This window comes from Mesorhizobium sp. LMG17149 (genome assembly GCF_024518695.1).
Taxonomy (GTDB): domain Bacteria; phylum Pseudomonadota; class Alphaproteobacteria; order Rhizobiales; family Rhizobiaceae; genus Mesorhizobium.
Genome location: NZ_JANIFL010000010.1, coordinates 55,174 through 111,541, shown reverse-complemented (window position 1 = coordinate 111,541; position 56,368 = coordinate 55,174). Strand labels below are relative to the sequence as shown.

Below are 56,368 nucleotides of genomic sequence, written 5' to 3'. Positions count from 1 at the left end.
CTTGAAGCGCGGATCGTCCTTGATCTGCGCGAGGCTGTCGGCATCGAAGAACGGGAAAGCCTGGATGTCGCCGGAAAGCAGGGCCGGCACATAGGCCGCGGCATCGGGCACGATGCGGAATTCGGCCTTGTCGAGGGACGCCGGTGTGCCCCAGTAATTGTCCGATTTGACCAGCGTGATCGACGATCCCTTGGCCCAGCTCTGGAACTTGAACGGGCCGGTGCCGATCGGTTTCTCCTTGTTGGTCTCTGCCGATTCCGGCGCCACGATCACCGCGTCACCCCAGCCCATATTGTAGAGGAAGGATCCCTGCGGGTTCTTCAGCGTCACTTTGACGGTCGCCGGATCGACGACGTCTATCGTATCGATGGCCGCGAATAGGCCCTTTTGCGCGTTGACCGAATTTTCGGCGCGGGCTCGATCGAGCGAGAATTTCACGTCGCCGGCATCGAAGTCGGTGCCGTCATGGAATTTCACGCCGGTGTGCAGCTTGAAGGTGTAGACCTTTCCATCATCGGAAATGGTCCAGCTTTCGGCCAGATCCGGCAGCACCTCGCCAGTGGGCCCGATGCGTGTCAGGCCCTCGAACACATTGGCATATAGAACCTCGTCGATTGCCGCGGCGGCACCTGCGGTCGGATCGAGATGCGGGGGTTCGAGCGGAATGCCGATGACCAGGTCGGTCCGCGCGGCAAACGCGGAAGCGCCGGCGGCCAGCGACAGCACCGCGGCCGCCAGGATGGTTTTCCACAGTTTCATCGTGCGACTCCCCATGCGTTTCAGACACGTGCTCGAACCCGGGCGATAGAAGCGTGATTTCGCCGCGGAGTAAATTGCGTTTCGTTCTGCCCGTTGGCGTGGCCGGGAATGTTTTGTCCTGGCCACTGCATCGGCAGGTCGAAGCTTGTCGCGGTGCGCCTTACCCCGCGGCTGTGCCGCGCAGCAGCACGTTGAGCCCTATCGCCATCACCTTGGCCGATTCTACCATGTCCGCTATCCCGACCCATTCGTCCGGCCGGTGGGCGAGGTCGAGAATGCCCGGCCCATAGGCGATGCAATCATAGATATGGCCGATGCGCGCAATGTGCTTCTGGTCGTAGGTGCCGGGCGAAATGACATAGTCGGGTTCGCGGTCGAAGATCGCCATGATGCCTTGCGCAACCGCTTTGACCACCGGGGCGTCGCGCTCGGTCATCAGCGGCAGCACTTCCATCAGGTCGCGGATTTCGTAGTCGAATTTTGTCCGCTCGCGCTTTAGCCGGTCGAGAATACCGGTCACTTCGCCTTTGACGGTGTCGAGATCTTCCTCCAGCAGGAAACGACGGTCGATGGTCAGCCGGCAGGAGTCGGGCACGTTGGGCGACGGCAGGCCGGGCCGGAAGTCCTCGGTCTGGCCGCCATGGATCGAATTGATGTTCATGGTCGAGCGTTTTGCCCCTTCGGGCACGACCGGCATGCGCGTCATCTTACGGTCAAGCGCAGGGAACAGCTCGTCCTCGAAAGCCCTCAGCACGGCGCCCATGTGGCGTACGGCATTGTCGCCGAGAAACGGCATCGAGCCGTGCGCGATCTCGCCCTTGGTCTCGATCTCCGCCCACCAGACGCCGCGATGCCCGAGGCAGATGCGATCCTTGTTGAGCGGCTCGGGAATGATGACGTGGTCGACCCTGGGTTTTGAGAAATAGCCTAGTCTGGCCAGATGGGCGACGCCGCCGAAGCCGCCGGACTCCTCGTCGACGGTGCCGGATATTTCGATGGCGCCGGGAAAGTCGGGGAAGACTTCCAGGAAGGCTTCGGCTGCGATGATCGAGGCGGCCAGTCCGCCCTTCATGTCGCAGGCGCCGCGACCATAGACCTTGCCGTCTTTGACGATGCCGGCAAAAGGATCGACGGTCCAGCCGTCGCCGGCTTCGACCACGTCGATGTGCGAGTTGAAGTGGACGCAGGCGCCTGACGATCTTCCGTCGAAACGGGCAACGACATTGACGCGCGGGTAGCGGTCGGTGTCGCCGGGCGTGCCTTCGGCGCGGATGAATTCGGTCTCGAAACCACTCTTCTTCAGCCGCGCGCCGAGATATTCGGCGCATGGCCGATAGGCCTCGCCGGGTGGATTGATGGTCGGAAAACGGATCAGCTCAGTGGTCAGCGCGACGACATCGTCGCGCCTGTCATCGATTGCCCGGAGGAGTCGCTCGTTCATGCCCAGAGTTGAGCAGCGATCTCGGCGGTTTTGCAAGCCCGTTGGTGATCGAGCCTGTGCGGCGTGTCGTTGCGGCAACTATTGCGGGAAATCGTTCAAATTCGCTGCTTTGGATTGGCGAATTGGTCAAGGTGTGTGTGTTAGCCCGTTCATCTGCCATTAAAAAGATGAGAGACAATTTGAGGGCAGGCAGGTTAGGGGCAATCAAAGGGGTTTGATCGCATGAAAAAGACAGTTCTCATGGCAGCCGTGTTTGTTGCGATGCTGTTCGGTGCTTCGGGGCAGGGCTGGGCAGCCAGCCTCGTTGCAAATATTGACGTGTCTTCGCAGACGATGACCGTCAGATATGGCGCGTCGGTTTACCGGTGGAGCGTCTCCACCGCGCGCAAAGGTTACATTACGCCGCGCGGCAGCTATCGGCCGCAACGGACGGCGCGGATGTGGTATTCGCGCAAATACGACATGTCGCCAATGCCTCATTCGGTGTTCTTCCGCGGCGGCTATGCCATTCACGGCACCGGCGCGGTGAGGCAGCTCGGGCGCCCGGCATCGCATGGCTGTGTGCGCTTGCACCCGACCAATGCCGCCGCCTTCTATGCGATGGTTCGGCAAGCCGGTTTCGGCAATACGCGCATTGTCGTCACCAACTCAAGAGATTCAGGTTCGCTGTTGTCGGCTGGCGCAGGGCTAACACCCTCGCCAGCAGTTCTGTTTAAGCGTTCGGGACCGCTTTTGCCTGCGAGGGCCGCTTTCGACGCCCGCCGCTGATCTCCCACCTTTTGTGGAACCACATCCACTGGCCGGGATCTTCTCGCACCCAGCGTTCGACGACATCGTTGAGACGCTGGGTGGTGGCGTGGACATCGACGCTGCCGTCAGCCGTGCGCGGCAATGTCAGCTTGTCCTCGATTTCGAGCCGGAAGCGGTTGCCTGGCAGCCTGATGCAGCGAGCCGGATAGACGTCGCAGTCATAGTGACGGGCAAGGGTGGCCAGCACCCGATTGCTCTGGCACGGACGGCCGAAGAATGTCGTCTCCAGTCCGTTGGAGAATTTCTGGTCGACAAGGATGCCGATGTTGCCGCCGTTCTCCAGGACCCCGGCCAAGGCGAATGAGGCACCGGCCATCGATGGCAGCAACGAGCCCATGGTCGAGCGGCGCGTCGAGAGGATGTAGTCGGCAAGATAAGGATTGTTGGGTGGGCGAAACAGCGCCGTGATGTTCATGCCGAAGGTCGCCGCCGCCACCGGCAGAAGTTCGAAATTGCCGAGATGGCCGGTAAAGACGATGTGCGGCTTCACTTCGCTGGCGATTTCGAGGAAGTGGTCCGCTCCTTTGACCTCGATGCGGCCGGGCTTGATCGCTGTAGGGTCATAGTCGAAGAGGGCGTCGAGAAAGATGTATTCCGCGGCAAGACGGGCCATGTTGCCCCACATGTCGGAGGCGATCGCCTGGATCTCGGCTTCGCCCTTTTCCGGATAGGCCTTGCGCAGATTGTCGACGGCGACCTGATGGCGTCCCACCCGGGGGCCGACCATGCGTGCGGCGCGGTCGGCGAAATTCAACGCACTGTCGGCCGGCAGCAGGCGCAGGACCGAGATGATCATCATTGCGGCGCGCGCCACCAGCCAGTAATTGAGCTGGCGCAGTTGCCTGCCGTAGCGAAATTTTAGATCCCGGCGGAACTTCTTGAACACAGAGGTCAAGGCTCTAGCCGACGCGCAGGATGATCTTGCCGAAAACGTCGCGGCCTTCCATGCGCTTCAGCGCGGCGTCGATACCGTCGAAGCCGACTTCGGTGTCGATGACGGGTGCGACCTGTCCCGCCGCCATTTTCTGCATGGCGTTGGCCATGTTTTCCATGCGGCAGCCAAACGAGCCAAGCAGTTTCAATTGCTGCTGGAACAGCTGCATCAGATTGATCTGCGTCGACACGCCGGAAGTCGAACCGCAGGTCACCAGGCGGCCGCCGCGCTTCAGGCACAGCATCGAGGCGGCAAAAGTGTCGGCGCCGACATGTTCGAAGACGACATCGACGCCCTTCTTCTTGGTCAGCTTGCGCACGACGCCCTCGAAACGGTCGTCGCGGTAGTTGATGACATGGTCGGCGCCGAGCGCCTTGGCCTTGTCGATCTTGTCGTTGGAGCCGACCGTGGTGATGATGGTGCAGCCCATCCGCTTGGCCAGCTGGATGGCCGCAGAGCCGATGCCGGATCCGCCGGCATGGATAAGGATCGTCTCGCCGGGCTGTAGCCTGGCGTTGTCGAACAGCATGTGCTCGACCGTGCCGAAGGTGACGGGCGCGACCGCCGCGCCGATGTCGGTCACGCCGGGCGGGGCGGGGACCAGCAGGCGAGCCGGCAGGTTGATCTTCTCTTGCGCGAAACCGTCGAGATGGAAACCGTGCACACCCGAAACATGTTCACAGAGGTTGTCGCGGCCTTCGCGGCAGGCTCGGCAGAGGCCGCAGGTGCGCGCGCCGTAGATCGATACCAATTGTCCGGGCAGCAGGCTGGAAACGCCGGAGCCTACCGCCTCGACCTCGCCCGAGGCTTCGGCGCCGACGACCAGCGGCAGCTTGCGCTTGGCGAAGGCCATGCCGCGCCAGCCCCAGACGTCGATATGGTTCAGCGCCACCGCCTTGATGCGCAGCGTGACTTCGCCAAGTGCCGGCGGTGGGGGAGGCGGCAGGTCCACCGTTTCAAGACGGCGGTCCTCGATAAGTTGCAATGCGCGCATTGGGCCTGTCGGTTTCGGTCTGGCTGAAAAAGGTCGCTTAGACCGGTTCCCGCGCCATGACAAGGCAAGTGTTCTGGCCGCCGAAGCCGAAGGAGTTCGACAGCACGGTGCGGACCTCGGCATTGCGCTTCTTGTTCGGCACCACGTCGAGCACGATCGCGGGGTCGGGATTGTCATAGTTGATGGTCGGCGGGATGACGCTTTCGCGCATCGTCATCAGTGAGAACGCCGCCTCGACGGCGCCCGCCGCCGACAGCGTGTGGCCGATCATCGATTTGTTCGACGAGACCGGCATCGAGCCGATCCGCTCGCCGAACACCGTCGACAGCGACAGATGCTCCATCTTGTCGTTTTCCGGCGTCGAGGTGCCGTGGGCGTTAACGTAGTCGATCTCGTCCTGGCTCAAGCCGGCATCGGCTAGCACAGCACGAACCGCCGCGATCGCCGGCGAAGCGTCCGGCTTCGAGCGGGTGCGGTGGAAATCGTCCGCCTTTTCGCCGCAGCCGCGCAGGATGCCAAGAATCGTGGCGCCGCGCGCGAGTGCGGTTTCCAGTGATTCCAGCACTAGCGCGCCCGAACCCTCGGCGAGGACAAAGCCGTCGCGGTCCTTGGAGAAAGGTTTTGACGCCTTTTCGGGAATGTCGTTGTGGGTCGACAGCGCTGACAGCAGCGAAAAGCGGATCAGCGCCTCGGCGGTCGCCGAACCGTCGGCGCCGATCGACAGCGCGCGGTCGCATTCGCCGCGGCGGATCGCCTCGACGCCGAGCTGGATGGCGGTGGCGCCGGAAGCGCAGGCGGTCGACAGCGTGATCGGCAGCCCGCGGGTGCCGAAACGGTCGGCAAGCCGTCCGGCGATCGAGCCGAACTGCGTGGTCTCGAAAAAGTCGAGTTCTTTCAATCCGCGCGCCACCCGCAGCAGCCGTTCGCCGCCGGAGTCCAAATCATTGGAATTGTAGAGCGCGAAGCGGTCGTGCCAGTCGAGTTCGACCGGCGGTGAAGCGAGGAAGAGAGGACCACCAAAATCACCGGAATCGAGGCCGGACTCGGCCACGGCCTCACGCGCGGCGGTTTCCGCCAGTTCATAGGTGAGATGGCTGGAGCCCTTCGAGCTCGACGGCAGGAAGTCGACCATGCCGGAGATGCGGGTGTTGAGATGATCGACCGGAAAACGGGTAATCGGGTGGATGCCCGACTTGCCCGAGGTCAGCGCCGCCCAATTATCGGCCTTGCCGACGCCAAGCGAGGTCACCACGCCGATGCCGGTGACGGCAACGATCGGCCTGCCCATATGATCGTTCAGATTGGCCATGCGGTAGCCCTCGATCGTTTATCGTTGCGGCATGGATCGTGGACCACCGCATCAGGCGGCGTTGACGAGCGCCATGCCCTCGAATTGGTGATAGCCGATCGCCGTTGCAAGGACGGTTGCGGGAACCCCTTCGAACGGCTTCTCGGCTGCGGCATCAAAAACAGGGTAGGCGGCCTTGCGATCGACGGCCAGCGCCGCCAGTGCCACAGCGAAGGGAAACTGTGCTTCCTTCATGTGTCCGGTCAGCGTCGAGAAACCGCGCGCGGCAATCGCCGGATTGGCATCGAGCGCGGCTTTCTCGGCGATGGTTGCCGTATGGGCGCCCGACGCGCCCGACATGGCCAGCAATTTGCCGTTCGGCATTGCAGCCTGCTTGAGCAGGGCGGCGATCTGGGCGTCGAGTTCTCCCCGTGGGCGCCTGGCGCGGCCGGAGACGACCGGCCCAAGCTCGGCATAGATCTTGCGGCCGCGGCTCATCGCGTGTTCGCGCTGCTCCAGCACCAGGAAGGCACCGCCGGATCCAGTCACGACGCCGCCGCCCTCAGCGCCCTGTCTTTGCCAGACCGGCCTCCACGGGCCGCGATGCAGATAGCCGGCGAGTTCATAGCCGAGCAGCATGTCGGAATGTTCGGTCTGGAAGGCGCCGCCGACCAGGATGTGCGTCGACTGGCCGGAGCGGATGCGCGCGGCTGCTGTCTCGACGGCGGCGACGCCGGCACCTTCCTCGCCCATGAAGGTTCTGGATGAGCCGGTCACCTTGTGGACGATGGAGATGTTGCCGGCGAGCAGATTGGAAAGCTGCGCCAGGAACAGTGTCGGCCGCAATTCGGTGGTCAATTTCTCGTTGATCAGCACATCGCGGTCGTTGCGGCTTTCCGAAGCGGCGAGAATGGCGGCATCGACCGCCTCGTCGCGTTCGCCGCCGCCCGCGGCCACGACCATGTCCATGGTCGTGCAGAGTTCGTCATTGCCTTTGATGCCGGCGTCGTCCAGCGCCAGGCCTGCGGCATAGGTGCCGAGCCTCTGCCAGGTTTCCATCTGGCGCTGATCGCCACGTTTGGCGATCTGCAGGTTCCAGTCGATCTCCGGCAATGGATGAACGGTATAGGGTGCAAAGCGCGCCGCTTCGAGCACCGGTTCCAGCCCCGGCTGCACGAGCTTTTGCCAATGGGCGTCCGGACCTTCCCCCAGCGAGGAGACAAGGCCGATACCTGATATGACGACGTCGCGGGGGCTGCTCATGTGCGGCTTTGTGGGTCAGGCGGCAGAGCGCGTCAAGATCGAACGCTCAACCGATGTCAGGCGGTCTTGGCGGCAACCAGCGCGTCGATCTTGGCGCACAGGTTCTTCATGACGAAGTAATCGTCGGTCGAAGCCTTGCCGTCATTGACCTCCTGGGTCCACTTTTCCAGTGGCACCTTGATGCCGAATTCCTTGTCGATGGCAAAGACGATGTCGAGGAAATCGAGGCTGTCGATGCCGAGATCGTCGATCGTGTGGCTCTCGGGCGTAATCGTGTCGATATCGATCTCGCTGGTGTCGGCAATGATCTTGGCGACTTTGTCGAACGTGGTGGACAAGGGCTTTTCCTTCGGTTGCGGGCGGAATCTGTCCGCATCTTGTTTGGGCGCTGTCTAATCGGTTTTTCCCGGCAGGAAAAGGCCTGATGCGCCGGGCGCAGATGGGTAGGGCATCCAGGAAACGCAAGAAGGGCCGCCGGTTTACCCGGCGGCCCTTCTGTTGACGTCACGTCAGCCTTTGTTTCGATGCAGGTCGTTTTTCCAAAACCGGAACCACTTTGGGCGACATGCATCAGCTGTCGCGGAGCTTGACCAGATCGTTCAGCAGCCCGCCGGTTCCGTTGTGGACGGTCAGCCGCTCGACCTTGCCGGCGATGGTTTCCAGAGCCTCGAGCTCCTTCAACCGCAGCATCACCGGGTTTTCCGCCATCACCCTGGCCGTGTTGAGGAGGGAACGCGTCGCGTTCGTCTCCTCGCGGCGACGGATGATGTTGGCCTCGGCCTGCTTTTCGGCCGACACCACCTGGTTGAGGATCTCGCGCATCTCGCCCGGCAGGATGACATCCTTGAGCGCGATATCGCTGACCTCCACCCCGATCTCGGCCATATCGGCGCGGACCTTGCCAGCGGCCTCCTCGTCGATCGTCACCTTCTTTTCAAGGATCTGATCGAGTGTCAGCGCGCCAAGGGTCTTGCGGAAGGCGTACTGCAGGGCGCGGTAAAGGGCTTCGGAGAAGTCCTTCACCATGCTCACCGCCTTGACAGGATCGACGACCCGGTATTCGGCCGCGATGTTGACGCGGATCGTCACGCGATCCTTGGTCAGCACTTCCTGCCCGGCAACGTCGAGCGACTGGCGCTTGAGGTCGACGACCTTGATCTGCACCATGCGTCCGACGTTCCAGAAGCCATGCACGCCCGCCGTCAGCGTCCTGACCAGAACACCGTCGATGAACAGCAGTCCGGCCTGACCGTCGACGACCGGATGGACGGACATCAATTCCGCCTTCCGGGCCTGGCCGAGCCGGCGCATGACCGCCGCATCGATGGCGAGATCGACTGATGTGTCGATCAGCGTCACCTTCCACGGGCCGGCATCCGTCCACAGCACCAGCTTGCGGTCCGGCGCCAGCACGGCGTGCAGATTGCCGTCACGCTCGATGATGGCGACATCCGTGCGCCCGGTGCGAACGACGGTGAAATGACGCGCGGCTACATCCGGGAGCTTGTCGAACAACGCCTTCTCGTATGCCGAAACGAATTCCGGGTTCTTCAGATCGTGCCGGGACACTTCGAGGCTGCCGCGCCGGTTGGCGAGCCAGTGCTCGCCCGGCAGCAGGACAGTCTTGATTTCCCCCTTGTGGAGGGTGAGGGCACGTTCGTTTTCCTTTACGAGGACGCGCTCGCGCCCAAGAACCTTGTCGAGAATTGTCATTGTCTTACTCCTGTCGGGCATGGCCCCATGCGAGGCGTCAAGTCATGCGTCGATCGTTCCTTTCGTTTCTCGTTTCACGTCGTCTCTTGCGTCATAGCCGGGCACGAATGATCCGGGGACTGGTGGCATCAATCCGTGGCGGGCCTTCGGGAGCGGATCGCGGGGCAGTGAAGCGGGCGCCGGAGGCCTTGGCCTCCCTTGCCGGCGACGCTGCGCCTTGATCGTCACCGCGGGCCTGGCCGCGAGCCGATGGCGAAAGACGCTTGGGATGATCCGCGCCCGAGGGCTTGGGCCATCCGTCCAGTCTTTTGCATTCCAGTCCCCGGACCGTTTTCAGATGACACCTGGTAGGGTGCTGGCTTTTCAGGCCAATGGAGAAGGAATCGAACCTTCGACAGTCAGATTAACAATCTGATGCTCTAACCAAACTGAGCTATCCGTGGTGCAGATGAAGGGAATTGAACCCCCGACCTCCGGACCCAATCCGGCGCTCTCCCTCTGAGCTACATCCGCGATCCCAATCCCCAAAGCGGCGCCGTATACAGGGCGGCAAAGCCGCCTGCACGGGCGGAGGCGAAAGCTCCAACCGTTGTGCTCACTTCGGTTCTCGTGACCGGGAGCGCGCCTATAGCCCCTGCGACGGGTTGTCGCAAGCGGCATTGTCGTGGCGGATTTGCGGCTTCTTGCGGCGGTGGCATTTCGGCAACACAGCTTTCGACGTCAGCGATTGCGCGCAGGGCGCTCAGAAAGTGACGCGGCCGAGCACGCGCAGGCCATCGCCCTGCGGCTCCACGACCACGGCCTCGCCTTCGCGCGGTGAGATGCCGGTCAGCGCCACGATGTCTTCCAGATGGGTAACCATAACCAGATTGTCGGAGCCGGAATAGGCGCGGATTTCTTTGAGGATCGCCGCGATTTGCGCGGTTTTCTGCGCCTCGTCGCCCTTCAGGAGATCGAGCGGCGCAAACAGCTCCGGCTCGGCCTCGAAGGCGATGCGGGCAGTGTCGAGGCAGCGGCAATAGCGGCTGGACAACACGCGCTCGATCGGTGCCGCACGGGCGGCAAACAGAGCGCCGATCTTGCTCGCCTGTTGCTTGCCACGCGCCGACAGGTTCATCTGGGTGGCGCAACTGTCGATGTCGAAATTGGCCGGGTCGGTGGTGCCGGTGACCATGGCATGGCGCAGCAGCACGACATGTCCGCCATCGCGCAGCAGCGCCCAGCCTGCATCCGTGGCGTGGGCCACGCCGGGAACAACTAACAGGAACAACGCCAAGGCAAATCGAATCATCCGCTATCCTTCTCCGGTTCCCGGCAATGGGTTCCGGTGACGGGACATATAGGGACGGTAAAGCCAGCCGAAAGACAAGGCGCGGTCGGCGGGATGCGTAGACCTACTTCTTCGCCATCTGCTTCTTCACCAGATCGATCTTCTGGTCGGTGAGCGGGATGGGGATCGTGTAGCCGGCTTCGGTAAAGCCCTGCTTGGCGTTCTCGAAGAATTCGATCGCCTTTTGATATTCGGCCTTGCCCCCGCCATAGCTGGCTCGGTTCCAGCTGACGTCACCGAGATTGTTCTGCGCGAAGGCCCATTGCATGGGCAGGCCTTCCCTCGAGAATACCTTCAGCGTGGCCGTGAAGGCGGCCTCAGCGTCACCGAGATATTTGCCGGTGCGTTCGAGATTTCCGAGGTTGAGCAGGCTCATGCCGATGCCGTTCTGGGCGTTGGCCCAGTCGACCGGTGCCGCGTCGACGGTGAGTACTTCGAGGGCTGCCCGGCGGGCCGCTATGGACTCAAGCAGGGTCCTGGAGTCGCCATTGCTCATGCTCAGCCAGTGCAGCGTCGAGCCGAGGCCGGCCTGGGCCAGGGCCCATTGGCGGGGGTTCGTCTCGCGCTTGTACTCGCGCAACGCATCGCGGTAGGCGGCAATGGCTTCACCATAATGTTCCGACTTGTCGGTCACGCCGCCCAGAAGCTGCAGCGTGTTGCCGAGATTGTAGTGGCTCATTGCCCAATCGCGAGGGAACTTCCGTCTGACATAGACCTGCCGGGCCGCCCGAAAGGCGCTCGCCGACTGCTCCAGCTTGGCTGCGTCGCGCGTGCGCTGGCCAAGCGTCTGGTAGATCGAACCGAGATTGTTCTGCGCCGACGCCCAGTCCATCGGGAAACGCTGCCGGGTAAAGACCGTCAGTGCATCATCATAGGCGGCCGCGGCCTCTTCAAGCGCGCCGGTGCCCATATCGAAGCGGGCGACACCGCTCAGCGCATTGCCGAGGTTGAGCCTGCTGGTCGCCCATGAGACGGGGAAGGTTTCACGGGTTCGCACTTCAAGCGCGGCACGGAACGCGTTGGCCGCCTCGTTTATCTTCGCCTTGTCGTTGAGCTGAATGCCGAGCGACACCAGGGTGTTGCCGAGATTGTTCTCGACCATCGCCCATTCCACCGGCGCCTTTTCGCGTGTGTATTCCTCAAGCGCCAGCCGGTAGGCCGCCTCGGCTTGCGTCAGATGTTCGCCGGCGGCCTCGCGCTCGGAAAGCGCATAGAGTGCCAGGCCGAGATTGTTCTGCGAAGCGGCCCAGTCGAGCGGGACCTTGTCGCGCGGGCGTTTTTCGAGTGTGGCGCGCATCGCCACCACCGCCTCGTTCAGGCGCTTCGGGTCGCTCTCGCGCTCGCCGATCTTCAACAGCACATTGGCCAGATTGTTCTGCGCGGCGGCCCAGTTGAGGTCGTCCTTCTCGCGCTCGAACACGACAAGGGAATCGCGAAAGATCCGCGCTGCCTCTTCAAGGCGCGCGGTCTCCGTCTCGCGCTCGCCGATGGTCTGCAGCACCACCGCCATGTTGTTGCGGGTGATGGCCCAGTCGCGATTCTGTTCGCCATTTGGGATGAAGTTCAGGATGGTGCGATAGGCCTCAATGGCGTGCTGCAGCGCATCGAGGTCGCCGGTGGCGTAGCCGTAGGCGTTGAGCGCCTCGGCTTCCTGGTTCTTGTAGTTCCAGCGCAGCTTGTCGTCCCATTTTCCGGCCAGCGAAAACGCCTTGGCATAGTCGCCGGCAGCGGATTTGTAATCGAAGACCAGCCCCGAGGCATCGGCGCGCCTGGCATAGATCGCGGCGTCGGCAAGACGCTTCTGCTTGACGAGATCCTCGGCTTGATCGACCGCATCGTTGGTCTGCTCGACCCGGCCGACCGCATCGTCGAGGAATTTGCGCGCCGTCACGATGGCCCCCTGGCCGATCGCCTTGTCGGCGGAAGCGACAAGCCGTTTGATCTCCGGATCGTCGGTGCGCAGTGCTGCACGCTCGGACATCATCTTCTTCAGGCGCTCGGCCTGGGCGTCGAGCACCTTTTGCAGGTCGGTCGGGTCTTCGGGGATCTTTTCCGTGCCGAGCGCCTTCAGCACGCCATAAAGCGCGTCGAGCGGCACGCCTTCCTGCAGCGAGGCCAGTTCCACCTGCGCCCGTTTCGGGTCGGGCAGGTCGGAAATCGTCAGCAGGAGCTGGCGCCTTTCGCCTGTGATCAGTCCGTCGTCGCCGGTCGGCTCCACTGGTGCGACGCCGAAATAGAGCAGCCGGCGCAGGCTTTCATTGATCCAGGGACGCTGCTTCGCTTTTGTGTCGAGATAGACCTCCTCGGTCACCATGCGCATGACCGAGCCGAATTCGGTGCCCTTCATCGCCGCGAGGTGGCGCAGCAGGGCGGACGCGTAAGGGCTGTTTTCGCCGGCGGCGCCATCAAGTGCAGGATGACCCGGTTCTGCGGCAAAGCCGACCACTATACCCAGGCTCGCGTCGGCCGCCGGTGCATTGCCGAGCGCCTTGGCGCCGCGCACCGGCTCCAACCCGCCGGCGCCTATGGGCGAGGCGGAAGCGGTCGGTGAGCGCCGTACCATGGCATCCGCGGGGAATGGATTGGTGCGGCAGGCGTCGAGCAGCATGATCGTCACCGGCACTGTCTTTTTCAATGCCTCCATGACGGCCGATATCGGCACAAGGCTGGTGCCGGCATCCTTCAGCGACGGGACGTCGGCATCGACCGGAACCAGATAGTTTTCGCCGCCGGCCTCGATGCCATGACCGGAGTAGTAGATGAAGGCGACATCGGCGCCGTCGGCATCTTCGGTGAACCGCTCCAGGTCGCGCTTCAGCTTGGTGGCGTCGCGGTCGGTGACGCTGCGGGCGTCGAAGCCAAGGTCGGTCAGCATCTTGGCCATGTCGCGGGCGTCGTTGGCGGGGTTGGGCAGGGCGGCGATGTGCAGGTAATTCGACTGGCCGATGATCAGCGCCACGCCCTTAAGGCTTTTCGTCTCGGCAACTGCAAGCGCGGTCGCGGCAAGGCAAAGCAGTGCGGCGACGATAGCCGTCAGCCATGCCCGCCGCAAACGACTAAGGTTCGAAAGTCCGACAAAAGCCATTTGTCGTTCGTGTCCGCCCTGATGATCCAAACCCTCTATAACGCTGCCAGCCGACGATGATCAAATTCAGGCGCGATTGCGTCGCGGTCGTGGCTCGCCTATCACGGGAAATTCGCCCGTCACGGTAAAAATGTCTCCGCTCACCGAAACCGTCCTTTTCGTCTTCAGCCTTGTCGCGCTCGGCTATCTCGCCGGGTTTACCGGCTATTTGAAGCCAGCGAGCGGCGAGGGGATAGCCGATTTCGCGATCAGCGTGGCGATGCCGCTGCTGTTGTTCCAGACCATGGTGAATGCCGATTTCCACGGCGTGGCGCCCTGGTCGCTGTGGGGCGCCTATTTCGCGGCCGTGGCGATCACCTGGGCCGCCGGCCATCTCGTCACCACGCGGGTGTTCGGGCGCGACGCACGCGCCGGCGTTGTCGGCGGCGTATCGTCGGCCTACTCCAACGTTGTCCTGCTCGGTGCTCCCTTTATTCTCGGCATATTCGGCCCGAGCGGCTTTGAAGTGCTGTCGCTGCTGGTCTCCGTGCATCTGCCGATCATGATGATGGCTTCCATCGTGCTCTTCGAGATGTTTGGCCGGAGCGGTAGCGAGCACGTGCATCCCCTGCGTGTCGTCAGAAGCTTTCTGAAACGGCTGTTCCTCAATCCGCTGATCATCGGCATTCTGGCCGGGCTTGCCTGGCGCATGACCGGGGCGCCATTGCCCGACCTTGCAATGCGTCTGGTCGATGCGCTGGCCGACACGGCAGGACCGGTGGCGCTGTTTGCCATGGGTCTCAGCCTGCGCCGCTTCGGCATATCAGGCAATGTCCGCCCGGCGCTGGCGCTTTCGGCGTTGAAGCTGTTCCTGATGCCGGCACTGGTTCTCGCCTTCGTCTGGCTGCTTGCGTTGCCGCCGTTGACGGCCAAGGTGGCGGTGGTGGTTGCGGCGCTGCCATCCGGCATCAATTCTTATCTCATCGCCGTTCAGTTCAACACCGGCCAGGCGCTGGCGTCGAACCAGATGACCATCGCAACGGCCTGTGCAGCCATCACCACGGCTTTCTGGCTGACTGTCGTCTTGCACGTTTTCGGCTAAGGCATCGGGGTAAGCACGTCGCCTGCTCTCGTCTCGCTGTGGCCCAAGCCCTATATGCCATCTTGCGATTGCTTGCGGGCCTTGCCCTCGGTAAAGAGCAGTGGCTCCGGCGTGCCGGCTTCAGTCCATGGCGCACGCTCACCGAAGATTTCACAGACCGGCCCGTCAGGGCGCCGAACGGAGGATAGACCATGCTTCAGAAAACCAGCCATTTCATGCGGCAGGCCAATCTCATCAATGGCGAATGGGTGCAGGCCGACAGCGGCCAGACGGTCGACGTCAACAACCCGGCCACCGGTCTCAAGATCGGCACCGTGCCGAAGTCGGGCAAGGCCGAGACGCGCCGCGCCATCGAGGCCGCCGCCGTCGCTTTCAAGTCGTGGCGCAAGACCACCGCGCTCGAGCGCTCGAAGCTGCTGCGCAAGCTGCATGACGCGATGATGGACAATCAGGACGTGCTGGCCGAACTGCTGACCATCGAGCAGGGCAAGTCGCTGTTCGAATCGAAGGGCGAGATTGGCTCCGCCGCGGCCTACATATTGTGGTTCGCCGAGGAAGGCCGCCGCACCTATGGCGATGTCGTGCCCTCACCATGGGCGGACCGCCGCATCCTGGTGACCAAGGAGCCGGTCGGCGTCATTGCCGCCATCACGCCATGGAATTTCCCGTCCTCGATGCTGGCTCGCAAACTCGGCCCGGCGCTCGCCGCCGGCTGCACCGCGGTGGTCAAGCCGGCCTCGCAGACGCCATATTCGGGCCTCGCCTGGGGTGCGCTCGCAGAGGAGGTCGGCTTCCCCAAGGGCGTCGTCAACATCCTGACCGGTTCGGCAAGCGAGATCGGCGACGAGATCTGCGCCAATCCGCTGGTGTCCAAGATCACCTTCACCGGATCGACCGAAGTCGGCAAGCTTCTCATCCAGAAGTCGTCGGTCACCGTCAAGAAAGTGTCGATGGAACTCGGCGGCAACGCGCCGTTCATTGTCTTCGATGACGCCGACCTCGAGCGTGCGGTCGCCGGTGCGATCACCGCCAAGTACCGCAATTCCGGCCAGACCTGCGTCTGCACCAACCGCTTCCTGGTTCAGGCCGGTGTCTATGACAAGTTCGTCGAGAAGCTCGCCGCGGCGAGCAACGGGCTGAAGGTCGGCTCCGGCCTTGAGGACGGCGTGCAGCAGGGACCGCTGATTGACGAGAAGGCGGTCGAAAAGGTCGAGGAACTGATCGCCGACGCCACATCCAAGGGCGGCAAGATCGTCGCCGGCGGCAAGCGCCATGCACTCGGCGGTTCGTTCTTCCAGCCGACGGTCATTGCCAATGCGACGCCCAAGATGCGTTTCATGAAGGAAGAGATCTTCGGCCCGGTCGCACCGGTGTTCAAGTTCGAGACCGAAGAGGAAGCCGTCGCCCTCGCCAACGACACCGAATTCGGCCTCGCCTGCTACTTCTACACGGGCGATCTCGGCCGCGCCTTCCGTGTGATGGAAGGGCTGAAATACGGCATGGTCGGCGTCAATGAAGGCCTCATCACCACGCCGGAAGCGCCGTTCGGCGGCGTCAAGGAATCCGGCCTCGGCAAGGAAGGCGGACATCAGGGCATCGAGGATTACCTCGACACCAAATATGTCTGCATCGGCGGCCTCGGCCTCTGATAGGCTATCCCTGAGATGAGCAGGCCGATAGCCTGCCCATCTCTCGTGGGAAAACCAGCCGAAGTCTTCTGGATCAACTGGCATTACGGGCATGGCGATGAAGGACGGCGAGGTTTTCGGCACGACGCAGGCTGGCGAGCAGGTGCGTCGCTTCACGATCAGGGGCGGCGGCATCACAGCCAACATCATCGGTCTGGGCGCGATCATCCAGGATCTGCGCCTGACCGGGCACGATGCTCCGCTGGTGCTCGGCTATGACAGCCTGGAAGGCTACGAGACGGATACGGCGTTCTTCGGTGCTGTCGTTGGCCGCTACGCCAACCGCATCCGTGACGGCCGCTTCACCATTGGCGGCAGCCGCTACCAGACCGAGCAAAACTTCCTCGACAAGCATACGCTGCATGGCGGCTCGCAAGGTTACTCCCACCGGCCGTGGACGGTTTCCTTGCATGGCAGGGATTTCGTCACGCTGACCCTGCACGATCCCGACGGCGCGATGGGTTTTCCCGGCGCGCTTGATGTCACCTGCACCTACCGGTTGAAGATCCCCGGCACGCTCAGCGTCGAGCTGACAGCCACCTGTGAGGAGCCGACGCTGTGCAATCTCACCCAGCATTCCTACTTCAACCTGGACGATGGCGGCGCCGGAGACATTCTCGACCACAGGATGATGTTGAATGCCGGCGCCTATCTGCCGGTCGATGGCGACATGATCCCGACCGGGGTGGTCAAGCCGGTTGACGGCACGCCGTTCGATTTCCGCCAGGCGCGGCCGTTGCGCATGGAGACCGAGGGCGAACAGCTGCCCTACGACCAGAATTTCTGCCTCGCTTCGACACGCGGGCCGCTCAAACAGGCGGCGTGGACGCAAGGCGCCAGTTCCGGTGTCGAGATGGAGGTCTGGACCACTGAGCCCGGCGTCCAGCTCTATACCGGTCAGTATGTGACGCCGCGCACCGGGCTGGAAGGGCGGAACTACAAGGCCTTTTGCGGTTTCTGCCTCGAGCCGCAGATTTGGCCGGATGCGCCGAACCGGCCCTATTTCCCGCAGGCGACGCTGTGGCCGGGCGCGATCTACCACCACGTCACGGAATACAGATTCCGGCTACCTTAGCCTTCGAACGCCGCCCGCAGCGTCTCGAACGGCGCCAGTGCGCCACGTACCTGCACTACGGCGGCGGCGACACGATGGGCATGGCGTGCGGCTTCCAGCGGTTCGTGACCGGCAAGTCGAGCCGCAAGATAGCCGCCGTTGAAGGAATCGCCGGCGCCCGTCGTATCAGCGGGAGCCGCGACATGGATCGCCGGCACGTCGCGCAGCGTTCCTCCCTTGGCGATCAGCGCCGGCGCTTCGCCATTCTTGACGACGACCTCGCCAACCAATTTCCCGATCCGCTTAGCGGTCACTTGCGGCGTCGCATCCTCAAACAGCATCTGCTCGTCGGGAAAGGTTGGTAATGCGATATCAGTGACGGCAAGGGCTTCGACGATCGCTGCCTGCGCCTCCTCGCGCTCACGCCAGAGCCGCGGCCGGTAGTTGGGGTCGAAGGCGATAAGGGAACCAGCCGAACGCGCCTTGGCGACGGCCGCCAGCAACGCAGCGCGCGCGGCTTCGTCCAGAATTGCCAAAGTGATTCCGGAAAAATAGACCAGTGCCTGGTTTTCCAGGTTTTTCGATAATGCGGCCGGGTCCGAGGCAAGCTGCCGCGCGGCGGCGTCGCCACGCCAATAGGTGAAGGAACGTTCGGCTCCCGTCAGCGTGATGGCATAGAGGCCGGGCCGCGCGCCCGCTATGAGCGGGCTGGAGCCGATGCCAATGCCGTTTTCAGCGAAGAAATCGATCTGGCCTTGCGAGAACGGATCGTCGCCGAAGGCCGAGACATAGGTTGCCGGCCGCTCGGTGCTCAGCGCGTGCAGCGCCCACAGCGTGTTGAACGTGTCGCCGGCAAAGCCCATGCGCCAGTTCGGTCCCGTCTGGCCCGACAGTTCGAGCATGCATTCGCCGATCGAGGCGACGCCGTTTCCCGCCATCTACAATCCTCCAGTGATCCCGGTGCTGTAGCTTTTTGCCACCGGCAGCGCCATGCTTGGCAAGCAGGGTTTTTTCCGTCACAGCGTTTTCCCACAGGCTGGCGGGATGCGATCCGTCCGGCAGAGCGTTGTCTGCGGAAGAGGAACCGGTTTGGCATCGATATGGCGTTATCTTCTGGCGGGTCTTGGTCTGGCTGCCTTGCTGGTCGGCATTCTCGCGGTCGTCTTCCTGACGGCGCCGCGGTCGTCGCTGCCTGCCGGCCCGGATGTCTCGCGGACGAAGAACACCGCCAACGCGCTGTTCGTGGCCAGCTTCGCGCCGGAGCGGGGTGTCGTACGGCAGGGCGAACTGCAATCCTGGCTGCTGACCTTGAAGACAAAGGCAGGAGTTCCGGTGGAAGGTGCCGCGATCGCGATTTCGGGCGGCATGCCACTGCACAGTCACGGCCTGCCGACCAGCCCGCAGGCGACCGACTATCTCGGCGACGGGCGTTATCGAATCGAAGGAGTGAAATTCACCATGAGCGGCTGGTGGCAGTTGCATTTCGCCATCTCGGCCACCGCCGGCTCCGACACGGTGCTCTTCAACGTGGTGCTGTGAGCAGGACATGAGGCGGCGTTCGCGTTTTCTGGCGCTGATGGTGGCCGTTGTCCTTGCCGGTTGCACGAAGCCGGATTTTTCCGACGCCGAAAAGACGACCATCGCCTCGCTGGCGCTGTCGTCGCTGCCGGCGCTCAAGCCCGACACCACCAATCGTTTTGCCGACGTGCCGGCGGCTGCCGCACTCGGCTCGACGCTGTTCTTCGACCAGGGCATGAGCGGTGACGGGTCGGTATCCTGTTCGACATGCCACAAGATCGACCGCCAGTTCCAGGACGACCTGCCGCAGGCGGTCGGCGTCGGCCGCACCAACCGGCGCACCATGCCACTGGCCGGCGTGGCGCGCGATCCCTGGTTCTTCTGGGATGGCCGCCGCGACAGCCTGTGGGCGCAAGCGCTGACGCCGCTCGAAAACCCGCTGGAGCAGGCGGGAAACCGCACCGCCTACGCGCATTACATCAAGGCGCGCTTCGGCGAACGCTATGAGCGCATCTTCGGGCCGCTGCCCGACCTTTCCGGCATGCCGTTGGATGCCAGCCCGCTTGGAAACGATGTCGAGAGGGCGGCCTGGAATGCCATGAGCGGCCCGCAGCGTGACGCTATCAACGGCGTCTTTGCCAATCTAGGCAAGGCGATTGCCGCCTTCGAACGCTCGATCGCGCCGGCGCCAACGCGCTTCGACCGCTTTGCGCTGGACCTCGCCACCGGTGCCGAGCCGAAGGGCGATGCTGTCTTTTCCAAACAAGAAATCCTTGGGCTTAAACTGTTCATCGGCAAGGCCAATTGCGTGACCTGTCACAACGGCCCGCGCTTCACCGACAACAGCTTCCACAACACCGGCGTGCCTTCCGTTGCGGGCCTGCCGCCGGATCGCGGCCGTATCGATGCCGTGCACCAAGTCGAGGCAGACCCGTTCAACTGCTTCGGCGCCTATCGCGATGGCGACGCCAGCGCCTGCGGCGAGTTGCGCTTCATGGTCAAGGATGCGCCCGAACTCGTTCGCGCCTACAAGACGCCATCGCTGCGCGGAGCGGCAACAAGGCCGCCCTATATGCATGCCGGGCAGTTTTCGTCGCTCGACGAGGTGGTGGCGCACTATGCGAAGGCCGCGCCCAGCGTTGAAGGGGGGTCAGAGGTTCACCCGTTGGAGCTTTCAGACCGAGAGCGTGCCGCGCTGGTGGCGTTTTTGAAGACGCTGGCGGAGTGAGGTTGTCGGCGATAGGAATAGTTGAGCGAAGCGAGGCGAGTTGGTGCTGAAGCGAGCAAAGGAGGTTCTATGAGCCGGAGTATGATTCCCGTCGAGGAAGCCGCCAAGGAATGGTTCAAGGATTCAAAATTCGCTGCCCAATATGAGGCATTGGAAGAGGAATTCGCAATCGCAGAGGCTTCGATCAAGGCTCGGTGCGAGAAACAGGAAGCCAAAGTCGTGGGGCGACCGCTGAGCGCCTAATTCCTTAAGCACGGACCGCATGCTTCGGCGATTGGCGCAAACATCCATCGCTTCGTCATCCTGGGGCGTAGCAAGGAGCGAAGCGACGCGGCGCAGACCCCAGGATCCATGCCGGGACTCGGAAGCGCTGCTGCGGTGCGGAATTCTGCTCCGCTGCATTCTTCGGCCGAGGTCGCGGCATGGATCCCAGGGTCTCCGCGACGGAGCTTCGCTCCTGCTTCGCCCTAGGATGACGAAGTTGGGGAGGCTTCAGCCATCCCTACGCTCTACCGATCCTTGACCGTCTCCATGGCCACGAAGGTCGAAGTCTGGGCGACGTGGGGCAGGGCCGAGATGCGCTCGCCGAGGACGCGGCGATAGGCGGCGATATCCCGGGTGCGCACCTTCAGCAAATAGTCGAAGCTCGACGCCATCATGTGGCACTGCTCGATCTCCGGCACGGCCTGCACGGATCGGTTGAAGGCATCGAGCGCGGCGGATCGGGTGTCGGACAATTTCACCTGGACGAAAGCGACATGGCCTTCGCCCATGCGCTCGCGGTCGATGATCGCCTGATAACCCCTGATGTAGCCGTCCTTCTCAAGCCGCTTCACGCGCGCCTGCACTGGAGTCTTTGACAGGCCGACCTTTGCCGCCAGTTCCGACATGGAAAGCCGGCCATCGCTTGCCAGCGCCGACAGGATGTTCCTGTCAATGCGGTCCAATTGGTCTTCTGTCATCGAAAATGCAGTCCATATGTCAAGTCTGAGCTGCCAGGATAAATCGAATGACCTGTAATGTCGATTTCTTCGGACCGACTGAATATTCACACCTGTGCTAGCTTGCGCCATTCGGTCCGGTGACCGCCGCCGGCCCGATCCCCTTTGCTCGATCCACGGGACCGCCATGCCAGCGCTTGATGCCATCCGCCAGCAGATCCGCGCCAACTACCTGCCCGACGAAGACGAGGCCGTGAAGCGACTGGCCGAGACGACGGGCCTTTCAGTGAAAGACCGCAAGGCGATCTCGGCACGGGCCGCCGATCTGGTGCGGGCGGTGCGCGGCTCGTCGGATCCTCGGCTGATGGAAGTCTTCCTCTCTGCCTATGGTCTCTCCACCAAGGAAGGCGTGGCGCTGATGTGCCTGGCCGAGGCGCTCTTGCGTGTGCCTGACACCGAGACGATGGACGACCTCATCGCCGACAAGATCGCGCCGCACGACTGGTCGGCGCATTCGGGCGGTTCAAGCTCCATCTTCGTCAATGCCTCGACCTGGGCGCTGATGCTGACCGGCCGCGTCCTCGATGAGGGCGAGGGCGGCATCGAGGGCACGCTGCGTTCTATGGTGCGGCGGCTGGGCGAGCCGGTGATCCGCAAGGCGGTGGCCGCCGCCATGCGTGAAATGGGCGAGCAGTTCGTGCTCGGCCGCACCATCACGGAAGCCGTCAAGCGCGGCCGGCCGATGACGCAGAAGGGCTACCTCTACTCCTTCGACATGCTGGGCGAGGCAGCCCGCACCGAGGCCGACGCCTTGCGCTATCACAAGGCCTATGCCGACGCGATTTCGTCGCTCGATTCCGGCTCCAACGGTCCTGACATCAGGCAGAACCACGGCATCTCGGTCAAGCTTTCGGCGCTGCATCCGCGCTACGAGGTGGCGCAGAAGGACGAGATGCTGCCTGTGATGGCAGACCGGCTCTTGTCGCTGGCGCTGGCCGCGCGCCATTCGCGCATGGGCCTCAACATCGATGCCGAGGAGGCCGACCGCCTCGATCTGTCGCTCGACGTCATCGAGCGGGTGCTGGCCGAGCCGGAGCTCGCCGGTTGGAACGGCTTTGGCGTGGTGGTGCAAGCGTATGGGCCACGCGCGGCCTTCGCCATCGATTGGCTCTATGCGCTGGCCAGGAAATACGACCGCAACATCATGGTGCGGCTGGTCAAGGGTGCCTATTGGGACACCGAGATCAAGCGCGCGCAGACGCTCGGACTGTCAGGCTATCCCGTCTTCACCCGCAAGACCAACACCGACGTTTCCTACATGGCTTGCGCGAAGAAGCTTTTGTCGATGACCGACCGCATCTATCCGCAATTCGCCACCCACAATGCCCACACCGTCGCCGCCATCCTGGCGATGGCGGACAATCGCGATTCCTTCGAGTTCCAGCGCCTGCACGGCATGGGCGAGGCGCTGCACGAGACGGTGCGCCGGTCCGAAGGCACGCGCTGCCGCATCTATGCACCGGTCGGTGCGCATTCCGATCTGCTGGCCTATCTGGTCCGCCGGTTGCTGGAGAACGGCGCCAATTCCTCCTTCGTACACCAACTGACCGACGAGGACGTCGAGCCGGAGGACATTGCGCGCGATCCGCTCGAAACGGTCGAGAGCCAGGGTCCGGCCGCCAATCCGGCGATTGCCCGGCCTTCCCAGATTTTTGGGGCCGGGCGTCGCAATTCGAAAGGGTTCGACATCACCGACACGGTGACGCTGGCGGCGATCGACACGGCCAGGGCGGCCTTCGCTGGGCCGGATCGTTGGCATGCCAAGCCGATCACCCGTGCCGCCGGCTACGGCAAGCAGCGTCCGATCGTCAACCCGGCAAGGCCTTCCGAAGTGGTCGGCACGGTCAGCGAAGCCGCCGCAAAGCAAGTCGCGACCGCCGTGCGCTTTGCGGTGGAAGCGCAGCCGGCCTGGGCAAAACGTCCCGTTGCCGAGCGCGCTGCCATCCTCAATCGTGCCGCCGATCTCTATGAGGCGAATGCGGTCGAGTTCTTTGCACTCGCCACCCGCGAGGCCGGCAAATCGCTGGCCGACGGCGTCGCCGAAGTGCGCGAGGCCGTCGACTTCCTGCGCTACTACGCCACCGAGGCGGTCAATGCAGAGGCGGGCACGCAAGCGCGGGGCGCCATCGTCTGCATTTCACCGTGGAACTTCCCGCTCGCCATCTTCACCGGCCAGATCGCGGCAGCACTTGTCACCGGCAATTCGGTTATCGCCAAGCCGGCCGAGCAGACGCCGCTGATCGCTTTCCGTGCTGTCGAACTGCTGCGCGAGGCTGGTGTGCCGGAAGACGTCATCCAGCTTCTGCCCGGCGACGGCCCGTCGGTCGGTGGCCCGCTGACCGCTGACCCGCGCATTGCCGGCGTATGCTTCACCGGCTCGACCGAGGTTGCCAAGCTGATCGAGAAGCAATTGGCCGAGACGGCTGCGCCCGACGCCATGCTGATCGCGGAGACCGGCGGCCTTAATGCCATGATCGTCGATTCCACCGCGCTGCCCGAACAGGCGGTGCGCGACATCCTCGCCTCGGCCTTCCAGAGTGCCGGCCAGCGCTGCTCGGCGCTGCGCGTGCTCTACGTGCAGAAGGACGTCGAGAAGAAGATGCTGGAGATGCTGAAGGGCGCCATGGAGGCGCTCAATGTCGGCGATCCCTGGCGGATTTCGACCGATGTCGGCCCGGTCATCGACGACGAGGCACAGAACTCGATCCGCGAGTACTGCACGAAAATGGGCCTGCAGGGCCGGCTGATCGCCAAGCTAGAGGCACCCAAGGAGGGCCGCTTCGTCGCGCCGCACGTCTTCCGCGTCAAGGGTATCGAGGACATGGAGCGCGAGGTGTTCGGGCCGGTGCTGCATGTCGTCAGTTTCGACGCCGACGAGATCGACTCGGTCATCGCCGCCATCAACCGCAAGGGCTACGGCCTGACCTTCGGGCTGCACACCCGGATCGAGGGCCGCGTCCAGCATTTCGTCGACGGCATCCATGCCGGCAACATCTATGTCAACCGCAACCAGATCGGCGCCGTCGTCGGTTCGCAGCCGTTTGGCGGCGAGGGGCTTTCAGGCACCGGTCCGAAGGCCGGCGGCCCGCACTACCTCCGCCGCTTCCGCAAGGGGCCGGAGGCCGGCACGCATTTGCAGGATGGCCATAAGGTCACGGCGACCGAACTTGCCGACAATCTGCCGGATCCCGCACTTGGCGGCTGGTCGACGCGGCCCGACCGGATCGCCATTCTGAGGAAGCATCTGCGCGGCAAGGGTGCTGCGGCCATTGGTGCGGCCGCCGGCATCGATTTCGGCCAGGTCGACCTGCCTGGGCCGACCGGCGAGGCCAACACGCTGTCGCTGTCGCCACGCGGACGGGTGCTGTGCCTTGGTCCTGACGGCGATACGCTGCTGGCGCAGACGATCCAGGCGCTCGCCGCCGGCAATGCCGTGCTGGCCGTTGCGCCGGGTGCACCGGCAGCCCTTTCCGCGTTGACCGGGAAGGGCCTGCCGCTGGCCGCCATCGACGGCCGGCCGGATCCGGTCGAGGCGCGCGCGCTACGCGTCGACGTCGTCGCTTTTTCAGGCACGTCCGAGGCCGCGCGCATCGTGCGCAAGGTCATCGCCGACCGCTCCGGCCCAATCGTGCCGCTGGTCACCGAGGTGCTCAACCCGGCGGCTTATGCGCATGAGCGCGCGGTCTGCGTCGACACCACCGCTGCGGGCGGCAATGCGAGCTTGCTGGCCGGGGCCTAACCCCGGTCAATTTTTGCTTTTATGCATGTCGTTGTCCCAAAACCGGGACCACTTTTGGCCGACATGCATTACGCGCCTTCGACGACCGAAAAACCCTCGAACTGGGGGTGGCCGAGATAGTGGACCTTTGTCGTGCCGACATTCCTGTGGGCGGCGCGGAAATTCTCGGACTTGGTCCAGGCGATAAAATCGTCGTGGCTGGCCCACACCGTGTGCGACGCGAAAAGCGTGTAGCCTTCGGTCTCGTTGACCGGGCCGCGCAGCAGATGGAATTCCCTAAACCCCTTCATCTCAGCAAGGCTGGAATCGCGGTTCTTCCAGACGGCTTCGAAGTCGTTCTCCGAGCCGGTCTGCACCTTGAAGCGGTTCATTGCGATGTACATGGCGGTTCCTTTCGTGCGGATGTTGATGATTGGCGGCTGCAGCGTTTGTTCTGCGCACATTCAAAATGGGCCGATTTCGGTCTCGAACTCCAAATTTGCGCTTGCTGCCTGCGGTGGAATCGGAGGGAAGGGGGCTGCCTTGCGGACAATGCCAAGCGCTGCCTGATCGAAAGCCGCCGATCCTGAGGTTTCCAGAATGCGCAACTCGTCTATGTTGCCCTTCCTGCCTATGACGAATGTGACAACCGCATTGTTGCGTGCCGCCAGCTGTAGGGAAGGCGGGAGGGTGCGATTGACGCTGCCGAGCTTTCTAAAAACATCGCCGCGGTAGTTGTCTTCCGCGGCCGTGCCTGCCTCTTTTTGCCTTTTGCCCTTGCTGGCTGCTTGCGCCGACCGGTCCTCGCCATACGCCGTGCCGCGCTTCTCATCCGCCATCTCTGAAGGGGCAGCTGCCGGAGTTGGCCTGGCTCTAGGGATCGGAGGCCGCTCCGGAACGGCGACAGGCGCTTCCGTGCTCTCGGCCTGAACGGTTGGCTCCGCTGGTGTTTCGGCCTTCCTATCCACGGTCTGATCATCGGAGCGCGGGGCGCCGGCCACCAATATGTCGGGCGTCAGCGTCTGCTGTTTGACAGCTTCCGGCAAAGGCTTGAGCGGCTTTGCTGCGTCCTTCACGGGTTGCGAAGGCTCCGTTGGCGGCGACGGCTTGGGCGGCGTTGCCGGCTGTGGTTTGGCCGGTTGCGGGCTGGGCACCAGTGCAACGTTTATTGCCGCCGGGTCCTTGTCCAGCGCGCTGCCGGCCACGTTGCTGCCCGACTGTTCACTACCTTCCGGCTGCTCGGCGTCCTGGAAACTGGAAATCCCCGTAGGGGAGATCAGAAAGGCCGCCGCCACCGCGACATGGAGCAGGCAGGAGACGACGATCGCCGCCGTCCATTTGCGGCTCCAGGCCGATGGCCGCGGCAGCGCGAGCGGCTCGGTTGGCTCTATGGTCAGCTCGGCGCCGGCCTCGGGGAGGGGATTGATGTCCTGCATGTCTCGCCGCGAGACCTGCAGCGACAAGAGCAGAGTTGTCAAATCAAGATCGTTCGCCGGCAGTCTGCTATCGTCGGCCAGAGGCTGCACTACGGTGTTTCGCGGGAATGCATGATGCAGCCCCACCTCAGACTCCGAAAGCGATCCCGGTCTTGGTGTCCGTCTTCAGCTTTCGCATGCAGGCGTTCGGTTCGACGCCGGTACCGGTGCATTCGGTCGCGCTGTTGATCAGCACGCGGCTGACTTTCGAGCACTCGGTGCCGGCCAGATCGAAACGCGTCACCTTGGTCTTGCCTGCCGGCAATTCCTTGAAGTCGAGCACGGTCAGCCGGTCGACGACGCCGGCCTCGTTGAACAGGGCGATCTCGAACGCCGCCTTGGACAGGTCGGCGCCGAGATTGTTGTTGACCACGAACGTCAGGCGGCAACCCTTGTCGGAAGGTTGCGCACCGTTGAGTTCAAGGGTCAGCGCAGGGACCGGCGCGGACTCTTGTGCCCACGCCGGAACCATCGCAAGCGACATCGCCAGCATCGAGGTCAGCAGACGAAGGGATGTCATCAAGCTCGTCATGGTCGTCAGCCTCCAAATCGCATCGTCGCCGCCAGCTTCAGGGTGACGCCGGGCTCGTAGGCCGCGAAAACCGGCTGCGGCGGCTGGCCGGCCGTGGTCAGGTTGAGCGGGTTGGCGTATTTTACATCGAACAGATTGTCGGCGCGGAAATCAATCTTCAAATTGTCCGTCGCCTGGTAGCTGGCAAAAGCATTGACCAGCGTGTAGTCCTCGGCGATCGGATTGCCCTTGGGCTTGCCATTGTATTGCACTTCGCCGCCCACGGTCAGCTTGTCCTCGAGGAAGCGCAAGCCGAGCTGCGCGGTGACCTGGGATGAGGGGATGGTCAGCAGGTCGGCCCGAACGTCCTTGTAGGAAATGGTATGACCATCGGTGATTGAGGCCGAGAGCCCGGCATAGCCCCATCCGGCATCATAGACGCCCTCAAGTTCGAAGCCGTCGATCTTGGCCTTGGCAAAATTCTGGTACTGGAAGCATATCGGGATACCGGGTCCGCTCGGGCAGCCGGCTGTCGGGTCAAACCGCGACAGGGTAACGCCATCGATGTAGTCTTCGACATCGTTGTTGAAATAAGCTGCCTTGATGCGCAGCGCATCGCCGGTTTCGAGGATGTCATCCTGCTTGTAGTTGACGCCGAATTCGACGGTCTTTCCGGTTTCCGGCCGCAGATTGGGATTGGGCAGGAACGGGAAGGTGACACCTGCCGGATGGCGACCGCTGATCAGTGTTTCCGACAGGGAGGGTGACCGGTATCCTTCCGCATAGGTGCCGTAGAATTGCAGGCCGGCAAGGCTGGCGCTGTCGAAAGGCGAGACGCCGACGGTGATGCGCGGCGACAACCGGTCCCCCGACGTTTCGTGTGTGTCATCCTTGAGGCTGTAATTGTCGTAACGCAGCCCGGCGATGACTTCGAGCCACTCCCAGGTGAGCTTGTCCTGGACATAGGCGCCGGAGACGTTCCGCTTGCCGGAAGGCGTATAGAAGCTGTCGCCACCGGCCGTGCCGCCGGTCTCGACTTTATCGCCGGCCCAGTCGCCGCCATAGGTCAGTTCGTGCGCGATTCCCGCAGTCTCGAATCTGGACGTGTTCCAAATGTCGATGCTGGTCGTGCCGATGTCGAATGTCGATGTCGAGCCAGCCGGCAAAACAACTGGAAGGCCGGTGCTCGGGTCAAACCGGTTGAGAGGCACGAGGCTGGTCAGATCGAGATTGGTCTTGTTGTAGGAGGTGTTGATATGGAGATCGAGCCAGCTCTTGTCCTCATCCGTAATGTTGTAGCGGGCGGTGAAGGTGTTCGACTTCAGGTCGACGTCATTGACCGGCACGCCGCCGCTGATCTCGTTCCAGCCGTCGCTTGAGCCGACCCAGCCGAGCTTCAGCTCACTGTTGTCGGCCGGCCGGATGGTGGTCTTGAGCAGGCCGCTAAGCACATCGAAGCCGGTGCCCTTGACGGTGTCGCCACCGCCATCCTTGTAGTCGTCATAGTTGCGGTAGACGATATTGCCGAGCACATCCCAGTTCTCGTTGAGGCGGTAGGCACCGGATGCGCTTGTTGTCCAGCCCTTGCCGTTGCTCTCATAGCGTCCCGTGACGGAGCCGGCCCATGTTTCTTCCGGCTTAAGGAAATCCCCGGCGTCCTTGGTGTCGAAGAAGACGACGCCGCCGATGGCGCCTGAGCCATAGGTGTTGGCGACAGGACCACGGATAACATCCACGGATTTGACGAGTTCGGGGTCGATGTAGAAGGTCGACTGCGTGCCGTGGTCGGAACGCTGGAAGTTCTGACGGGCGCCGTCGACGATGACCGCGACGCGACCAAAATCCTGCAAGCCTCGGATGTTGATACTGGTGCTGACGCGTCTGGCGTCGGCCTGCGCCGCGACACCGGGCACGCCAAGCAGCATCTCATTCGGCGTCGTCGCCATGCGGCGGTCGAGCTGTTCCTGGCCGACATGGCTGGTCGATGCCAGCGATTCGATCGCCGTCTCGCCGGTGCGGCTGATGACGAGGATCTTGTCGAGCAGCGTTGCTCCCGCTGGTGCGGCGTTTTCTTCTTCAGCCTTCTTCGTTTGCTCTGTCGGCTGCGCCGCTTGCTGGGCGTTAGCCAATTGCGCCGACAAGGCGATAGCCGCCACGCTTGCCAACAATGCCGCCGCGCCGTTCGCCGCCGACCGGCCACGCCATTCCCAAGTCACCAACCCCATGCCCCAACTCCAAAGTCCAGGTTTCATGCTGGCTGGCCCGGGGCTGGCTGGCATTTTTGATCGTCTCCGGCGTCTTAAATGTTGACTCATTTAATCCGGTATTGCACTGACTAGTAAACATGATTATTCAAGTCAAGAAATGAATCGGATTACGCAACGCCTAGCCAGACGCCCGGCACAGGAAAGGGATCGACAGAGATGAACACCCACAATCCCAACGATTTTCGCTATCGCGTCCGCCGTTCCGACGATGCCTCGGCCCCCACCCGTTTCGACCGGGTTCCGCTGGCGGTGCGAACCCTGTCCAGCAACACTCTGTTCCAGGGCGAGCACGAGATCGGCATTGAGCATCACGGTGCGCTCTACCGGCTGAAGATCACCCGTCAGGGCAAGCTCATTCTCAACAAGTAAGGCTAGAGCGGTTCACCGTTTCACGGAAACGCCGAACCGCTCTAGCTCTTTGTTTTAACGCAATTCCGGACGGAAAACCGTTTCACACTTTTCCCGGAATTGCTGTAGGCAGCAGGGACGAAACATGGATCAGCGCGTAAAACCCGCCCCGCATGAAATCCGGCGGGCACGGACAGACAATCCGAAGACGCGCGAGCGTGATCTGGCTGCCCAGCTCGGCATTTCGGAAGCCGAACTGGTCGCCGCGCATTGCGGCGACGGCGTCGTGCGCATCGAGCCGCGCGTCAACGATCTTCTGACCGGCCTCGAGGCCGTCGGCGAGGTCATGGCGCTGACCCGCAATGAGAGCGCGGTGCACGAAAAGATCGGCGTCTATGACAAGGTCGTCACCGGCAACCACAATGCCATGGTGCTTGGCGAAAACATCGACCTGCGCATCTTCCCGAAGGTCTGGGCACACGGCTTTGCCGTCGAGAAGCGAGACGGCGACGAAATCCGCCGCAGCCTGCAGTTTTTCGATGCGGCGGGCGAGGCCGTGCACAAGGTGCATTTGCGTCCGGCCTCCAGCCTCTATGCCTATCAGAAGCTGGTTGCCGCGCTCGAATCGTCCAATCAGGAGCCGACCGTCGACATTTCGGGACCACTCCCCGATGACGAGAGCCATGGCGACGAAGCGGCCGCCAATCTCGACGATCTGCGCGACCGCTGGAGCCGGCTGACCGATGTGCACCAGTTCTTCGGCATGCTGAAGACGCTGAAGCTCAGCCGCCGGCAGGCGGTGCGCCTGGTCGGGCAAGACTATGCCTGGCAGCTCGACAATGATGCCGTCCGTGCCATGTTTCATCACGCTGCGGAGGGCGAGATGCCGATCATGTGCTTTGTGGGAAACCGCGGCTGCATCCAGATCCATTCCGGTCCGATCAAGTCGATCAAGCCGATGGGGCCATGGATCAACGTGCTGGACGAAACCTTCCACCTGCATTTGCGCACCGACCACATCCAGGAGGTCTGGGCAGTGCGCAAGCCGACCAAGGACGGTCATGTCACCTCGCTTGAGGTCTATGATTCCGACGGCAAGATGTTCATCCAGTTCTTCGGCAAGCGTCATGAAGGCGAAAGCGAGCGGGACGACTGGCGCTTCCTGGCGGAAAACCTGCCGCGCATCCCAAGCCCGACCGCAGCCTGAGGAAAATGCGATGCGTTTTTTCCCAAGATTGTCGACCGTGCGCGGATCTATTTTCGGGCCGGTGATCGGTCTCTCCATGGCTGTTATCGCACTGCAATCCGCCAGCGCCATGGAAGGCACGGCCGTGTTTGCCGATCCTTCGAAAATCGTGGCCGTTGGCGGCTCGATCACCGAGATCGTCTATGCGCTCGGCGAGGAAAAGCATCTGGTGGCTCGCGATTCCACCAGCCGGTACCCAAAGGCGGCGCTTGAGTTGCCCGATGTCGGCTATATGCGTGCGCTGTCACCGGAAGGCGTGCTCTCGGTCAACCCGACCGGCATCCTGGCGTTGCATGGCAGCGGTCCCAAGGAAGCCGTCGACGTCTTGAAGAAGACGAGCGTCCCGTTCATCGAAGTGCCCGAGCACTATAGCCACGAAGGCATCCTCGAAAAGGTCCGTATCGTCGGCAAGGCGCTCGGCGTCGACGCCAAGGCCGAGGTGCTGGCCAGGGAACTCGATGCCAAGCTCACGGCAGCCGAGAAGCAGACGACGTCGATCAAGGAACGCAAGCGCATCCTGTTCGTGCTGTCGATACAGGGCGGCAAGATCCTGGCGGCCGGCAGCGAGACCGCGGCCGACGGTATGGTCAAGCTGGCTGGCGGCGTCAACGCGGTCGAGGGCTTTTCCGGCTACAAGCAAATGTCCGACGAGGCGATCATAACCGTCAGACCGGACGTGATCCTGATGATGAGCAATGCCGGGCCTCCGGTCTCGGACGACGAACTGTTCGGCAATCCGTCGATCGCCTCGACGCCGGCCGGAACGGCGCGCAAGCTGATCCGCATCGACGGTGCCTATCTGCTCGGCTTCGGGCCACGCACGGCCGATGCCATCCACGACCTCGCTGTCTCGCTTTATGGCGGGCAGGTCACGGACTGAACGGGCGGATCATGGTCGATCAATCGATCGCCGGCCCGGTGATGGCAAGCGTATCCGAAGGCGACAGGTCGGGCCGCGCCCGCATCGTCATTCTGCTGCTGTGCCTGGGGCTCGCGGCTGCCGTTTTTCTGTCGCTGACATCGGGGGCTTCGGACGCTTCGGCCGTCAACGTCATCGGGGGCTGGCTGTTCGGCACAGTGCCTGATGACGCCGCGGTGAGCGCCCGCGACAGCCTGATCGTCTATGACATCCGCCTGCCGCGCATCATCCTCGGCATGCTGGTCGGCGCGGCGCTCGCGGTCTCCGGCGCGGTCATGCAGGGACTGTTCCGCAATCCGCTGGCCGACCCCGGCCTGATCGGCGTCTCGGCCGGCTCCAGCCTCGGCGCGGTTGCCGTCATCGTGCTCGGCGCCACGATATTGGCTCCGGTGACCGCCTTGCTCGGCACGCTTGCACTGCCGCTGGCGGCCTTCTGTGGCGGGCTCGCCACCACGCTGGTGCTTTACCAGGTCGCGACGCGGCGGGGGCAAACCTCGGTTGCCACAATGCTGCTTGCCGGCATCGCGCTGGCGGCGCTCGCCATGGCGCTGACCGGCATTCTTATCTTCATGGCCGACGATCGCCAGTTGCGCGACCTGACCTTCTGGCAACTCGGATCGCTCGGCGGCGCAACCTGGGCGAAGATCGCGTCGGTAGGGCCGATCATCGTGCTGGCGCTGGCGGCGATGCCGTTCCTGGCACGCGGCCTCAACGCGCTGGCGCTTGGCGAGGCGACCGCCGGTCATCTCGGCATTCCGGTGCAGCGGCTGAAATACACGGCCATCGTCGGCGTCTCTGCCGCGGTCGGCGCATCCGTCGCCGTCAGCGGCGGCATCGGCTTCGTCGGCATCGTGGTACCGCATCTGCTGCGCCTGCTGATTGGTCCGGACAATCGCTATCTGCTGCCGGCGTCGGCGCTGCTCGGTGCCTCGCTGCTGCTTCTGGCCGACGCGGTCGCACGCACCATCGTTGCGCCGGCCGAACTGCCGATAGGCATCGTCACCGCGATAGCGGGCGCGCCGTTTTTCCTTTGGATCCTGCTGCGCAAGCGCGGCGTGGTTGATTTGTGAGGCTTGATGATCGAGGCCAAGGATGTTTCGGTTGATATCGCCGGCAAGCCTATCGTCAGCGGTATCGATTTCCACGCGCGGCCCGGCGAGATCGCCGCCATCGTCGGCCCCAATGGTTCGGGCAAGACGACCTTCCTCAAAGCGCTTTCCGGCGAACTCGCCTACACCGGGCGCGTTGCCCTCAACGGCCGAGATCTCTCGACGATGAAGCCGATCGAGGTGGCCGTCCATCGTGCGGTGCTGCCGCAGGCGACGACGCTGTCGTTCCCGTTCACCGTGCGGGAAGTGGTCAAGCTCGGCCTTGTCGGCGGCCGCTCAGGCGTCTTGCCGGGCGAGGATGCGCGGCTGCCGGAACGGGCGCTGGCGCGTGTCGATCTCGACGGCTTTGCCGGCCGTTTCTACCAGGAGCTTTCGGGCGGCGAGCAACAGCGCGTTCAGCTCGCACGCGTGCTGAGCCAGGTCTGGGCACCGGTGCTCGACGGCAAGCCGCGCTTTCTGTTCCTCGACGAGCCGGTTTCCAGCCTCGACATCAAGCACCAGCTGATCATCATGAACATTGCCCGCGACTTCGCCAGAAGGGGCGGCGGCGTGGTCGCCATCCTGCACGACCTCAATCTGACGGCCATGTATGCCGACCGGATCTTCGTCATGCATCGCGGCAGGCTAGCCGCCACCGGGTCGCCGCGGGATGTGCTGAGCGATGACCTGATCGAAAAAGTGTTCGACTGCCGGCTCAGGGTCGGCGTGCTGCCGGCCGGCAATATGCCGTTCGTGCTGCCTCAGTCAGCGGCCTGATTGCAGATCTAGCCCGCGCCCCTGCTGGGTCAGGCAGCTGGTGCGCGGCGCTCCAGCATGTCGATTCCGAGCAGGTTGCGCACATTTGGACGTGCCGCCACGAGGTCGGCGATCGTATAGCGCTCCAGCACGGCGAAGAACGCGTTCAGCGCCTCGCGCAGCGCCGAGTTCAGCGCGCAGCTATCGACGAGCGGGCATTCGGCGGCATCGTTCTCGAAGCATTCGGCCATGGCGAAGCTCTCTTCTGTCACGCGCACGACATCGAACAGGCTGATGGCTTCGGCCGCCCGGCCAAGCTTGACGCCGCCATTCCTACCGCGCACGGTCTGGACGAGGCCGTGCTCGACCAGGGGCTGCAGGATCTTGAACAGGAAAAGCTCCGACACCGAATAGGCGGCCGCGATTTCGGGGATGCGGCTCAATCGGTCATCATTGGCCGCGCAATACATCAAGATGCGCATGGCATAGTTGGTCTGGCGCGTAAGCCGCATTTTGTCCTCACAAGGCACTGGTGCGGTGCAACCACGCCAGATCTGGAAATTTTGCTGATATGGCTTTGACCCGAATTTCCGGATTCGCCACATTGGCTCGGGCGGAATATGGCCTATACCTTGGAATAATTCCAGACTAGCTTCGTGCGATAGATGAATTTTCTCCTCAACTTTGTGTGCGCGGCCGGGGAAAGTTCCGGGCGAAACCCGCTGTCGCGGGTATTTCGGCCATCGGAACACTAAATAGGCTGAGATCGACGAGGAGCGGCTCACCCATGTCACAATCGGCTTCGCCCCTGGCGCCGGTCCGTTTCGATGCCGAGGCGGATGCCAAGCTTTCCGCGTTGCGGCGGACAAAATTCCTTGCGGCGGCCGCACTGGCGCTTTGCGTGCTGGTGTTTGCGCTCGCCAAATCCTTCGAGCGCACCTATCCATGGCTCGGCTTCGTCGCCGCCTTTGCCGAGGCCGCGACCATCGGCGGTCTGGCCGACTGGTACGCGGTGGTGGCGCTGTTCAGGCGGCCGCTGGGGCTGCCGATCCCGCACACGGCCATCATCCCGGAGAACCAGAACCGCATCGCCGACAATCTCGGTCGCTTCATCGAGGTCAACTTCCTGGCGCCTGAACCGGTGCGCGAAAAGCTCGCCGAGGTGGATTTCTCGGCACTCGTCGCCGACTGGCTGGCCGATACGGAGCGCGCCGCCGGCCTGTCGCGCTTCGTCGTGCGGCTGGTGCCGCAGACGCTGGCCGCTGTCGAGCAATCCGGCCTGCGCGGGTTCGTCACCAGCCGCATGCTCGAACAGATCGAAAAGGTGCCGCTGGCGCCGCTGGCCGCCGAGCTGTTGTCAGCGCTTACCGACGACCGCCGCCACCAGAAACTGTTCGACGAGTTCACCAAGGTGATCGGCAGGTTCCTCAATGACGAAAAGGCGCTGGCGACGATGCGCGAAAAGATCCGCGAGGAACTGCCGTCGCTGTTCAACCTGTTCCGCGCCGACGCCTATCTCCTGAAGAAGATCGTCGCCTCGGCCGGCTCGCTTCTCGACGAGGTGAGGGCCGATCCCGACCACCCGATGCGCGCCGAATTCGACCGCTTCGCCCAAGGCTTCGTCGAGAAGCTGAGAACATCGAAGCAATACGCCAAACGGGCCGAGAAGCTGAAGCGCGATTTCCTGGCCCGGCCGGAGGTCAAGGGATTGGCCGGCGAGATGTGGGCAAGCCTCAGCCAGTTCATCGAGCAGGACGCCAAGGCGCCGAATTCGGTTGTCCGCGCGCATCTTGCCAACATGTTCGTCGAGGTCGGCCGCCATCTTGCCGGCGATGCTCAGATCCGGGCCGACATGAACCAGGGGTTCGTGGTGGCTCTGGCGTCGTTCGTGGAGAGCCAGAAGGCCGGCGTGTCGACATTCATCGCCGACCAGGTCAAGCGCTGGGATCTTGCGCAGCTGACGCGGCTGATCGAGATGAACATCGGTCGGGACCTGCAGTATATCCGCTTCAACGGCATGATCATCGGCGGGCTCGCCGGTGTCGTGCTCTATGTGGCCGAGCGGCTGTTCCTCGTGAATTGATGCGCGACCAGACTGGCGCTCACTCCTCCGTGTCCGAATGGACTCACGGCATGCGAGTGCTATTCTCCCGCCGAGGGTGCCCGCATCATGCGGCAAAGGGGAGCAAACGAGCATGGCGAAACAACCGGAATCCGATTCCTTCATGGACATGTTCGGCAGGTTCGGCCGCGACCTGAAGGTGCCCAATGTCGATGTCGAGGCGATCCTCGCCCATCACCGCAAGAACCTCGAAGCGCTGGAGAAATCGGCACGAGCCAGTGCCGCCGGCGCGACCTCGCTGTTGTCCAGGCAGCGCGAGATGCTGCAGGACACGCTGCGCGAGGTCACGGACATGGCGCAAAGCTACAGGGCGCCGGGCAATCCGCAGGAACTGATGGCCAAACAGACGGAGTTCGCCAGAAAGTCCTTCGAGGTCGCGTTGAAGAATGCCGGCGAAGTGGCTGAGCTGGTCAAGAAATCCGGCACCGAATCGGTCGACATCCTGCGCACGCGCATCAAGCAGGCGATGGAGGAAATCCGCGCCGGCTACGAGAAGAAGTAGCGGAAATGGTCTAGGCCGGCTCGTTGCTGCCGGCGGCCCTGAAGCCTGGAAATCCCGATTTGGCCTGCGACTGCGCTCGCGGCGTGGCACGATTGCGGCCGAAACCGGCGGAACGGATTCGCGCCGAGCGAATTGACAGAGGCCGTCAGTTCGTGGTCCGGAGGCTTTGGAAGCGATCGGGAAACCAGGAATGAACGAAATACGGCCTAAAGCGCCGCCGACCTACGAGCAGTTGAGGATGATGGCCGGGCAGGAGCTTGGCGTATCGGAGTGGACGACGGTCGACCAGAACCGCATCGACCAGTTCGCCGAATGCACCGGCGACCACCAATGGATCCATGTCGACCCTGAAAGGGCGCGGCGGCAAAGCCCGTTCCGCACGACGATTGCGCATGGCTATCTGACGCTGTCGATCATCGGCGCACTGGCGCTCGGCATGGGCATCGTGCCCGAGAACACCCAGGCTGCCTTCAATTATGGCTTCGACAAGGTGCGCTTCCTGGCACCGGTCAAGGTCGGCGCGCGCATCAGGCTGCGCATCACGCTGCTGTCCATGGAGGACAGGGGTCCCGGCCAGTATCTCATGAAGGCAGCCAATACGGTCGAGATCGAAGGCGAGGAAAAGCCTGCCTTGACGGCTGAAACGCTGGTCATGCTCTATGAACGCCGCAAGCGGGCAGGCGCCTGAGCCTGTTTGGGAATTCTACTCTCTGAGCGGTGTGGCGCGTCACGAACCCCTGGATTCCGTGCGGCCTGCGGCGCGGGCAGAGAGCAGCGCGAGGACCAGCGCGATCAGCGCCAGCACTGTCGCCGTCTGAAATGTGACCTGCATCCCCCGGGCGGCCTCGGAACTCAGAAGACCAATGCTTTGGTGCTTTTCGGCCGATGCGACGGCGAATATGGCACCCATCAACGAGGCGCCGGTGATCAGCCCGAGATTGCGCGAAAGGTTGAGCAGGCCGGAGACGACGCCGCGCTGGCCGGCACTGATGCCGGCCATGACGGCTGCATTGTTGGATGTCTGGAACAGCGCGTAGCCGATGCAGGTGACGGTGATCGGAACGACATAGCCGGCAATGCCGAGCGTCACCATGGCGAGCGACAGCAGGAACGTGCCTGTCGTGAGGCTGAGCAGGCCGGCGACCATCATCTTGTGGGCGCCGAAGCGATCGGTCAGGCGTCCAGCCACCAGCGCCGACAGGGCCGAGACAAGCGGCCCGGTCGACAGCACGAGGCCGACCATTGCGGCATCGAGCCCAAGTCCTCGCGAAAGATAGAACGGGGCAACCACCAAAGTCGCCATCATTACCGTCGCGACAACGAGGCTCATGGCGAGGCTGGCGCTCAGTTGGAAGTCGCGGAAGCTGGCAAGCTGGATCAAGGGGTTTTTCACACTCGCCTGCGCGGCGGCGAAAAGAAAAACACCGATGCCGGCAGCGACCAGCAGGCCGACGTTGAGCGGTCCGAAATTGCCTCTGCCAAGCGTCATGGCCAGCGCATAGGCGGCCAATGTCAGGGCCAGCAGGGCAGTGCCCATGACATCGAACGTGCCTCGGTCGAGCCGCGCGGTTTTATTGCGTGCCGGCAAGGCACGCCAGGCGAGAGCGAAGGTGAGCACACCCAGCGGGACATTGACGAGGAAGATCGCGCGCCAGCCAAAGCCGGCGATCAAAAGGCCGCCGAGCGAGGGGCCAAGTGTCGTGCCGATCGCGGACATGGCGCCGAGCAGACCCATGGCGCTGCCAATTCTGTCTTTGGTCACGGTTTCGGCGACAAAGGCCAGCGTCAGCGCCATCATCAGCGCCGCGCCAAGTCCCTGCACGGCGCGTGCGGCGATCAGCAGCCACAGTGTCGGCGCCAGGCCGCAGAGCACCGATGCCGATGTGAACAGCGCAATGCCGCCAAGCAGCAACGGCCGGCGTCCAAACATGTCGGCCAGCCGGCCGGCGCTGACGATCAGTGTGGTGATGGCGAGCAGATAGGCCAGAACAACCCATTGTACGGACTGGAACGTCGCGCCGAAATTCTGCATCAGCGACGGCAGCCCGACGCTGGCAATGCTGGTTCCCAGCGAGGATAGCAGCGTGGCGAGCGACAGGCTTGCCAACGCCCAGCCGGCGGATTGCATCCGTGGCGGCGCCGATGTCAGCCGCCCGTCCCGATTTTGCTCAGCAATTGCCACGGCGATCTCCTTCCATCAGTCCCACAACCGGAACTGCCGGAGATCTAGTTCCTTGGCCAATGTGGCGGAAGGCGCAGCATTTGCATCTTATTCGTGCGTTTGGCGCCATATCATGCCATGATCTGTCGATGACGTCACCCGATCTCAACTTACTGTTCGCTCTCGACGTCCTGCTGGCCGAAGGCAGCGTGGCGCGTGCCGCCAGCCGCCTGCGCCTCAGCCCCTCGGCGATGAGCCGGACGCTGGCGCGGCTGCGCGAGGCGACGGGAGATCCGCTGCTGGTTCGCGCCGGTCGCGGCCTGGTGGCGACGCCGCGTGCGGAAGAACTGCGACAACAGGCGGGTCGTGTCGTCCAGGATGCGGAGGCCCTCCTGCGCCCTGCCACCTTGCTCGATCTCCCGAGCCTGGACAGGGTCTTCACGCTGCGCACCAATGAGAGCTTCGTCGAAGAATTCGCACCTCGTCTCGTTGCCCGTATCCAGGCCGATGCGCCCGGCGTGCGGCTCCGCTTTGCACCGAAGTCCGATAGAGACGTCATGTCGCTGCGCGATGCGGCGATCGACCTGGACATAGGCGTCGCTGGCGAGACCGGACCGGAGGTGCGCATCCAGGCATTGCTTCGCGACCGCTTCATCGGCGCCGTGCGAATGGGCCATCCGTTGAGCGAGGGCGCGGTGACGCCGGAGCGCTATGCCGCAGGCCGGCACATCAGCGTTTCACGGCGTGGCCGCGAGAAAGGGCCGATCGACGAGGCTTTGAACCGGCTCGGGCTGCAGCGGACGGTCGTGTGCATGGTTTCCGGGTTCTCGGCAGCCCTTGCCATGGCCCGCACATCAGACCTGATCGCAAGCGTTCCGGAGCGGCATACCGAGGGTGCACGCACCGGCATGCACAGTTTTCCCCTGCCGGTTGCCACCGCCGAGGTCACCATCTCCATGCTCTGGCATCCGCGCCTCGATGCCGATCCGGCGCAACGCTGGTTGCGCGACCGCGTGCGGGAGGTCTGCGCGGCGTCGCGCTGACAACGATGAGAAGCCTGCGCCAACCGCCCAGGCTTCTCATCTGTCCCGTCTATTCGGTTTGGCGTTTCTGCAAATGCCTCAGTGCGCCTAGTGTGAGCGTCGCCATGACCGAACAGTAGCCCACCAGCGGCCACGCCGTGTCTCCATCAAGCAGGATGACGAACAGCGTGCCGAGGATGCCGACGACAAGGCTCTGGATGCAGAAGTAGAGCGCGACGGCGGTTCCCGCGACATCGCCGAACGCCTCGAGTGCGCCGTTCGCGGTGACTGAGACAGCGAAGACGATACCCGCGGCAACGACCCACATCGGTAAGACGAATGTCGCGAAGGACGGCGCCGCGAACAGTTGCCCGGCCGCCAGCAGAGCCGCGCCGAGCAGCAACATCGCCATGCCTCTGATAGCACTGCCCGCGACGCCCCAACGTGCAATGAACTTTTTGGCGAAGCGGGTGGTCACGATCATCACCAGCGCCGCGGTGGCGAAGGCCAGGCTGAAACCGAGCTGTGAAAAGCCGGCGCGGTCCATGAGCACCCGCGGCGCCGTCGAAAAGAACACGAAGAAGGCGCCCATGGCGGCACTGAAGCCGAGCGTGTACGCCCAGAAGGCGAAGCTGGAGAGAATGGGACGAAACGCCATTCGCCTGTCGTTGCCATTGGTAGGTCGTGTTTCATGCCATCTCGGCCATGCATTGAGGGTGGCGGCTACCGCCAGACCGCCGAGCGTCAGGAAGATCGCGCGCCAGCCGAGATTGTCGGCGATCAACGCACCGGCAATCGGCCCTAACGCCGGCACGAACGCCAGCATCGAACTGAACAGGCCGTAGATGACGGCACTTTCAAGCCTCTGCGCATAGACGTCGCGAACCGTTGCAAAGGTCGCAACGAGAACGGCGGATGCACCGATGGCCTGCACGACCCGCAAGGCGACGAACACCATGGCCAGCGAGGTGCAGGCGAGCAGGACGGAAGCGCCTGCAAACAAAAGCGCGCCGCCGATCAGCACCGGACGCCTGCCGATCCTGTCGGAAATCGGGCCGAAGACGATTTGGCCGAGCCCAAGGCAGATCATGTAGAGGCTCAGTGTCAGTTGGATGACATCGGGCGATGTCTTGAGGATCTCCGGCATCGCCGGGACAATCGGGAGGTAGATGTCCATGGCCAGCGAGGCCAGGATGTCGAAGGGCGCCATCAGCACCATGGCTGCTGGCAGGGAAGTGGTCCATGTCGGGTTTTTTGGAAAAGGCATGATTGAACATCCGCTCAAATGGCTACATTTGGCGGCGATCTGCCGTTCGCACTGAAGATGGGAAATGACGGGCCGCCGCAACAACGAAGTGCTGTTGCGGCCTACTTGTCTGCTGACTTGCTGGTTCCCATAGTCGTTATCCCGGATCGCGCGGATATTCTCTCGACGCGCAGATCCGTCCCTTAGCAGCCGGAGGTTGTCCAGGCAACAGGATCAGCTTGGTCGCGCCATCGCTGCCTCGATCACCCTGAAAATCCGCTCGTCCGTGCATTGGGCGACGTTGAAGCGCAGGAAGCGGCTGGCCGTTCCAGACAGGCTGAATGCGTTGCCGGGCGCCAGCACGATATTGTCGGCCAGAGCGCGGCGGGCCACTTCGGCCGCATCGACGCCATCCGGCAGACTGCACCACAGGAACAGGCCGGCCGGCTGGTCGATCCAGGGTGAGATGCCGATCGCCTTCAGGCGGGCGCCCGTCTCGCCCATGGCGCGCGCAAGCCGTGCGCGCAGCAAATCCATGTGCTTCCGGTAACTGCCGTCTTTGAGCAGCGTCAGCACCAATTCGGCCGCAAGCCGGCCGCCGCCAAAGGTGGTGGCGATCTTCAGGTCGGTCAGGGGCTCGATCCAGTCGCGGGGGGCTGCGATGAAGCCGCAGCGAACCGACGCCGACAGCGTCTTGGAGAAGCTGCCGATGTGGACGACGCGGTTCAGACCATCGAACGCCGCCAGCCTGGGGGCGGGCGCATGTTCAAAATCGGCGAAGATGTCGTCTTCGACGATAGTCAATTCCGACTGGTCGGCGAGCTTGAGCAGCCGATGGGCGGTGACTGGCGACAGCACCGCGCCGGTCGGGTTGTGGATGGCGGAATTGGTGATGTAGAGGCGCGGCCGATGCTCGGCCAGCGCCTGCGCGAACAGATCGATGTCCGGCCCCGACGGCGTGTAGGGAACGCTGACGACCTTGGCTCGGTGGGCGCGCAACAAAGCATGGAAGTTGAAGTAGCAGGGGTCGTCGACCAGCACGGTGTCGCCGGGCTCGATCAGGAACCGGCACAACAGGTCGATGGCCTGCGTGCCTGATTCCGTCAGCATGATCTGCTCGGGAGAGGCCTCGATGCCGTGCCCGGCCATACGCCGCGCCAGCAATTGCCGCAGCGGCGGCAGGCCGAGCGGCGTGCCGTAATCGGCCAGTGCGACATCGTCGGCACGCGCTACCGTGCGCAGTGCCCGGCGCAGACCGGCCTGCGGCATCCACGAGGCCGGCAGCCAGCCGCAGCCGGGTTTCAGCATGTCGTCGCCGGCCTCCAGGGACTGGCGTGAGATCCAGAGTGGATCGACCGCGCGGTCGAGGCGGGGGCCGATTTCGGCCAGCGACAGCGGCGCCAGCGATCCGGCGGCATAGAATCCGGAGCCCGGCCGCGAGCGGATCGTCCCTTCGGCGGCGAGCCGCTCATAGGCTTCGACCACGGTGGATTTGGACACTCGCATGGATTTGGCAAAGGCGCGGATCGACGGCAATTGCGCTCCCGGCGTCAGGCTGCGCGCCGCGATCCGCTGGCGGATCGTCGCCATGACACCTTCGACCAGCGTTCCGCTGCTCTCGCTTCCTGTGGTCTGTTTGTCCATCCGTACTGCTCTGCCAAGCATGACAGTTTTGCATAATTGTACCGCATTGTCTCTGGCGATACCACCGGCTCCGCGCGATACGGAGCCGACAAACGGAGCATACGATGGACAAGACCGCGAGCGGCTGGATGAATGGATTCATCGGCGTGTTGATCTTCAGCGGCTCCCTGCCGGCAACGCGCGTGGCGGTCAGGGATTTCGATCCGACATTCCTGACGTCGGCCCGGGCGGCGATTGCCGGCCTGCTTGGCCTGGCGCTGCTGCTTCTGTTTCGGCAGAAACGCCCGGAGCGCGGCGATCTGCTGTCGCTGGTGATCGTCGCACTTGGCGTGGTTGTCGGGTTTCCCCTGCTGACCGCGTTGGCGCTCAAGCACGTCACCACGGCCCATTCCATCATCTTCGTCGGCCTGCTGCCGTTGGCGACCGCGATCTTCGGCGTGCTGCGCGGCGGCGACCGTCCGCGCCCGGCGTTCTGGCTGTTTTCATGCATCGGCAGCGCGCTGGTCGCGGGTTTTGCCCTGACGCAGGGCGTGACGGCCTCGCCGGTGGGCGATGGTCTGATGCTGGCCGCCATCATCGCCTGCGGCCTGGGCTATGCCGAGGGCGCCGCGCTGTCGCGCAAGCTCGGCGGCTGGCAAGTGATCTGCTGGGCGCTGGTGCTGTCGCTGCCGATCATGCTGGTGCTGACGCTGATGACCATGCCGCCATCGTTCGAAGGCGTCGGCGTCAGGGCGTGGATAGGGCTTGCCTATGTCTCGCTGTTCAGCATGCTGATCGGCTTCGTGTTCTGGTATCGCGGGCTGGCGCAAGGCGGCATCGCCGCGGTCGGGCAGTTGCAGCTGCTGCAGCCATTTTTCGGATTGGCACTGGCAGCGACGCTGCTGCACGAGCAGGTCAGCCCGCTGATGGTGGTCGTCACGCTTGGCGTCGTGCTCTGCGTCGTAGGCGCCAAGCGATTCGCGAAGCAGGAATTGCCACGACGCGCGATCGCCTGACGACGGTGCCGTCCTCGCCCAATGCATGTCGCCCAAAAGTGGCCCCGGTTTTGGGAGAACGACATGCATAAAAACAAGGACCTAAAGCGCGTCGCCTGGATCCGTTCAAACGCGACGCGCTTTAGAACTTCGTCACCACTCCAATACCAATCCCCTCGAAGCCGCCCATCGCCATCAGGGCCGCGGGCGCCTCGTCGAGGCTCATCCTCTTGCCGACCAGCAATTCGGGCTTGAGCTTGCCGTTGCGGATCATGTCCATCATGGCCTGGTAGCGGTAGGCCTGCATGCCGTGGCTGCCGAGGATTTCGAGTTCGAAGGCGATCACCTTGTCCATCGGCACCTGCGGCCGGGCATGCTCGCCCAGCATCAGGCCGACCTGCACATGGCGGCCGCGCCGGCGCAGATTGGATATCGAATTGAACGAGGTGGTGGGGTGGCCGAGCGCGTCCATCGACATATGCGCGCCGCCATTGGTGATCTGCTTGACCGCCTTGACCACGTTCGGCGTCGTAGATGCATTGATGGTGGCGACGGCGCCGATCTTTTTGGCAAAATCCAGTTTCTCGTCGGTGAGATCGATGGCGATGACATTGGCGCCCATGGAACTGGCGATCATGATCGCCGACAGCCCGACGCCGCCGCAGCCATGCACCGCGACCCATTCGCCCGGCTTCACCCGGCCCTGGTCGACAATGGCTCGAAACGAGGTGACGAAGCGGCAGCCGAGGCTGGCGGCGGTGGCGAATTCCATCTCGTCGGGCAAGCGCACGAGATTGGTGCCGGCGTGCTCGATGGCGACATATTCGGCGAACGAACCCCAGCCGGTGAAGCCGGGTTGAGTCTGATGCTCGCAGACCTGGTGATTGCCCGAATTGCATTCGAAGCAGCGGCCGCAGCCGACGGCGAACGGCACCGTGACGCGCTCGCCGGCCTTCCAGCGGGTGACCTGCTTGCCGGCGGCGACGACGATACCGGCCAGTTCGTGGCCCGGCACATGCGGCAGCGTGATGCCGTCGTCATGACCCATCCAGCCATGCCAGTCGCTGCGGCACAGACCGGTCGCCTCGACCTTGATGACGACGCCATCGGCTGCCGGCTTCGGATCGGGAACGGTCTGGATCGTCGGCGCTTCGCCGAATTTCTCGAAGACGACGGCTTTCATCGGTCACTCCACCCTCTGTGCTGCAGGAAACGATAGCCGATTCCCTGTCTGGTCGAGCGGAAATCGATTCCGCCACGCCTATTGGCAGGCAGTAGCTCTTAACCGGTTTCGCGGTTGCGAAAGTCGGCAAGCCGGGTTTCGCCGGGGGCAAGCTGCCGCCCGTCCTCGGCATGGACTTCCAGGTGCTTGATCGGCCGGCCGGTGAGATTGTCGACCATGAAGGTATAGGGTTCGCCCGGTCCGGCGAAGTAGGTCTCGCCCCATTGCCGCAGGGCAACCAGGACATAGAACAGGCCGCGTCCCTTTTGCGTCAGCACATATTCATGGTGCGCGCTGCCGTCGGGTGCCGGGACCGTTTCGAGGATGCCATGCGCGACGAGATTGCGCAGCCGCGACGACAGGATGTTCTTGGCGACGCCGAGGCTCTTCTGGAATTCGCCGAAGCGCCGCAAGCCGTCGAACGCGTCACGCACGATGAGCAGCGACCACCAGTCGCCAATCGCGTCCAGTGGTCGCGCTATGAGGCAATCCGCTTCGTGGTGGCTCGTTCGTTTCACCATGGCAGTCGTTGGTCCAGCATTCGATTTTCGGTTGCAACATAAAACTGTTCTGCCTATCCAGCAAGAGGTTTCAAGTTGAAACCTTTTATGGAGAGAGCAGACATGAACATGCAGGTGGTGAACAGCGGTGCAACAAGCCTCGAGCAATCCGATGGGCCGCCTCGGGTGGCGCCGCCGCCTGCGGGATTGTCACGATTGACCGCGCTGATCTTCGCCATCGCCTGCGGCCTGAGCGTTGCCAATGTCTATTTCGCCCATCCGCTGCTCGACGCCATGGCGCATGATTTTGCTATCGCGCCGGCCTCGGTTGGCATCGTGGTGACGGTAACGCAGATCGGCTATGGGCTCGGCCTGTTCTTTATCGTGCCGCTGGGCGACCTGTTCGATCGCCGCAAGCTGATTGCCGGGCAGGCGATTCTGTCTGCCGTGGCGCTGGTGGCGGTCGGGGTCGCGCCCAATGCGGCGATGCTGCTGGCGAGCCTGGCGGTGGTCGGGCTGCTTGCGGTGGTGGTGCAGGTGCTGGTCGCCTTCGCTGCCGACCTCGCCGTAGCGTCGCAGCGGGGGCGGGCGGTCGGCACCGTCACCAGCGGTGTCATCCTGGGCATCCTGCTTGCCCGCTTCGCTTCAGGGGTCGTCGCCGATTTCGCCGGTTGGCGCTGGGTTTATCTTGTCTCGGCCGGGTTGACGCTCGTCATGGCGATGGTTCTCTACCTCATCCTGCCGCGCCATGAGGCGGAGCGGCCACGCACATCCTATCCGCGCCTGCTCGCTTCGGTGCTGCTGCTGTTCGTACAGGAGCCGCTGCTGCGCGTGCGGGCGGTGCTGGCCATGCTGATCTTCGCCAGCTTCAACGTGCTGTGGGCGCCGCTGGTGCTGCCGTTGAGTGCTGCGCCATTTTCACTTTCGCATACCGAGATTGGGCTTTTCGGCCTTGCGGGCGTCGCCGGCGCGCTCGGTGCGCGCTGGACCGGCGGCCTCGTCGATCGCGGACGCGGCCAGTTGGTCACCGGCTTCAGCCTGCTGCTGATGATGGCAGCCTGGCTGCCGATCGCCTTCATGGGCATGTCGCTGTGGCTGCTCGTTGCCGGCATAGTCATGCTGGATCTGGCGATCCAGGCCGTCCACGTCACCAACCAGAGCCTGATCTTCGCCCGCCGCCCGGATGCGCGCAGCCGACTGGTTGGCGGCTATATGATCTTCTACTCGGTCGGCAGTGCCCTGGGCTCCATCGCCTCGACCATGGCTTATGGTGCAATGGGCTGGAATGGCGTCTGTGTGCTTGGCGCCGGCATCGGCCTGTTGGCGCTGCTGTTCTGGGCGTTGACGCTGCGCGTCGGCAGATAGGCCTATGGCGACGGCGCGGTGTCGAGAAGCGGCTGCCAGGCTCGGAACCAGTCGCTCGCCTCGGCCTGCCACGGCCAGATGCCGTCCACAGTGGGATAGATCAGCTGGAGAACACCGAAATCCAGGCCGCCGTAGAACCAGAGGTCCCAGCCGAAATGCTCGCGGTAGTGGTCGATATGAACGGCGCCGAATTGACAGTCGAAACCTTCGATAAAACCGGACGATCGCTGCCCTGGTTGGAAAACCTCGCCGGAGCGGACGCGGCTGCAATACTCGTTGATGATGAACTGGGAGATTTCCGGCTTCAGGCCGATGACGATGAGTTCCGGCGCCTTGAAGTTGTGCTCTATTCCAACCGAATAGGTGAAAGGCGGATCGTCGCCTTCCTCCAGCACATGCAAGATGTGGCAGCCATAAGCCTCTATATCGGCCAGCGCCTTGGCTTCACCTGGGTCGGTGGCCTTTCTACTCGGCATCGATCTGGTTCTGGGGCGCGGCTTTCTGGAAGGCCGGCAGCGCCATGCAGGCGGCGTTGATGCGCGCGATCGTCGGGTAGGGCGTCAAGTCGACGCCGAAGCGGGCGTTGCTGGCAATCTGCGCGGCGAGGCAGATGTCGGCCAGGCCCGGCGCGTCGCCATGGCAGAATGTACCCGTCTCCGCCGCCGACGCCATGATCTTTTCAAGCGGCTGAAAGCCCTCGTTCACCCAGTGACGGAACCAGTTGGTGATGTCCTCGTCGCCGGCGCCGAACAGGGTGCGCAGCGAGGTCAGCACACGCAGATTGTTCACCGGGTGGATGTCGCAGGCGATCATCTGCGCCAGCATTCTCACGCGGGCCCGGCCGGCCGGGTCCTTCGGCAGCAGCGGTGGTTCCGGGCTGGTCTCGTCGAGGAATTCGATGATCGCCAGCGATTGCGTCAGCAGCGTGCCGTCGCCGAGGATCAGCGCCGGCACCAGCCCTTGCGGATTGACCGCGAGATAGGCTGGTTCCAGATGCTCGCCATGGCGCAAATGATGCGGGACGTAGTCGTAGCTCAGCCCCTTCATCTCCAGCGCGATCCGCACCCGATAGGAGGTGGAGGAGCGATAGTAATTGTGCAGGACGAGTTCGCTCATGGCCTCACTTCGGCTGGCCGATGGTCACTTCGATGGTCCCGATGCCGTCGACGCCGCCGGTCATCGTGTCGCCGGGGCCAACCGCGCCGACGCCTGCCGGCGTACCGGTGAAGATCAGGTCGCCGGGCTCGAGTTCCATCGCCTCGCTGCAGATCGACACGATATCCGATATCGGCCAGATCAGTTCGGCGAGGTCGGCATCCTGCCTGATCTTGCCGTTGACGGCGAGCCAGATGCGGCCCTTCTGCGGGTGGCCGGATTCCTGCGCTTGCACCAGCGGGCCGCAAGGCGCGGAGCGGTCGAAGGCCTTCGACCAGTCCCAGGGACGGCCGGCCTTCTTGGCCTCATCCTGCAGATCGCGGCGGGTGAGGTCGATGCCGACGCCATAACCCCAGACATGATCCAGCGCCTTGTCACGGGGAATGCGGAAGCCGGCTTTGCCGATCGCGGCGACCAGTTCGATCTCGTGGTGCAGATTGGCCGTCAGCGGCGGGTAGGGGATAGCGGTGCCGGAATCGACCACCGCGTCGGCCGGCTTGGTGAAGAAGAAGGGCGGATCACGCTCGTCATTGCCGAATTCTCGGGCATGCGCCGCGTAGTTGCGGCCGACGCAGTAGATACGGCGCACCGCGAAACGATCGGACGAGCCGGCAACGGCCACCGATGCGGTTGCGGGCAGGGGAAGGACGAATTCTGTCATCAAGGGTCTCTGCTTGGTTGCCGGAACATTCGACCGATTTAGGGCCTGGACAAGGCGATTTGGTCGAGAAAGTGCCGGCGGCACTTTCCGCCGGAGATGGCGATATACTATTTGGCAATAATCTGGCCATGGTGGAGAGGTTATTCTAATCGCTCACGAACTGAAATGAACCCCATGACCGCAACCCACGATCGCGCCCGGTTCCTGATCATCGACGACCATCCGCTGTTTCGCGAGGCGCTGCACAGCGCCGTGCAGATGGCCTATCCGGAAGTCGACACGGTGGAGGCGCGCTCGATCACCGAGGCGCTCGATCTTCTGGCCGATGCCAAGCCGTTCGACCTCGCGCTTCTCGACCTCTCGATGCCCGACGTGCACGGTTTTGACGGGCTGCTGCAACTCCGGACCCGCTATCCGCGCCTGCCCGTGGTCATCGTCTCAGGCTATGAGGAGCCGAAGATCATTTCCGAGGCGCTGTCCTACGGCGCTGCCGGCTTCATCCCGAAATCGGCGCGCAAGAGCGACCTCGCCGCCGCCATACGCTCGGTGATGGAAGGCGCGATCTATGTCCCGGAAACCTATGAAGGCCGCACGCCGGACGCCGAAAGCGTCGACCGCGCCGACATGGTGCAGCGCCTGTCGACGCTGACGCCGCAACAGCTGCGCGTGCTGCAGATGCTGCGCCAGGGTCTCCTCAACAAGCAGATCGCCTACGAGCTGCAGGTGGGCGAGACGACTGTGAAGGCGCATGTCTCGGAGATATTGCGCAAGCTCAATGTCTACAGCCGAACGCAGGCGGTGATCGAGGTGTCGAAGCTGGACAATGCGGAGCTGTTTCGGGACCAGGCGGGATTTTGAGCTTTGCTGCGCTCGGCCCTCTGGAGACAAATGACCAGTTAAGCCAGCAAATGCGCCAGTAGCGCCCTTAGCTGTGCCGGCTTCAGCGGCTTGCGCATCAGTTCGATGCCGCCGGAGCGGGCGGCTTTGGCGACCGCTTCCGAACTGTCGGCGGTGACGATCAGCGCCGGCACGGCGCGGCCGAGATAATCGCGGACTTCGGCGATGGTAGTGGTGCCGAGATCGCCGCCGTCGAGATGCTGGTCGGCAATGACGATGTCGGGCACCCAGTCGGTGTCGCCAAGCATGTCGAGCGCATCGTCGGTCGAGGTCGCGGCCCGCACCAGGCATTGCCAGCGTTCGAGCAGGAAGGTCATGGCCTGCAGCACTTCGATATCGTTCTCGACCAGCAGCACCTTGGTGCCGAACAGGCCATAGCCGCGCGGCCGTTCCATGTCGGCAACGCTGGCGATGGCATCGGCTGGCGCACCGATGCCGACGGGAACATCGATGTGGAAGATCGTGCCGCGTCCGACCTTCGACGAGAATGTCACGGGATGGCCGAGCGCGCTGGCCATGCGGCGCACGATGGCAAGCCCGAGCCCGAGACCGCCACCGTCCAGTTCGGCATTGGCCGGCGAGGTGCCGCGGTGGAACTCCTCGAACACCGCCTCGCGCTGGTCGTCGGGAATGCCGCAGCCCGTATCGGCGACGTCGATGCGGATGGTGTCGCCGCGATGTCTGGTGCCGACAAGCACGCCGCCCGAGCGTGTATAGCCCAGCGCGTTGGAAAGAATGTTCTGCAGGATGCGGCGCAGCAGCGTGCGGTCGGAGCGGACCACCGCATGGACCGGCCGGAATTTCAGCGACAGGCCTTTCATCTCCGCCACCGGCAGGAAATCCGAGCGGAGCGACGAGAACAGCGCCTCCAAGCTGACATCGCTCATGTCGGGCTGCACCACGCCGGCATCGAGCTTTGAGATGTCGAGCAGGGTTCGCAGCAGGTCCTCCATCGTCTCCAGCGAGCGCTCGACCTGCCGCACCAGTTTCTTGCCCTCGTCGCTGGTCTGAACTTCGGCGAGCGCCGAAACCGAGAGATGGGCCGCGTTCAGCGGCTGCAGCACGTCGTGGCTGGCAGCGGCGAGGAAACGGGTTTTCGACAGGTTCGCCAGTTCGGCGTTTTCCTTGGCGGCGCTGAGGTCGATGTTCGACTGCTCCAGCCGCCGCAAGGTCGAGTGCAGTTCCTCGGTGCGGGTGCGCACCCGGTTTTCCAGCGAGATCGCGGTCTGAAACAGCGAGAAGGCGTTGCCTTGCTGGTCCATCGAGCGCTCGACGCGGCTGACCAGTGCCGCGTTGATCTTCTTCAGCTTTTCAAGATCGTTTATGTCCCTCAGCGGCATCTTGTTACGCCGTCCTATTCCGCCGCCTGGCGCTCGCCGAAGGCGATGCCGGTGAAAGTCTGATTCAGATGCATCGATCGGTACTGTTCGCCATAGGTGCCGAAGCCGATGACATTGTTGACCCGGTAGAGTTCCGAGATCTCGCGAAACACCTGCCGATTGCGCGCGTCCAGCCGGCGCAGCACGCAGTCGAAGCCGAGGATCATGTCGATGCTGCCAAGCCTCTCCTCGACATCGCGCAGGGCGGCGCGCGTCGATTCGACCATGTCCTTGGGTTGAGCGATCGACAGCACGACGCCATCGTCTATGGCGCAGAAGAACGACAGCGAGCCGTCGGCATGCATCTTCTGGATCGACCGGCAATAATATTGGCCGCCCACCTTCACCACCACGGGATGCGAGGCGAAGCTCAGTGGCGTCAGCATCTGCGCGACGATGCCGACGGACGCGGCATATTCCTGCGCTGCATTGGTGGCGTTGAATTCGCGCACGATGCGGTGATCGGGATCGGAAGCCGTCACCACCAGTTTTTCATCGGTGGGAACGAAATTGTCGGTCTTGAAGACATGGAAGGGAATTTCGGTCGATATCAGCACGATGATGGCGCTGTCGGAGGTGACCTTGCCGTTCGAGATCAGGCGCGTCGTCTCGAATTTCAGATCGTCGCCGGCGGAGCCGCCAAGCAGCGGTATGTCATCGAGGCCCCAGTGGATGGCTGAACTCACCGCTTCTTCGGCATAAGAGAGCCCGTCGATGAAGCAGAGCGCGAAAGTGCCGTTGGTCTGATCGCAACCCAGGCGCGCGCGCAGCGATCGCCGCAGGGTCTCCACCTCGCCGGTGATCCTGTCCATACCCGACGAGGACAGATTTTCGACCATCACGCTGACGGCGGTGAACGCGGTGGACGGAAGCAGCATGGCCAGCACATGACCATCCTCGAGACCTTGCGGCGTGATCTCGCCGGCAGTCGAACAGCCGGCGTGGTGGAGCGCCGGTGCGTGGGTCATGAGCGCCTGGGAAAGGGCGCTGGCTTCGACCAGGCTCTGGGAAAAGAACAGCAGGGCAAAGCCTGCGTCGATGGCGGCTGCTTCCAGTGCGATCGCCTTGGCGAACGCCTCCATGTCGGGCTCGTCCGTGGTGAGCGCCGACAGGCCGCATGCATAGCGCGTCTGTGAATTGGCCAGCGATGTTCTCCGCATTTCCTCCGACGCTTTTTTGTGCGCGGCTGTTTTAAATGCTTCTGGCGCGCGGGCGTCGACCGACATTGTTGCCTTCAATCGGCGGTTTGGCAATGGGGCCACCGGCACCGCATGTTTGGGCGCGGCCATGACCGAAAGTACAATGTTCCGCGTTTGCGACGTGCTGTTTTTTGTCCCATGTGCGGTGTACGAATAATGCACCACCGAAGCGCGAATACCGCGTCGGCAGCGTGGATACCAAGGTTGATACCCAGGGAGGGACCATGTCGGACGTTTCGTTGATAGTGAACGGAAAGCGGGTCAGCGGTGCTGCCGAGGACCGAACACTTCTGGTTCACTTCCTGCGGGAAAATCTCGGCCTTACCGGCACGCATGTCGGTTGCGACACCTCGCAATGCGGTGCCTGCGTCGTCCACGTCGATGGCAAGGCGGTCAAATCCTGTACGATGCTCGCGGTGCAGGCCTCCGGCTCCACCGTGCTGACGATCGAGGGCCTGGCCAATGGCGCCGACCTGCATCCGGTGCAGGCCGCCTTCAAGGAACATCACGGGCTGCAATGCGGCTTCTGCACGCCGGGCATGATCATGACGGCGACCGACATGATCAGCCGCCACCCCGAAGGGCTCGACGAGGCGACGGTGCGTGCCGAGCTCGACGGCAACATCTGCCGCTGCACCGGCTACCACAACATCGTCAAGGCGATCCTCGCCGCATCGACGACGATGAAGGGGTCCAAGGGTAAGGCGAGACAAGCTGCTTAGGCAAGGGAATAAGGGAGTAGGGCAGTAGGGGAGTAGGGCAAAAAGGCCAACGCAACGAGGCCCTTTTTCCCTAGTCCCTTACTCCCTACTGCCCTACTCCCATAAATTCCGGAGGAATTTCTGATGGGCATTGAAGGTGTTGGCGCTCGGGTCGCGCGCAAGGAAGACAAACGGTTCATCACGGGCGCCGGCCGCTATGTCGACGACATGGTGGTTCCCGGCATGAAGCACGCCGCCTTTGTGCGCAGTCCGCACGCGCATGCGCAGATCAAGAAGATCGATGTGAAGAAGGCCCAAGGCATGCCCGGCGTCATCGGCGTGCTGACCGGCAAGGAACTCAAGGCCGACGGCATCGGCAATCTCATCTGCGGTTGGATGATCCACTCCAAGGACGGCTCGCCGATGAAGATGGGAGCGTGGTCGCCACTCGCCTTCGACCGGGTCCGTTATGTCGGCGACGCCGTCGTCATCGTCGTCGCCGAGACCAAGGGGCAGGCGCGCGACGCCGCCGAGGCGGTCGAGATCACCTACAAGGAGCTGAAGGCCGTCGTCGATGCCTCCAAGGCGATGGACAAGGGTGCGCCGCAAATCCACCCCGAAGCGGACAACAATCTGATCTTCGACTGGGACATCGGCAATGCCGACGACACCGCGGCGGCTTTCGGGAAGGCAGCCCATGTCGTCAAGATGGACATCATCAACAACCGGCTGGTGCCCAATGCCATGGAGCCGCGCGCCGCACTTGGCCATTACGACAAGGCCGAGGATCACTATACCTGCTGGACGACCTCGCAGAATCCGCATGTGGCGCGGCTGGTGATGAGCGCCTTCTACAATGTCGCGCCGGAAAACAAGCTGCGCGTGATCGCGCCCGATGTCGGCGGCGGCTTCGGCTCGAAGATCTACATCTATCCCGAAGAGATCGTCTGCCTGTGGGCGTCGAAGAAGACCGGCGTGCCGGTCAAATGGGTGGCCGACCGGACCGAGAGTTTTCTGACCGATGCGCATGGCCGCGACCATCACACCCATGCTGAAATGGCCTTCGACAAGGACCACAGGATCCTCGGCCTGAAGGTGGAAACCCAAGCCAATCTCGGCGCCTACATGTCGCTGTTTTCATCGGCGACGCCGACCTATCTCTATGCGACTCTGCTGTCGGGCCAGTACAACATCCCGGCCATCCACGCCAATGTGAAGGCGATCTACACCAACACCGCGCCCGTCGATGCCTATCGCGGGGCAGGGCGGCCGGAAGCGACCTTCGTCATGGAGCGTATGATGGAGACGGCGGCCCGCCAGTTCGGCGTTTCGCCGGCTGAGTTGCGGCGCAAGAACTTCGTCACCTCGTTTCCGCATCAGACGCCGGTCATCATGTGCTATGACGCCGGCGACTATGCCGCTTCGCTCGATGCGGCAATGCAGGCGTCGGATTATGCCGGCTTCGCCAAGCGCAAGGCCGCCGCCGCCAACAAGGGGCTGCTGCGCGGCATCGGCATGAGCTGCTACATCGAGGCCTGCGGCATCGCGCCGTCTGCGGCCGTCGGCTCGCTCGGCGCCGGTGTCGGCCTTTGGGAATCGGCGGAAGTGCGCGTCAACGCGGTCGGCACGATCGAGGTGCTGACCGGCTCTCACAGCCACGGCCAGGGCCATGAGACGACCTTCGCGCAACTGGTCAATGAGCGCTTCGGCGTGCCGCTCGATTCGGTCTCGATCGTGCATGGCGATACCGACAAGGTGCAGATGGGCATGGGCACCTATGGCTCGCGCTCGGGTGCGGTCGGGATGTCAGCCATCGTCAAGGCGCTCGACAAGGTAGAGGCCAAGGCCAAGAAGATCGCGGCGCACCTGCTCGAGGCCGACGAAGGCGACATCATCATCGAGAACGGCGCGCTGAAGGTGGCCGGCACCGACAAGAACGTGCCGTGGTTCCAGATGGCGCTGGCCGCCTACACTGCCCACAACCTGCCGGGCGGCATGGAGCCCGGGCTCAAGGAGACGGCGTTCTACGATCCGTCGAATTTCACCTTCCCGGCGGGCTGCTATATCTGCGAGGTCGAGGTCGACCCGGAAACCGGCGTGACCGAGATCGTCCAGTTCGTCGCCGCCGACGATTTCGGCAACATCATCAATCCGATGATCGTCGAGGGCCAGGTGCATGGCGGGCTGGCGCAAGGCATTGGCCAGGCACTGCTCGAAGGCGCCCATTACGACAACAGCGGACAATTGCTGACCGCGAGCTACATGGACTACACCATGCCGCGCGCCGACGATCTGCCGTCTTTCAAGGTCTCGACCTCGAACACGCCTTGCCCGGGCAATCCGTTGGGGATCAAGGGTTGCGGCGAGGCCGGCGCGATCGGCTCGCCGCCGGCGGTGATCAACGCTATCACCGACGCCATCGGCAGCAACGATCTTGCCATGCCGGCTTCGCCGTCCACCGTGTGGGCTGCGATCCGCGCGACGAAACATTGAACGCGAATGGCAAATAGGGGTAGCGAATAGGGAAGAGAATGTTCGCTACTTCCTGCTCGCTCTTTCACCCAGGGGAGAAAGACAAATGTACGCAGTCAACTATCATCGCGCCGCCTCGGTCGCCGATGCCGCCAAGCTGATCAAGACCGGCGACGCCAAGCTGCTTTCGGGCGGTATGACGCTGATCCCGGCGATGAAGACGCGGCTTGCCGCGCCGTCCGACCTTGTCGACCTGTCGCGGATCACGGAGCTGCAGGGCGTCACGGTGTCGGGCAAGACCGTCACCATCGGCGCTGCCACCACGCATAATGCTGTTGCCAATGACGAGAAGCTGAAGAAGGCCTGTCCGGCGCTTTCCCATCTGGCATCGCTGATCGGCGATCCGGCGGTGCGCCACAAGGGAACGATCGGCGGCTCGATCGCCAACAACGATCCGGCGGCCGATTATCCGGCGGCGCTGCTGGCGCTGGGCGCGACCATCGTCACCAACAAGCGCGAGATCGCTGCCGACAAGTTCTTCAAGGGCCTGTTCGAGACCTCGTTGAAGGATGGCGAGATCGTCACCGCCGTCACCTTCACCGCGCCGGCCAAGGCGGCCTATGAAAAATTCCGCAATCCGGCATCGCGCTACGCCATCGTCGGCGTGTTCGTGGCCAAGGGCAAGGATGGCGTCAGCGTCGCCGTTACCGGTGCCGGCGACGACGGCGTTTTTCGTTCGAAGGAGATCGAGGCAGTATTAGCCGGGAACTTCGCGGCCTCAGCACTCGAAGGGGTGAAAGTGCCGGCGAAGAATTTGATGACCGACATCCATGCCTCGGCCGACTATCGCGCCAATCTGATCGCGGTGATGGCCAAGCGCGCGGTGGCTGCCGCCAACGCCTGATACGTCAGTTGTGGACACGGAGAAGGGGTCATGCGCCCCTTTTCCTTTTGTGGCGACCTGTAGTTGTCCAAACTTTTGATGGAATCGCCCCCGCACCAATCGTTTGCCTGAGCAATTTCTTCCGCCGACACTTCACCTGGAACTGCACCGGCGGCAATCTCGCACTTGCACAAATCCATATTGCACTGCAATATGGATTTGGGCGGGAATGCGAGCCGGGTTCGAAATGTCGTGCCCTTTCGCATGCCTATTTGCGAGAGGATCGGCATGACCGACATTTCCGCGACGCATGTCGTTCCGTCCCGATCCGCCGCCGACAGATCAACCAGAACAAGACTGGCCTATCTCGACGGCTGGCGCGGTCTTTCGATCGCACTGGTGCTGATCGGCCATTTCTTTCCGGTTCCCGGAATCAATCTTGGCGTGCTGGGCGTCGAATTCTTTTTCGTGCTCAGCGGCCGGCTGATGGGCGAGATCCTGTTCATCGAACGCTACCCGCTGAAAAAATTCTTCAAACGCCGCTTCTCCCGCATCTATCCGGCTCTTTTGGTCTTCGTAGTCGTCGCGATGGTTGCGCTGTCCGGCACATTCATCGCCTTCAAATGGAAGGCGGCGCTGACGGCGCTGACATTCACCTACAACTATGCCGGCATTCTCGTGACGCGGGCAGGGGCGCTCGACCATATCTGGTCGCTCTGCATCGAGGAGCACGCCTACATCATCCTGG

The 56,368-nt window shown here is 63.3% G+C and carries 50 protein-coding genes, 2 tRNA genes and 1 pseudogene (2 of these 53 running past the window's edge); 24 read left to right on the top strand and 29 right to left on the bottom strand.

Annotated elements, in window-relative coordinates; genetic code table 11:
- Together NP945_RS23060 and NP945_RS23055 are read right to left on the bottom strand one after the other, a co-directional pair.
- Positions 1-759, bottom strand: partial view of an ABC transporter substrate-binding protein gene (locus tag NP945_RS23060; protein ID WP_127271445.1) — the 5' portion only. The gene continues 720 nt to the left of window position 1, outside the view; 759 of the gene's 1,479 nt are visible here — the first part of the coding sequence; its start codon is at positions 757-759; its stop codon lies off the left edge, out of view.
- 160 nt (positions 760-919) lie between these two features.
- A complete protein-coding gene (locus tag NP945_RS23055) occupies positions 920-2,200 on the bottom strand; it encodes an acetylornithine deacetylase/succinyl-diaminopimelate desuccinylase family protein (protein ID WP_256747608.1) in 1,281 nt (426 codons plus the stop codon).
- A 222-nt stretch (positions 2,201-2,422) separates the two neighbouring features.
- Between NP945_RS23055 and NP945_RS23050 the strand changes: the two are divergent.
- Positions 2,423-2,848, top strand: a pseudogene (locus NP945_RS23050) (L,D-transpeptidase); the annotation flags it as partial.
- A 64-nt stretch (positions 2,849-2,912) separates the two neighbouring features.
- Here NP945_RS23050 and NP945_RS23045 read toward each other — a convergent pair.
- The 10 genes from NP945_RS23045 to NP945_RS23000 all read right to left on the bottom strand — a co-directional run bounded on the left by NP945_RS23045 (position 2,913) and on the right by NP945_RS23000 (position 13,617).
- Positions 2,913-3,896 carry a lipid A biosynthesis lauroyl acyltransferase gene (locus NP945_RS23045; RefSeq protein ID WP_164873981.1) on the bottom strand — a complete coding sequence of 328 codons (984 nt, stop codon included), beginning with the start codon at positions 3,894-3,896 and terminating at the stop codon, positions 2,913-2,915.
- Between the two features lie 13 nt (positions 3,897-3,909).
- Positions 3,910-4,938, bottom strand: coding sequence for a zinc-binding dehydrogenase (locus NP945_RS23040; protein ID WP_127269349.1), 1,029 nt, complete (start codon positions 4,936-4,938; stop codon positions 3,910-3,912).
- Positions 4,939-4,975: 37 nt separating this feature from the next.
- Complete coding sequence (locus tag NP945_RS23035; protein WP_027039033.1) at positions 4,976-6,247, bottom strand: beta-ketoacyl-ACP synthase; 1,272 nt, start codon at positions 6,245-6,247, stop codon at positions 4,976-4,978.
- A 51-nt stretch (positions 6,248-6,298) separates the two neighbouring features.
- Positions 6,299-7,489: a beta-ketoacyl-ACP synthase gene (locus NP945_RS23030; protein ID WP_128289322.1), complete on the bottom strand. Its 1,191-nt coding sequence runs from the start codon at positions 7,487-7,489 to the stop codon at positions 6,299-6,301.
- A gap of 56 nt (positions 7,490-7,545) precedes the next feature.
- On the bottom strand, positions 7,546-7,827 hold the full coding sequence (locus NP945_RS23025; protein ID WP_010909964.1) for an acyl carrier protein: 282 nt from the start codon (positions 7,825-7,827) through the stop codon (positions 7,546-7,548).
- A 232-nt stretch (positions 7,828-8,059) separates the two neighbouring features.
- A complete protein-coding gene (locus NP945_RS23020) occupies positions 8,060-9,202 on the bottom strand; it encodes a slipin family protein (protein ID WP_023812260.1) in 1,143 nt (380 codons plus the stop codon).
- Between the two features lie 368 nt (positions 9,203-9,570).
- A tRNA-Asn gene (locus NP945_RS23015) sits at positions 9,571-9,640 on the bottom strand.
- A gap of 2 nt (positions 9,641-9,642) precedes the next feature.
- Positions 9,643-9,715, bottom strand: a tRNA-Pro gene (locus NP945_RS23010).
- A 229-nt stretch (positions 9,716-9,944) separates the two neighbouring features.
- A complete protein-coding gene (locus NP945_RS23005; RefSeq protein WP_256747607.1) occupies positions 9,945-10,493 on the bottom strand; it encodes a histidine phosphatase family protein in 549 nt (182 codons plus the stop codon).
- Between the two features lie 103 nt (positions 10,494-10,596).
- Positions 10,597-13,617 carry a caspase family protein gene (locus tag NP945_RS23000; protein WP_256747606.1) on the bottom strand — a complete coding sequence of 1,007 codons (3,021 nt, stop codon included), beginning with the start codon at positions 13,615-13,617 and terminating at the stop codon, positions 10,597-10,599.
- A 130-nt stretch (positions 13,618-13,747) separates the two neighbouring features.
- Here NP945_RS23000 and NP945_RS22995 point away from each other — a divergent pair, with 130 nt between their 5' ends.
- The 3 genes from NP945_RS22995 to NP945_RS22985 all read left to right on the top strand — a co-directional run bounded on the left by NP945_RS22995 (position 13,748) and on the right by NP945_RS22985 (position 17,461).
- Complete coding sequence (locus NP945_RS22995) at positions 13,748-14,698, top strand: AEC family transporter (protein ID WP_256747605.1); 951 nt, start codon at positions 13,748-13,750, stop codon at positions 14,696-14,698.
- A 191-nt stretch (positions 14,699-14,889) separates the two neighbouring features.
- The gene (locus tag NP945_RS22990; RefSeq protein ID WP_127267428.1) at positions 14,890-16,347 is read left to right on the top strand and encodes an NAD-dependent succinate-semialdehyde dehydrogenase; all 1,458 of its coding nucleotides are present in this window, start codon (positions 14,890-14,892) and stop codon (positions 16,345-16,347) included.
- Positions 16,348-16,438: 91 nt separating this feature from the next.
- On the top strand, positions 16,439-17,461 hold the full coding sequence (locus NP945_RS22985) for an aldose epimerase family protein (RefSeq protein WP_127267427.1): 1,023 nt from the start codon (positions 16,439-16,441) through the stop codon (positions 17,459-17,461).
- On the opposite strand, the gene NP945_RS22980 is transcribed toward NP945_RS22985, so the two are convergent.
- On the bottom strand, positions 17,458-18,378 hold the full coding sequence (locus tag NP945_RS22980) for a sugar kinase (RefSeq protein ID WP_127272010.1): 921 nt from the start codon (positions 18,376-18,378) through the stop codon (positions 17,458-17,460). The two genes, NP945_RS22985 and NP945_RS22980, sit on opposite strands and share 4 nt — an antisense overlap.
- A 151-nt stretch (positions 18,379-18,529) precedes the next feature.
- On the opposite strand from NP945_RS22980, the gene NP945_RS22975 reads away from it, so the two are divergent.
- The 3 genes from NP945_RS22975 (at position 18,530) to NP945_RS22965 (ending at position 20,429) form a co-directional block, all read left to right on the top strand.
- Entirely contained in the window at positions 18,530-18,979 is a 450-nt protein-coding gene (locus NP945_RS22975; RefSeq protein ID WP_027039042.1) for a FixH family protein, read from the top strand.
- A gap of 7 nt (positions 18,980-18,986) precedes the next feature.
- A complete protein-coding gene (locus NP945_RS22970) occupies positions 18,987-20,186 on the top strand; it encodes a cytochrome-c peroxidase (RefSeq protein ID WP_256747604.1) in 1,200 nt (399 codons plus the stop codon).
- Positions 20,187-20,255: 69 nt separating this feature from the next.
- Positions 20,256-20,429, top strand: a complete 174-nt coding sequence (locus tag NP945_RS22965) for a hypothetical protein (RefSeq protein WP_174800322.1) — start codon at positions 20,256-20,258, stop codon at positions 20,427-20,429.
- A 266-nt stretch (positions 20,430-20,695) separates the two neighbouring features.
- Here the strand turns inward: NP945_RS22965 and NP945_RS22960 are convergent, their stop codons facing one another.
- Positions 20,696-21,148, bottom strand: coding sequence for an Lrp/AsnC family transcriptional regulator (locus tag NP945_RS22960; RefSeq protein WP_027029407.1), 453 nt, complete (start codon positions 21,146-21,148; stop codon positions 20,696-20,698).
- 166 nt (positions 21,149-21,314) lie between these two features.
- Between NP945_RS22960 and putA the strand changes: the two genes are divergently transcribed.
- Positions 21,315-24,926, top strand: a complete 3,612-nt coding sequence (gene putA, locus NP945_RS22955; RefSeq protein ID WP_256747603.1) for a bifunctional proline dehydrogenase/L-glutamate gamma-semialdehyde dehydrogenase PutA — start codon at positions 21,315-21,317, stop codon at positions 24,924-24,926.
- Positions 24,927-24,994: 68 nt separating this feature from the next.
- Here putA and NP945_RS22950 read toward each other — a convergent pair whose 3' ends face one another.
- From NP945_RS22950 to NP945_RS22935, 4 genes are all read right to left on the bottom strand, one after another.
- Complete coding sequence (locus NP945_RS22950; protein WP_027039045.1) at positions 24,995-25,309, bottom strand: antibiotic biosynthesis monooxygenase; 315 nt, start codon at positions 25,307-25,309, stop codon at positions 24,995-24,997.
- A gap of 60 nt (positions 25,310-25,369) precedes the next feature.
- A complete protein-coding gene (locus NP945_RS22945) occupies positions 25,370-26,200 on the bottom strand; it encodes an energy transducer TonB (protein WP_256747602.1) in 831 nt (276 codons plus the stop codon).
- Between the two features lie 268 nt (positions 26,201-26,468).
- Complete coding sequence (locus NP945_RS22940) at positions 26,469-26,912, bottom strand: hypothetical protein (RefSeq protein WP_023812248.1); 444 nt, start codon at positions 26,910-26,912, stop codon at positions 26,469-26,471.
- A gap of 5 nt (positions 26,913-26,917) precedes the next feature.
- The gene (locus NP945_RS22935; RefSeq protein ID WP_256747601.1) at positions 26,918-29,116 is read right to left on the bottom strand and encodes a TonB-dependent hemoglobin/transferrin/lactoferrin family receptor; all 2,199 of its coding nucleotides are present in this window, start codon (positions 29,114-29,116) and stop codon (positions 26,918-26,920) included.
- 198 nt (positions 29,117-29,314) lie between these two features.
- Here NP945_RS22935 and hemP point away from each other — a divergent pair, with 198 nt between their 5' ends.
- The 5 genes from hemP to NP945_RS22910 all read left to right on the top strand — a co-directional run bounded on the left by hemP (position 29,315) and on the right by NP945_RS22910 (position 33,536).
- Positions 29,315-29,527 carry a hemin uptake protein HemP gene (gene hemP / locus NP945_RS22930; protein ID WP_127271521.1) on the top strand — a complete coding sequence of 71 codons (213 nt, stop codon included), beginning with the start codon at positions 29,315-29,317 and terminating at the stop codon, positions 29,525-29,527.
- A 124-nt stretch (positions 29,528-29,651) separates the two neighbouring features.
- Complete coding sequence (locus NP945_RS22925; protein WP_127272243.1) at positions 29,652-30,713, top strand: hemin-degrading factor; 1,062 nt, start codon at positions 29,652-29,654, stop codon at positions 30,711-30,713.
- A 10-nt stretch (positions 30,714-30,723) separates the two neighbouring features.
- A complete protein-coding gene (locus tag NP945_RS22920; RefSeq protein WP_256747600.1) occupies positions 30,724-31,632 on the top strand; it encodes a hemin ABC transporter substrate-binding protein in 909 nt (302 codons plus the stop codon).
- Positions 31,633-31,643: 11 nt separating this feature from the next.
- Positions 31,644-32,741 carry an iron ABC transporter permease gene (locus NP945_RS22915; protein ID WP_127267526.1) on the top strand — a complete coding sequence of 366 codons (1,098 nt, stop codon included), beginning with the start codon at positions 31,644-31,646 and terminating at the stop codon, positions 32,739-32,741.
- 6 nt (positions 32,742-32,747) lie between these two features.
- Positions 32,748-33,536 (top strand): heme ABC transporter ATP-binding protein, encoded by a 789-nt coding sequence (locus NP945_RS22910; protein WP_256747599.1) that lies wholly within the window; start codon positions 32,748-32,750, stop codon positions 33,534-33,536.
- Positions 33,537-33,565: 29 nt separating this feature from the next.
- Here the strand turns inward: NP945_RS22910 and rirA are convergent, their stop codons facing one another.
- Positions 33,566-34,027 carry an iron-responsive transcriptional regulator RirA gene (gene rirA, locus NP945_RS22905; protein WP_127267528.1) on the bottom strand — a complete coding sequence of 154 codons (462 nt, stop codon included), beginning with the start codon at positions 34,025-34,027 and terminating at the stop codon, positions 33,566-33,568.
- 275 nt (positions 34,028-34,302) lie between these two features.
- On the opposite strand from rirA, the gene NP945_RS22900 reads away from it, so the two are divergent.
- From NP945_RS22900 to NP945_RS22890, 3 genes are all read left to right on the top strand, one after another.
- Entirely contained in the window at positions 34,303-35,598 is a 1,296-nt protein-coding gene (locus tag NP945_RS22900) for a DUF445 domain-containing protein (protein WP_128307865.1), read from the top strand.
- A 112-nt stretch (positions 35,599-35,710) separates the two neighbouring features.
- Complete coding sequence (locus tag NP945_RS22895) at positions 35,711-36,139, top strand: phasin family protein (RefSeq protein ID WP_256747598.1); 429 nt, start codon at positions 35,711-35,713, stop codon at positions 36,137-36,139.
- Positions 36,140-36,329: 190 nt separating this feature from the next.
- On the top strand, positions 36,330-36,827 hold the full coding sequence (locus NP945_RS22890; protein ID WP_127267530.1) for a MaoC family dehydratase: 498 nt from the start codon (positions 36,330-36,332) through the stop codon (positions 36,825-36,827).
- A gap of 39 nt (positions 36,828-36,866) precedes the next feature.
- Here NP945_RS22890 and NP945_RS22885 read toward each other — a convergent pair whose 3' ends face one another.
- Complete coding sequence (locus tag NP945_RS22885) at positions 36,867-38,321, bottom strand: MFS transporter (RefSeq protein ID WP_256747597.1); 1,455 nt, start codon at positions 38,319-38,321, stop codon at positions 36,867-36,869.
- 128 nt (positions 38,322-38,449) lie between these two features.
- Between NP945_RS22885 and NP945_RS22880 the strand changes: the two genes are divergently transcribed.
- The gene (locus NP945_RS22880) at positions 38,450-39,343 is read left to right on the top strand and encodes a LysR family transcriptional regulator (protein WP_127320708.1); all 894 of its coding nucleotides are present in this window, start codon (positions 38,450-38,452) and stop codon (positions 39,341-39,343) included.
- 49 nt (positions 39,344-39,392) lie between these two features.
- On the opposite strand, the gene cml is transcribed toward NP945_RS22880, so the two are convergent.
- Together cml and NP945_RS22870 are read right to left on the bottom strand one after the other, a co-directional pair.
- Positions 39,393-40,589 carry a CmlA/FloR family chloramphenicol efflux MFS transporter gene (gene cml, locus NP945_RS22875; protein ID WP_256747596.1) on the bottom strand — a complete coding sequence of 399 codons (1,197 nt, stop codon included), beginning with the start codon at positions 40,587-40,589 and terminating at the stop codon, positions 39,393-39,395.
- 213 nt (positions 40,590-40,802) lie between these two features.
- On the bottom strand, positions 40,803-42,212 hold the full coding sequence (locus tag NP945_RS22870) for a PLP-dependent aminotransferase family protein (protein ID WP_127273129.1): 1,410 nt from the start codon (positions 42,210-42,212) through the stop codon (positions 40,803-40,805).
- Positions 42,213-42,316: 104 nt separating this feature from the next.
- On the opposite strand from NP945_RS22870, the gene NP945_RS22865 reads away from it, so the two are divergent.
- The gene (locus NP945_RS22865) at positions 42,317-43,207 is read left to right on the top strand and encodes a DMT family transporter (RefSeq protein WP_127272798.1); all 891 of its coding nucleotides are present in this window, start codon (positions 42,317-42,319) and stop codon (positions 43,205-43,207) included.
- 121 nt (positions 43,208-43,328) lie between these two features.
- Here NP945_RS22865 and NP945_RS22860 read toward each other — a convergent pair whose 3' ends face one another.
- Positions 43,329-44,369, bottom strand: coding sequence for a zinc-dependent alcohol dehydrogenase family protein (locus tag NP945_RS22860; RefSeq protein ID WP_256747595.1), 1,041 nt, complete (start codon positions 44,367-44,369; stop codon positions 43,329-43,331).
- Positions 44,370-44,467: 98 nt separating this feature from the next.
- On the bottom strand, positions 44,468-44,929 hold the full coding sequence (locus tag NP945_RS22855; RefSeq protein ID WP_256747594.1) for a helix-turn-helix domain-containing protein: 462 nt from the start codon (positions 44,927-44,929) through the stop codon (positions 44,468-44,470).
- Between the two features lie 102 nt (positions 44,930-45,031).
- Between NP945_RS22855 and NP945_RS22850 the strand changes: the two genes are divergently transcribed.
- A complete protein-coding gene (locus NP945_RS22850; RefSeq protein ID WP_256747593.1) occupies positions 45,032-46,273 on the top strand; it encodes an MFS transporter in 1,242 nt (413 codons plus the stop codon).
- A 2-nt stretch (positions 46,274-46,275) separates the two neighbouring features.
- On the opposite strand, the gene NP945_RS22845 is transcribed toward NP945_RS22850, so the two are convergent.
- Genes NP945_RS22845 through NP945_RS22835 form a run of 3 tightly spaced genes read right to left on the bottom strand, consistent with a single transcriptional unit; the run spans position 46,276 to position 48,089 of the window.
- Positions 46,276-46,749, bottom strand: coding sequence for a DUF4262 domain-containing protein (locus tag NP945_RS22845; RefSeq protein WP_256747592.1), 474 nt, complete (start codon positions 46,747-46,749; stop codon positions 46,276-46,278).
- The gene (maiA, locus tag NP945_RS22840) at positions 46,739-47,389 is read right to left on the bottom strand and encodes a maleylacetoacetate isomerase (RefSeq protein ID WP_127396086.1); all 651 of its coding nucleotides are present in this window, start codon (positions 47,387-47,389) and stop codon (positions 46,739-46,741) included. Before maiA ends, NP945_RS22845 begins: the two co-directional genes overlap by 11 nt.
- 4 nt (positions 47,390-47,393) lie before the next feature.
- A complete protein-coding gene (locus NP945_RS22835) occupies positions 47,394-48,089 on the bottom strand; it encodes a fumarylacetoacetate hydrolase family protein (protein ID WP_256747591.1) in 696 nt (231 codons plus the stop codon).
- A 174-nt stretch (positions 48,090-48,263) separates the two neighbouring features.
- On the opposite strand from NP945_RS22835, the gene NP945_RS22830 reads away from it, so the two are divergent.
- A complete protein-coding gene (locus NP945_RS22830; RefSeq protein ID WP_027039066.1) occupies positions 48,264-48,947 on the top strand; it encodes a response regulator transcription factor in 684 nt (227 codons plus the stop codon).
- 38 nt (positions 48,948-48,985) lie between these two features.
- Here the strand turns inward: NP945_RS22830 and NP945_RS22825 are convergent, their stop codons facing one another.
- Positions 48,986-50,326 carry a hybrid sensor histidine kinase/response regulator gene (locus NP945_RS22825; protein WP_256747590.1) on the bottom strand — a complete coding sequence of 447 codons (1,341 nt, stop codon included), beginning with the start codon at positions 50,324-50,326 and terminating at the stop codon, positions 48,986-48,988.
- A 14-nt stretch (positions 50,327-50,340) separates the two neighbouring features.
- The gene (locus tag NP945_RS22820) at positions 50,341-51,525 is read right to left on the bottom strand and encodes an FIST signal transduction protein (RefSeq protein ID WP_256747589.1); all 1,185 of its coding nucleotides are present in this window, start codon (positions 51,523-51,525) and stop codon (positions 50,341-50,343) included.
- A gap of 263 nt (positions 51,526-51,788) precedes the next feature.
- Between NP945_RS22820 and NP945_RS22815 the strand changes: the two genes are divergently transcribed.
- The 4 genes from NP945_RS22815 to NP945_RS22800 form a co-directional block, all read left to right on the top strand.
- Positions 51,789-52,286 carry a (2Fe-2S)-binding protein gene (locus tag NP945_RS22815; RefSeq protein WP_256747588.1) on the top strand — a complete coding sequence of 166 codons (498 nt, stop codon included), beginning with the start codon at positions 51,789-51,791 and terminating at the stop codon, positions 52,284-52,286.
- Between the two features lie 123 nt (positions 52,287-52,409).
- Positions 52,410-54,758, top strand: coding sequence for a xanthine dehydrogenase family protein molybdopterin-binding subunit (locus NP945_RS22810; RefSeq protein ID WP_256747587.1), 2,349 nt, complete (start codon positions 52,410-52,412; stop codon positions 54,756-54,758).
- Between the two features lie 85 nt (positions 54,759-54,843).
- Positions 54,844-55,641, top strand: coding sequence for a xanthine dehydrogenase family protein subunit M (locus tag NP945_RS22805; protein WP_127329573.1), 798 nt, complete (start codon positions 54,844-54,846; stop codon positions 55,639-55,641).
- Between the two features lie 267 nt (positions 55,642-55,908).
- Positions 55,909-56,368 carry the beginning of an acyltransferase gene (locus NP945_RS22800; RefSeq protein WP_128363422.1) on the top strand. Its footprint extends 563 nt past the window's final position, so 460 of the gene's 1,023 nt are visible here — the first part of the coding sequence; its start codon is at positions 55,909-55,911; its stop codon lies beyond the right edge, outside the window.

Excerpts from the sequence above, each read along its gene's own strand:
- NP945_RS23055 (WP_256747608.1), bottom strand. The coding sequence starts at position 2,200 with ATGAACGAGCGACTCCTCCGGGCAATCGATGACAGGCGCGACGATGTC.
- NP945_RS23040 (WP_127269349.1), bottom strand. The coding sequence starts at position 4,938 with ATGCGCGCATTGCAACTTATCGAGGACCGCCGTCTTGAAACGGTGGAC.
- NP945_RS23035 (WP_027039033.1), bottom strand. The coding sequence starts at position 6,247 with ATGGCCAATCTGAACGATCATATGGGCAGGCCGATCGTTGCCGTCACC.
- NP945_RS23030 (WP_128289322.1), bottom strand. The coding sequence starts at position 7,489 with ATGAGCAGCCCCCGCGACGTCGTCATATCAGGTATCGGCCTTGTCTCC.
- NP945_RS23020 (WP_023812260.1), bottom strand. The coding sequence starts at position 9,202 with ATGACAATTCTCGACAAGGTTCTTGGGCGCGAGCGCGTCCTCGTAAAG.
- NP945_RS23005 (WP_256747607.1), bottom strand. The coding sequence starts at position 10,493 with ATGATTCGATTTGCCTTGGCGTTGTTCCTGTTAGTTGTTCCCGGCGTG.
- NP945_RS23000 (WP_256747606.1), bottom strand. The coding sequence starts at position 13,617 with ATGGCTTTTGTCGGACTTTCGAACCTTAGTCGTTTGCGGCGGGCATGG.
- NP945_RS22995 (WP_256747605.1), top strand. The coding sequence starts at position 13,748 with ATGTCTCCGCTCACCGAAACCGTCCTTTTCGTCTTCAGCCTTGTCGCG.
- NP945_RS22990 (WP_127267428.1), top strand. The coding sequence starts at position 14,890 with ATGCTTCAGAAAACCAGCCATTTCATGCGGCAGGCCAATCTCATCAAT.
- NP945_RS22985 (WP_127267427.1), top strand. The coding sequence starts at position 16,439 with ATGGCGATGAAGGACGGCGAGGTTTTCGGCACGACGCAGGCTGGCGAG.
- NP945_RS22980 (WP_127272010.1), bottom strand. The coding sequence starts at position 18,378 with ATGGCGGGAAACGGCGTCGCCTCGATCGGCGAATGCATGCTCGAACTG.
- NP945_RS22970 (WP_256747604.1), top strand. The coding sequence starts at position 18,987 with ATGAGGCGGCGTTCGCGTTTTCTGGCGCTGATGGTGGCCGTTGTCCTT.
- NP945_RS22965 (WP_174800322.1), top strand. The coding sequence starts at position 20,256 with ATGAGCCGGAGTATGATTCCCGTCGAGGAAGCCGCCAAGGAATGGTTC.
- NP945_RS22960 (WP_027029407.1), bottom strand. The coding sequence starts at position 21,148 with ATGACAGAAGACCAATTGGACCGCATTGACAGGAACATCCTGTCGGCG.
- putA (WP_256747603.1), top strand. The coding sequence starts at position 21,315 with ATGCCAGCGCTTGATGCCATCCGCCAGCAGATCCGCGCCAACTACCTG.
- NP945_RS22950 (WP_027039045.1), bottom strand. The coding sequence starts at position 25,309 with ATGTACATCGCAATGAACCGCTTCAAGGTGCAGACCGGCTCGGAGAAC.
- NP945_RS22940 (WP_023812248.1), bottom strand. The coding sequence starts at position 26,912 with ATGACGAGCTTGATGACATCCCTTCGTCTGCTGACCTCGATGCTGGCG.
- NP945_RS22935 (WP_256747601.1), bottom strand. The coding sequence starts at position 29,116 with ATGGGGTTGGTGACTTGGGAATGGCGTGGCCGGTCGGCGGCGAACGGC.
- hemP (WP_127271521.1), top strand. The coding sequence starts at position 29,315 with ATGAACACCCACAATCCCAACGATTTTCGCTATCGCGTCCGCCGTTCC.
- NP945_RS22925 (WP_127272243.1), top strand. The coding sequence starts at position 29,652 with ATGGATCAGCGCGTAAAACCCGCCCCGCATGAAATCCGGCGGGCACGG.
- NP945_RS22920 (WP_256747600.1), top strand. The coding sequence starts at position 30,724 with ATGCGTTTTTTCCCAAGATTGTCGACCGTGCGCGGATCTATTTTCGGG.
- NP945_RS22915 (WP_127267526.1), top strand. The coding sequence starts at position 31,644 with ATGGTCGATCAATCGATCGCCGGCCCGGTGATGGCAAGCGTATCCGAA.
- NP945_RS22910 (WP_256747599.1), top strand. The coding sequence starts at position 32,748 with ATGATCGAGGCCAAGGATGTTTCGGTTGATATCGCCGGCAAGCCTATC.
- rirA (WP_127267528.1), bottom strand. The coding sequence starts at position 34,027 with ATGCGGCTTACGCGCCAGACCAACTATGCCATGCGCATCTTGATGTAT.
- NP945_RS22900 (WP_128307865.1), top strand. The coding sequence starts at position 34,303 with ATGTCACAATCGGCTTCGCCCCTGGCGCCGGTCCGTTTCGATGCCGAG.
- NP945_RS22895 (WP_256747598.1), top strand. The coding sequence starts at position 35,711 with ATGGCGAAACAACCGGAATCCGATTCCTTCATGGACATGTTCGGCAGG.
- NP945_RS22890 (WP_127267530.1), top strand. The coding sequence starts at position 36,330 with ATGAACGAAATACGGCCTAAAGCGCCGCCGACCTACGAGCAGTTGAGG.
- NP945_RS22880 (WP_127320708.1), top strand. The coding sequence starts at position 38,450 with ATGACGTCACCCGATCTCAACTTACTGTTCGCTCTCGACGTCCTGCTG.
- cml (WP_256747596.1), bottom strand. The coding sequence starts at position 40,589 with ATGCCTTTTCCAAAAAACCCGACATGGACCACTTCCCTGCCAGCAGCC.
- NP945_RS22870 (WP_127273129.1), bottom strand. The coding sequence starts at position 42,212 with ATGGACAAACAGACCACAGGAAGCGAGAGCAGCGGAACGCTGGTCGAA.
- NP945_RS22865 (WP_127272798.1), top strand. The coding sequence starts at position 42,317 with ATGGACAAGACCGCGAGCGGCTGGATGAATGGATTCATCGGCGTGTTG.
- NP945_RS22860 (WP_256747595.1), bottom strand. The coding sequence starts at position 44,369 with ATGAAAGCCGTCGTCTTCGAGAAATTCGGCGAAGCGCCGACGATCCAG.
- NP945_RS22855 (WP_256747594.1), bottom strand. The coding sequence starts at position 44,929 with ATGGTGAAACGAACGAGCCACCACGAAGCGGATTGCCTCATAGCGCGA.
- NP945_RS22850 (WP_256747593.1), top strand. The coding sequence starts at position 45,032 with ATGAACATGCAGGTGGTGAACAGCGGTGCAACAAGCCTCGAGCAATCC.
- NP945_RS22845 (WP_256747592.1), bottom strand. The coding sequence starts at position 46,749 with ATGCCGAGTAGAAAGGCCACCGACCCAGGTGAAGCCAAGGCGCTGGCC.
- maiA (WP_127396086.1), bottom strand. The coding sequence starts at position 47,389 with ATGAGCGAACTCGTCCTGCACAATTACTATCGCTCCTCCACCTCCTAT.
- NP945_RS22835 (WP_256747591.1), bottom strand. The coding sequence starts at position 48,089 with ATGACAGAATTCGTCCTTCCCCTGCCCGCAACCGCATCGGTGGCCGTT.
- NP945_RS22830 (WP_027039066.1), top strand. The coding sequence starts at position 48,264 with ATGACCGCAACCCACGATCGCGCCCGGTTCCTGATCATCGACGACCAT.
- NP945_RS22825 (WP_256747590.1), bottom strand. The coding sequence starts at position 50,326 with ATGCCGCTGAGGGACATAAACGATCTTGAAAAGCTGAAGAAGATCAAC.
- NP945_RS22820 (WP_256747589.1), bottom strand. The coding sequence starts at position 51,525 with ATGCGGAGAACATCGCTGGCCAATTCACAGACGCGCTATGCATGCGGC.
- NP945_RS22815 (WP_256747588.1), top strand. The coding sequence starts at position 51,789 with ATGTCGGACGTTTCGTTGATAGTGAACGGAAAGCGGGTCAGCGGTGCT.
- NP945_RS22810 (WP_256747587.1), top strand. The coding sequence starts at position 52,410 with ATGGGCATTGAAGGTGTTGGCGCTCGGGTCGCGCGCAAGGAAGACAAA.
- NP945_RS22805 (WP_127329573.1), top strand. The coding sequence starts at position 54,844 with ATGTACGCAGTCAACTATCATCGCGCCGCCTCGGTCGCCGATGCCGCC.